Here is a 57671-nt window from a genome sequence, read left to right on the forward strand (position 1 = left end):
GGCCGCCCATTCCGCATTCATCAGCCGCTGCAGGTGCAGGTCGGTCAGTTGCACCATCCTGAACCCGTCCAGTTCCGGTGGAAGGTTGCGGATCGCAACTTCCACGCGGCGCACGTCGGGCACTTGTAGCGCCTGCTGTACGCCGATGGCCGATAGCAACAACGCACCGATCATGACCGCGTACCGGCCGCGCGTGCGGGACGTTCGCGCCACAACGCGCCCCTTGCGGACTGCCCACACAGCGAGCAGCCCGACGTCGAACAGCGCGGTCAGGATGATCATCAGGAAGAATGCGACGAACAGCCATCCCATGCCGAGCACCAAGGGCCGCGGCATTTCGGGCGAGTACATCGTTCCGAAGGTCCAGATCTGCAGCAGGTGGTATTTCGAGATCACCAGCAGCACGATGGCCAACGCCGCGCGTTTTCGCACGGACCATGGCAATGGCAGCACCACGCGCAGCACGACGTAGAGATAGACGATCAGCAGGTTGATGTGGAACACAGCGGGAAAGCCTGAAGGCGGGAACGGCAGTGATCATACCCGTCGGATGTGGCAGGCTCGCGCTGCGCGTCGTTACCGGCCGCGCTTTTATTTTCGCGCTCGTAGCGACGTCACCGTGGCTCCAGGTGAGAGCGCCTCGCCGCTGACCTGCAATTCAATGAGCGCCGGCCCTTGCGCCGCCCTGGCGCGTTGCAGCGCTTCTGGAAAATCGGCGGTGCGTGTCACGGTCTCGCCATGTGCGCCATACGATCGGGCAAGCGCGGCGAAGTCAGGGTTGGTGAGCGCGGTTCCCCACACATTGCCAGGGTAGTGCCGTTCCTGATGCATGCGGATGCTGCCATACATACCGTTGTTGACGACGATGATGAGAACCTTCAGACCGTACTGCACTGCCGTCGCCAGTTCCTGCCCGCTCATCAGGAAACATCCATCGCCCGCGAAGCAAAGTGCGGTGCGTTCGGGGTGCACCAGCTTTGCCGCAATCGCTGCCGGAAGACCATATCCCATCGTGCCGCTGGTCGGTGCGAGCTGGGTGCGCAGGCCGCGATACCGCCAGAATCGCTGGACCCACAAGGTGTAATTGCCCGCGCCATTGCTCACGATGGTGTCGGGTGGCAAGGTATCGCGCAGATGCATCATCACCTGGCCCAAGTCGACGTCACCGGGCATTGCGGCGGGCGGTTCGATGTGGTGAAGCTGGTCGGCCCGCGCCGACCGGGTCCAGTCGGCCCACGGAACCGGCCGGCAAGGGGCGAGCACCCGCGCGGCGCTGGCAAACGCGGGCATGGAGGCGTTCACGGGCACATCCGCGTGGTAGACGTGGCCGAGCTCGTTTGGGTCCGGGTGCACGTGCACGAGCCGCTGCTGTGGACGCGGCACATCCAACAGGGCATACCCCTGCGTCGACGTTTCACCCAGCCGCGCGCCCACCGCAAGAATCAGGTCCGCGTCCCGGATGCGTCGGGCAATCGCGGGGTCCATGCCCAGCCCGGCTTCGCCAATGTAATGGTCGTCATGGTTGTCGATCAGGTCCTGTCGGCGGAATGCGCAGGCCACCGGAAGGTCGAATCGATGCGCAAAGGCGGTCAGATCGGCGCATGCCTCGCGCGTCCAGCCGCCGCCTCCCAGAACCACGAGTGGCCGCTGGGCCTGGTCAAGCTCGCGCAGTACCGCGTCCATCGATTCCGGCAACGGCGCGGCGCTGCTTCGGCGATACCGCGGCGCGTCGGCGACTTCGGCGGTGTCGGTCAGCATGTCTTCGGGCAGTGCCAGGACGACCGGCCCCGGACGCCCGGATGTCGCGACATGGAACGCGCGGCTGATGTACTCGGGCAGGCGGCGCGCGTCATCCACTTGATCGACCCATTTGGCGATATGGCCGAACATGTGCCGGTAGTCGATCTCCTGCCAAGCTTCGCGGCTGGTGGCGTCGCGGCCGACCTGTCCGACAAAGACGATGAGCGGCGTGGAGTCCTGCCTTGCGGTATGGATGGCAATGCTGGCGTTGGTCGAGCCCGGGCCCCGGGTCACGAAGCAGATGCCGGGTTCGCCGGTCAGCTTGGCGTGGGCTTCCGCCATGTGCGCGGCGCCGCCCTCTTGACGGCACACGACAAGGCGAAGCGTATCGCGCACCTGATACAGCGCGTCGAGCACGGCAAGATAGCTTTCGCCAGGCACGCAATAGGCCGTATCGACGCCGTGGCCGACAAGCGCGTCCACCAGGATGCGGCCGCCGGTCCGTGCAGGAATGGATGGAAGGGTCATAAGGGGTCTCTCGATCAGGAAAGGGGTTCGTAGCGTGCAAGCCAGTCGATGCCTAGCTCCCGCACGTCGGGGCAACCCAGCAGCGCCAGGTCGACGTCGATCTCGTGCCGAAGCAGGGACAGCGCCCGGGCGACGCCGGCATAACCACCCGCAGCCAGTCCATACATGGCTGGCCGGCCCATGAAGACGGCATGCGCGCCCAGCGCCAGCGCTTTCAGCACGTCGGTGCCCCGCCGTACGCCGCCGTCAAGGAGCACCGTCAAACCCGGTGCGGCAGCGACGATGGCGGGCAGGACGTCCAGCGGCGCCACGGCGCCATCGAGCTGGCGGCCACCATGGTTCGATACGAAGATGCCATCGGCGCCGATCCTCTGCGCAGCAACGGCATCCTCGGGGCGGAGGATGCCTTTGATGAGCAAGCGGCCCGGCCAGCGGTCACGGATGCGCCGGATGTCTTCCCACGTCATCGCGGCGCGGCCGGCCCGGTGGTCGCCTTTGGCCGCGGTGATGATGCGGCCGCCGCGGGTCGCCGTGAAGTTCTCGAATCGGGGAATGCCTTGCCGGTAGAGCGTGCGCAGGAACGTGCCGGCCAGCCAGCGAGGCCGTGCCGCGCCGCCGAGCATCAGCCGCGGCGTCAGTCGCAGTGGCAGGCTGAATCCATTGCGCAGTTCGTTTTCACGTGTCGAGGCGATCTGGACGTCGACGGTCACAACAAGCACGCCCACACCCGCGGCGCCAAGGCGATTCAGAAGCGGATCGATGACCGCGGGTTGTGCGGGCAGATAGGCTTGATACCAGGTACCAGGCGCCTCGCGCATGACTCGTTCCAGCGGAATCGTGGATGCCGCGCTCAGTACCGAAGGAACACCGGCCTGCGCCGCCGCCCGTGCGAGAGCCACATCTCCATCGAAGCAACACAGTCCCGACACCCCCATGGGCGCAATGCCGATCGGTGATGTGTACGAGACCCCGAACAGCGACGTCGCCTGCGATCGCACCGACACATCGACCAGCGGCCGCGTCAGGAAACGCCAACGCTGGAACGCCGCCCGGTTGGCAACGAGAGATGCCTGGTCTTCGGAGCCGCCGCTGACGTAGCCAAAGATGCTTGGGGGCAGGCGGCTGCGCGCGGCGGCCTCAAGATCCGCAAGGGATAGGGACGAGGCAAGCCGCATGGCCGATCACTTTCCGGTGAACGTTGGCGCGCGTTTGCCGTGGAAGGCTTCGACGCCTTCGCGGAAATCGTCTGAACTGCGCAGCCGGCTGTAGCAATGCCCTTCGAGTTCGATCGAGACCGCCAGGGTCGAGTCTTCCGTGTCGTTGAGCAGCTTCTTGGCGGTGCGCTGCGCCAGCGGCGAGAACACCCGAAGTTCGTCGACCAGGCGATCCGTCGCGGCTTCCAGCTCGGCGTCGGCCACGCATTCGGTCGCCACGCCCCACTCGTAGGCCTGCTGGCCGGCAATGCGCCGCGAGCGCATGACGATGTCCTTCGTGCGCGTGATACCTACCATTTTCTGCAGCCGGGCCGATCCGCCAGACCCGGGAATCTGGCCGAGTTTCTGTTCGGGCAATGCATATCGTGTCGTGTCGGTGACGAGGCGGAAATCGCAGGCCAGCGAGATCTCGAAACCGACGCCAAAGCAGAAGCCGCGATTGGCTGCAATGACCGGTTTGCTGCAACGTGCCGGGGCGGCAATGTTCCAGGCGAGTTTCGACACATGTTCGGGAGAGGCGTCGAGGAAGCCGCGAATGTCTCCTCCACTCGAGAAGTGCTCGCCTTCCGCCCGCAGCACGATGACGCGCACGTCGGGGTGCTCGTCCAGCGCTTCGAAAACCAGCCGCAACTGTTCGCGCTGGCGCATGGAGATGATGTTGAAGGGCGGCCGGGCGAGCACGATGTCGGCGCGCTGTCTCGTTGCCGAAACCTCGACACGGAAGCCGTCGAGGGTCTCGAGGAGGTGATGCGCGGGATGCGGAAGTGAAGCCATGGCTGTCTCTTGAAAAAAGGAATGAAAAACGAATGCGGATGGCGTATCGGACTACGACGCGCGTTCAAGGAAATTGGCGCGGCCGGCGGGATCGATCACGGCGTCGAGATCGACGCCGTCTTCTCCCGGTACGCGCACCTTCGTGAATACGTGTTCGTGATAGACGACGGGCCGGGTGGCGTCGAGGCCCATCTTGGCGCTGACGCCTTGAAGATGCGCGGGCGGCACGCCCTCGCTGAAGTCCAGCCCGACCGTCGTGGAAGGATCGAGTACCGAGCCTTGCGCGCCGGCAATGACCACGAGATCGCGGTCCGCCTGGAAGCGGGTTGCGACGGCCCATTCCACCTGCAGCGGATCGTGCACTTCGACATCGTCATCGACCACGATCACTTGCTTGATGTCGTAGTGCGCACCGAACGCGGCGCAGATCACGTTCTTGGCCTGCCCTTCGTGTGTCTTGCGGATCTTCACGTGCAGGTGATAGCGGCCGACGCCGCCGATGGCCAGATGGACGTCCAGCACATTGGAGAAGCTCCGTTGCAGATAGGCAAGCAAGGTGGCCTCGCGCGGAATGGAGCCGAGCAGCAGATGCTCCATTTCGGCGGGGATGATGGTATGGAAGATGGGATCCGTCCGGTGCGTAATGGCGTCCACCTGGATCACTTCGCGGTATTCGCGGGCACTGTAGTACTTGGGAAATTCCCCGAAGGGCCCTTCGGCATCGCGCTCCTTGGGCAGGATGCGTCCTTCGATCACGATCTCGCCGTGCGCGGGCACCCGGACGTCATGCGTCAGGCACTTGACCACGTCCAGTGGCGCCCCGTGCAAGGCACCGGCGATCTCTAGCTCGTCCGCATCGATGGGGGCAATGGCCTGGGACGCAAGCAAGGTCAACGGGTCCACCCCGATGACGATGGCGACATCCAGCGCCTGGTTGCGCGCCTCGGCTTCCTTGTAGAAGGCCAGCAGATGACGCGGCAGCATCAGAATGGCCATTCTCTGTTTGTCATGAACCTGGATGCGATTGATCGACACGTTCTGCACCCCCGTGACCGGATTGCGGGCGATGACCAGGCCGGCCGTGATGTAGGGGCCGCTGTCATGCTCGCTGTGGGTGGGAACGGGAAGGACTTCCAGAACGTCCACGTCGCGATGGACGACTTGCTGGCAAGGCGCGGTGCCGTCGGACCATTCCTTCCATGCAAGCGGATGTTCGGCCGCATCGCGAAAGTGCGCGAGCAGTTCCGATTCGGAGACGCCGACGGCTTCGGCGATCCAGGCGCGTTTGGCCATGAAGCCCGAAATGACCGGCATGGCATGGCCGCCCGGCCGCGGAAAGTACGCCGCCTTCTGGCCATCGAGCCGTTTGGCGATGGCGGCCAGGGCGTGCTGCAGCGGAACGCCTTCCCGCATCACGGCCACGCGGCCGGTCGTTTCAAGGTGAGCCAGCCACTGGCGCAGGTCGGTGCAGGGTGCGCGGCGCGAGCCGGCGTAGGTGTCGGAGGAAGTCATCGAAGGTCTGCCAGGAAAAGGGGGGCGGTTGCGGAATGATGCCGGTCAGGCCGGCGGCCCGCCGGTATCGGTCTGCACGACGTATTCGCCGGCAATGAGCTTGCGCCTCAGGATCTTTCCCACCGGCGACTTGGGTATTTCCGCCACGAACACATACTCGCGCGGGCGTTTGAAGTTGGGCAGGTCGGATCCGCGGCAATGCTGGTCCAGGACGCTGGCGTCAAGCGCGTCGTGGCCATTGCGCGTCACGAAGGCGACCACCCGCTGTCCCCAGCGCTCGTCGGACAATCCCGCCACCGCGACTTCGCCCACGCCCGGGCACAGGGAGATCACCGACTCGATATCCACCGGCGAGATGTTTTCGCCGCCGCTGATGATCATGTCGTCGACCCGGCCCGTCACGTACAGATCGCCGTCTTTGTCGAGATAGCCGATATCGCCGGTGTAGTACCAGCCGTCGCGCAGGGCCTTGGCATTGGCGTCGGGCCGGTTCCAGTAGCCCTCGAAGGCTTCGTCGCCACGCAGGTCGACAATGACCTGGCCTTCTTCACCGGGCGCGGCAACGTCGTCGGCGTTGCGGGCCGTGAGCGTGACGATGCGCAGCCGGGTGTTGAAACCGGCGCGTCCGGCGCTTCCTGGCTTGCGGACCGCGTCGGGGTCGATCGACACGGTGTAGACCTCGGATGACCCATAGTGATTGACGAACAGCTCAGGCTCGAACACCCGTTGCAGGCGCTGCAGCAGCGCGTCGTGCATGGGTGCCCCGGCAAAGCCCAGGCGGGTGACCGAGGCGACGTCGGATGCCGGCTGGTCCGCGCGGCCGGCCCGTTGCCGGCAGGCCAGCATGTCGTGGTACAGGGTCGGCACGAGGTACAGGCAAGTGATGCGTTCTTGTTCGATCAGCGCAAGCGCGCGATGCGTGTCGAAGCGCGGCATGCAGACGAAGGTGCCGTCCACCAGGGCCATTGCAAGCAGCGAACGCACGCCCATGGTGTGATACAGCGGCATCACGCCCAACGTCCGTTCCGACCGTCGATACAGATTCTGCGCGACGTGGGCCAGGGCGGCGGCGCGCTCCTGGCGATGCCGCCGTGGCACGCCTTTGGCCGGCCCGTCGTGCCCGAGGTGTAAAGCATCAACGAGACGTCATCGGCGTCGGCCAATGACCCTCGCAGGGGCGGGGCCGCCGACAGCAGGTCATCCCACCGCAACGTGGCAACGCCTTCAGCGAGCGCGCCGATGCCCACGCGCGGCAGCGGCCTGGCCTGTTCGCTGTCCCGGGTGGCCGCTTCGCTCACGCCTTCGAAGAACAGGGCCTTGGCGCCCGCATCGGTCACGCAGTAGTCGATCTCTTCGGCTTTGGCGCGCCAGTTCAGGGGCACGAGCACGACGCCGGCCAATTGGCAGGCCCAGTGCAGCGTGGCGGCCTCGTTGCGGTTCTGCAGCACCGACACCACGCGGTCGCCGCGTCCCAGGCCAAGCGAGGCCATGCCGGCAGCCGCGCGGGCCACGTGGCCATGCCACTGCAGATACGTGTAGCGGACCCCGTCGTCCACGAGAGCAAGCGCGTGCGGGCTGCGCTCGACACTTTGAAGAAAGGTGGTTCCTAGATCGAGCATGTCAGGCTTCCGGGAAGGATGGAACGGATGAAAGGGCTCGAGAGCGTCGTTGCGCGGCGGTCTCAAGCACGGCGCGGACGATGGGCGTATAGCCGGTGCAGCGGCACAGGTGGCCGGACAGCATGTCGCGCACCTCGGCTTCGCTGGGATCGGGCTTGCGTCGCAGGTAGTCGTCGCAAGACATCAGGATGCCGGCGGTACAGAAGCCGCATTGCAGGGCGTGATGGCGCTTGAAGGCGTCCTGCAGGTCCGACATCGGACCGTCCGCATCGCACAGGCCTTCGACCGTGGCAAGCTCGCGTCCTTCCGCCTGGACGGCCAGCGTCATGCAGGACCGCACGGCCACGCCGTCCAGCTGGACGGTGCAGGCCCCGCAGACCCCGTGTTCGCATCCGACGTGCGTGCCGGTCGCGCCCAGCGAATCGCGGATGAAATCCGACAGCAGGGTGCGGGTCTCGCACGGCGCGCCGCGCGAGGTGCCGTTGAGCCGCAGGCGCACGGTGTGCAGGGCGTCGCGGGCAAGGGTGTCGGTCATGCGGTGGTCTCCGTCACGCGTTGGATGACTTGGGCGCCCAGGCGCCGGACGAGATGGCGGCGATAGATCGCGGTGGCATGCGCGTCGCCTTGCGCATCGAGGTCCCATGCGAAATCGTTGATTGCGCTGGTCAGCGCGTCGCCGCGCAGGTCCGCTGGCAATCGAAGGAGGCGAGGGCGATCGGCAACGCCACCCACCGCCAGGCGCAGTTCCTTGCCGGTGGTCACCGCGGCGGCCGACACGATGGCGAAGTCGCCGTGGCGGGCCGAGAACTCCGTGAATGCGTATCGCTGGCCGGGCACCGCCAACGGAAACCGGACTTCGGCCAGCAGTTCATCGGGCGCGCGCGCCGTCATCAGCATCCCCTGGAAGAAGTCCGCGGCCGGCAGCGTGCGGCGCCGGGCCGCGCTGCGCAGCACCACCTCGCCGTCGAGGGCCAGCAGCACCAGCGGCAGTTCCGCGCTGGGATCGGCATGCGCGATCGATCCGCACACCGTGCCGCGATTGCGGATCTGGAAATGGGAGATGAAGGGGAAGGCTTGCGCTAGGAGCGGGACATCGCGCGCCAGATCAGGCCGCCATTCCACGCTGGCCTGGGTGGTTGCCGCGCCAATCGCCAGCTTGCCCTGCTCCACGCGGATGTAGTCCAGGTCTGGCGTGCGGGAGATGTCGATCAGCACGCCGGGCTGCGCGAGCCGCATGTTCAGCGCGGCCATCAGCGACTGCCCGCCCGCCAGGATGCGCGCATCGCTACCCAACGAGGTCAGGAGTCTGGCGGCTTCGTCGGCGCTCCCTGCGCGCACGTAGTCGAACGCTGCGGGTTTCATCGCATCACTCCCATGCGTCGCAGGATCCGGCGCCATCCCTGTCGCGGCGCCGGCGCGGCAGGGCCGCCCGCCTGCTTGCCAAGTTGTTCGAACAGTTGCCGCAGCACGATCTTGGCGGCGCCGTCCAGCATCCGGCCGCCGACCGCGGCGACCTTGCCGGACACCTGCGCCTCGTAGTCATAGCTCAGGAGCGTGCCGTCGGCATGGGCGGTGAGCGTGACCAGTCCACTGCCCTTGGCCGCGCCCACGCTCGACAGGCCGGATCCGGCCAGCCTGAGCCGATGCGGCGCCTCGATATCGCTGAGCGCGATGTCGGCCGCATAGCGCGCCTTGATCATGCCCACGCCTATCGTCACGTCCGCCCGGTATTGGTTCGGACCGACGGTCTCCAGGGCATTGCAGCCCGGGATCACCCGGGCAAGCGCCACCGGGTCCAGCAACACCGCGAACACTGCTTCGGGAGACGCCGCAAGCACGATGTCGCCTTTCGCGGACAAGGTCTTGCCCGAGCCCGTGGCCGATGCGGTGGTCGCCGGCGCCGTTGCCTTTGCTGCCGTGTCCCCCGTCCCGTCAGGACGGCCCGGCGGATCTTCCATGCCGAGCAGCGCCATGACACGCGAAGGCGTCAGCGGCAGAACGATGTCGTCGCAACCCAATGCGTCGGCAACGGCGTTCGCGATACAGGGTGGAGTGCTCATGTTGTTGCCTTCGCCCAGCCCCTTGGCGCCCAGCGGCGTGAAAGGGCTGGGCGTTTCCATGTGCAGGATGACCGGATCGGGCACTTCGCACGTGGTCGGGACCAGATAGTCGGCGAAGGTGCCGGACTGGAAACTGCCATCGGCGCCGTAGCGGAACTCTTCCATCAGCGCCGCGCCCAGTCCCTGCGCAAAGGCGCCGCGTATCTGGCCATCGGCCAACGCCGGGTTCAGCAGCGTCCCGGCATCGTGGGTAGTGACGTACCGGTCGATACGGATGCGGCCGGTATCGCGATCGATTTCCACCGCGCACATATCGAAGGCGAAGCCATAGGCGGCAGACGTGTTCACGCGATCCTGGCCGTCCGGCGGGGTCAGTTGCGGCGGTGTCCAGAAGGCGGTTTCGCGCAGGCCGGGCCCGGTGCCTTCGGGCAGCAGGCTAGGCGCCCAATGCGGGCTGGCTGCGAGGCGCGCGAAGGGAAAGCTGGGGTCCGCCGCGCCCCGCGCGTGGATCTTGCCGCCCGCGAAGACGACGTCCGCGGCGGCGCAGCCCAGCGACACCGCGGCGATGCCTGCGAGCTTGTCGCGCAGGCGCATGCTGGCAAGGTGCAGCGTGCCCGCGACCGCGCCCGCGAACCGGCTCGAATAGTTGCCGGCGGCAACCGACCAGGCGTCCTTGCTCGTATCGAATTCGACGTTGACGGATACCTCGGACGGGTCGAGGCCGAACACGTCCGCAACGACCTGGGCGCAGACGGTGCGGTGGCCCTGCCCGGCGGGCGCCGATGCAATGACCACGCTCAATCCGCCCAGGGGATCGATGCCCACCGTGGCGGCCGCGATCGCGCCATTCTTGGCGCCGGCGCGTGCGCGCTGTTCACGGGGCATCACGGTCGTGATGTAACCCATGTTGGACACGGACGGCTCGACGATCGCCGCAAAGCCGATGCCATACAGACGACCTTCCGAACGCGCCGCGGCCTGGCGTGCGCGCAGTTCGTCCAGTCCCCCTTCGCGAACGGACAGCGCCAGCGCGCCGGTGTAATCGCCCGAATCGATCAGCGCGCCCGCCGCCGCGCGATACGGAAAGGCATCGCTGCGAATGAAGTTGCGCCGATAGACATCGAGCACATCCAGGCCCAGCTCCACCGATATCCGTTGCACCAGCCGTTCCAGCACGAAGTACACCTGCGGGCCGCCGAATCCTCGCACCAGGCCCGTCGGCGTCTTGTTGGTCAGTACCACGCGGTTGCGGACGCGCAGATGCTCGATCGCATAGGCGCCGGTCAGGCAGCCGTGCATACGGTAGAAGGTGGCAGGTTCCGGAGCGCGCAGGTAGGCGCCGCAGTCATCGAACTGGTCGAGCGACAGAGCGGTGATGCGGCCGTCGGCGGCCACGGCGGCTTCGGCATGGCACAGCCTTCCGGTGGCGGATGTGGCCGCCGTCAGATGTTCGAGCCGGTCTTCGACCCACTTCACCGGCGCCCCCGCTTTCCTGGCGGCCAGGCACATCAGCACCGCCGGCGCCATGACGGCCTGCTTGACGCCGAAGCTGCCGCCCGAATCGGCGAACGTGCGGTGGCGCAGCCGGTTGCCGGGCACCTTGAGCGCCATGGCCATGACCGTGTGCAACGAGAACGGGCCCATGAAGTTGGACTGGATGTCGTAGCCGTCCTGCTCCGAAATGAATTCGGCAATGACGACGGCGGTTTCTATCGGTGTGCACGAGTTGCGGGGATAGCGCGCCGTGAGCTGGATGCGATGCGCGGCTTTCGCGAACGCCGTGTCAGGATCGCCGTAGCGGAAGCTGCGGTCGCTGACGACGTTGCTGCCAACCTTGCCGTGCAGCACGGGTGCATCCGCGGCGACGGCGCTGTCGATGTCGACGACCACGGGCAGCGTGTCGTACTCGGCGGTCACGGTATCGAGCGCGTCTTCCGCAAGGTAGCGGCTTTCGGCAATGACGACGGCGACCGGTTCGCCCACGTAGCGCACGGTGTCGGTCGCCAGCGCCCACAATTCCATGGGCTGCTTGACTCCGACGATGAACGGCTTCGACCAGCGCTGTACGTCGGCGCCCGTCAGAACGGCACGCACGCCAGGCATGCGTTCCGCACGCTCCGCATGCACGGCAAGCAGACGCGCATGGGCGTGCGGCGACCGCAGGATGGCGGCATGCAGGGTATCGCCCCGAACGGGAGCGTCGTCGCCGAAGCGCCCGCGCCCGGTCAGCAGGGCGCGATCCTCGACCCGTTCCAGCGGGCGGCCCAGATGGGGGCGAGGGTTCCGCGTATCGGCGTTGGCAAGCGCGTGGTTCATGGTCATGCCAGGTCAGTCCGCCCGGATGCCGGCATTGCGGATCACCGGCGCCCACTTGGCGTCCTGGGCGGCAAAGAACCGCTCGAAATCGGCAATCGAGCCCCCCAGCACCTCCACCCCTTGCGCGGCGAATGTCGACTGGACGTCCTCCGCCTTGAGAGCGTTCTGCAGTTCCGCATTGAGCTTGTCGAGGATGGGCCTGGGCGTGCCCTTGGGCGCGGCAAGGCCATACCAGACGTACACGTCGAATCCGGGGTAGCCCTGCTCGGCCACGGTCGGTACATCGGGCAGTTCAGGCAGCCGCCGCGGCGACGTGACCGCGAGCGCGCGCATCTTGCCCGCCTTGACGTGCGGCAGGGCGTTGGGCAGGTTGTCGAACATGACGTCGACCTGGCCGCCCAGCAGATCCGTCACCATCGGCGCGCTGCCCTTGTACGGGATCTGATTCATGTCGGTGCCGGTCACGTTCTTGAAGTACTCCATGGCCAGATGCAGCGATGTCCCATTACCGGCCGATGCATAGTTCAGCTTGCCCGGCGCGGCCTTCGCGGCGGCAAGCAGGTCGGCCATCGACTTGAAGGGCGAGTCGGCGCGGACGACCAGCAGGTTGGGCGTCTGGCCCCCAGGATCACCGGGCTGAAGTCCTTCTTCGCGTCGTAGGGAAGCTTGGTGTAGAGGTACTGGTTGACGACCAGGGGAAAGCCGGCCACGACCAGCGTGTACCCGTCCGGCGCGGCTTTTGCGCCGGCTTCCGTACCCAGGATCGTGCCCGCGCCCGGCCGGTTTTCCACGATCACTGGCTGGCCCCAGGCCTTGTGCAACTTGCTGCCCATCAGACGCGCCATGGAGTCGTTGAATCCGCCTGGGGGGTAGGGCACGACGATGCGAATGGGCTTGTCGGGATAGGCTGGCGGCGCGCTCTGGGCGTGCGCGCTGGCGGCGGCAAGCGTCATGGCGACTGCAGCAAGGCAAGGCATCAAACGGTCCATGGTCAGGGTGTCTCCGGTCTTGTTTTGGGTGGTCGTGCGTGTGGCGTGCTACACCGTGCCGACCTGTTGGTAGATGTGCTTGATTTCCTGGAAGTCGATCAGCGCGTCATAGCCGTGCAGCCGCCCGAGTCCGCTGCGGCGGTAGCCTCCGGTTTCCGCTTCGGCAAACAGCTTGTTGTGGTCGTTGATCCAGACGGTGCCGTTGCGCAGGGCCCGCGCCACGCGCATGGCGCGCGCGCCATCGCGGGTCCAGACGCTGGCCGACAGGCCGAACTCCGAATGGTTGGCGCGCGCAACGGCTTCCGCTTCGTCTTCGAAGCGCTCCAGCACGACCAGCGGTCCAAAGATCTCTTCCTGTACGAAGAACGCACGGGTGTCGCGGTGGGCCACCAGGCTGGGCGTCAGGAAGGCGCCGTGGGCCAGCGGCCCCGTGCCGCGCCGACCTTGCAGCAGCACTTCATCGGCCGCGGCCATGGCTTCGTCGATCCGCTGACCGACACTGCGCGCCGATGCCTCGTCGATCATCGGGCCAATGTGCGATCCCGCGGCCAGCCCTGGCCCGACGGTCAACCCGCGCAGGGCATCGGTCAGCGCGACCTTCATCGCCTCGTAGTGCCGGGCCTGCACGAGCACGCGACGCGCTGCCGTGCACTGCTGTCCGGAAATGATGGTGGCCGCCGCCGCCAGGGCGGGCGCCACGACGTTCACGTCCGCGTCGTCGAACACGACGCAAGCCGATTTGCCGCCCAATTCGAGCGACAGCTTTTTCATGGTGGGCGCCGCGGCGGCCATGATGCGCTGACCCGTCACGTTCGAGCCCGTGAAGCTGATGACGTCGACATCGCCCGATTCGACCAGGCGTGACGCGACCTCATGTCCGTCTTCGCTGACGAGGTTGACGACACCGGCGGGCAAACCCTCCGCATCGTGCAGTTCGGCGATCAGGGCCGCCGTAATCAATGCGGTCTGGGGCGCAGGTTTGATGACGGCGGTGCACCCCGCAGCCAGCGCCGGCGTCAGCGAGCGGATCAACAGCAAGGCGGGGGCGTTCCACGGGACGATGATGCCCACGACGCCGGCGGGTTCCTTGAGCAAGGTGGAAAACGCGCCTGGCTCCACTTCGAACACGTGTCCCGGCAGGTAGCGCGACAAGCCGGCGTAGTACCGGATTTCGGAGATGCTGGCGGCGATCTCGCCCCGTGCCTGCGCGAGCACCTTGCCGTTCTCCTGGGTCAGCAGGCGGGCAAGGGCGTCGGCGCGCGCGTCGAGTCGGTCTGCCCATCGCAGCATGACGAGCTGCCTCAGGCGGGGATTCTGCGCCCATCCCGGCTGATCGTAGGCCCGCCTTGCGGCGCCGATGGCATGGTCCGCGTCGATGCGCGACGACGCCGCGTAGCGGCCCAGCGCCGTGCCGTCAGCCGGATTGTTGCGGGTGCCCCAGGCGTTGGACGCGGCGGGTTGCCACCGGCCATCGATGAGATTGTGTGCGGTCGATAAGGTCATGGTCAGGTGCCGAGGCAGAGGGTCATTCAGCGGTGATGGCGGCGTCCTGCACCACCTTCTTCCAGAGCGTCATCTGCGCATCGATGAATTGCTGAAAGCGAGCCGGGCTCCCGCCATCGGGAACCACGCCTTGCTGCGCGAACGTCTTCTTGACGTCGTCCATAGCGAAAATCGAATTCAATTCGCGGTTGAGCTTGTCGATGACCGCGGGCGGCGTACCCGCGGGCGCGACCAGGCCATGCCACGACGTCACTTCGTACGACGGAATGCCGGCCTCGGTGGTGGTCGGCAGATCGGGCATCAAGGGAGAGCGTTGCGTGCCGGCGATTGCAAGCGGGCGCAGCCGGCCGGACTGGATGAAGGGCAGGGCATGGGGCAACAGGTCAATGGCAAGGTCGACCTGGCCGCCCGCCAGGTCCGTCAGCAAGGGCGTGCTGCCCTTGTAGGGAACTTGCGTCATGCGCGTGCCCGTGACGCTTTCGAACAGCGCCATGGCCAGGTGATTCGACGAACCCGCGCCGGACGAGCCGTAGTTCAAGGTGCCCGGTTTTGCCTTTGCCTGCGCGAGCACGTCGCGCATCGAACGCAGCGGACTGCTGCCCGGCACGACGAACAACATCGGCGATCGTCCTGCCAGTACGACGGGCGCGAAGGCTTTGGCGCTGTCGTAGGGCAGGGACTTGTACAACCAGGGATTGGCGGCAAACGGGAACTGCACGACGAGCAGCGTATAGCCGTCGGCGGGCGCGTTGGCCACTGCCTGGGTACCGATGACCGTACCGCCGCCAGGCTTGTTCTCAACGATCACCGTCTGTTTCCAGGCGGTCGACAGCTTGGCGGCCACGATGCGGCCCAGCGTGTCATTGAAGCCGCCGGTGGGATACGGCACGACGATACGAATCGGCTTGGATGGGTAGTCGGTCTGTGCCCGCGCGGAAGCGCCGCACAGCGCGAGGGTGGCTCCCGCAAGGACGGCAAAGACAATGGCGGCCGCAGGCAATGGAAGCACTGGCGCGCCTGGTGATGGCTTGAGGAACATGGACCGGTCTCCTGGTGCGACTCTGAGTGGCCGCATGCAGAGCAGTCTAGAAATCCGTCTATATCAGGTCAATTAATATAAAGTGATGCACTACATCACTCGAACTGATTGAACGGAACTGGGCAGGATCGTCATGGAATTCAGGCAGGTGCAGTACTTCGTGTGTCTGTACGAAGAAGGGTCCGTCACGCGGGCGGCGCGGCGATTGAATATCGTGCAGCCGGCGCTCAGCATGCAGATCGCCAAACTGGAAGAAGACATTGGCAAGCCCCTGTTCGTGCGCAATCCGAAAGGCATGGAGCCGACCGCAGAGGCGCGGCAGATGTACCGGCTTTTCCTTCCGGTGCTGGGCGACTATGCGCGCGCCCGCGAGCAGGTCATGCAGACCAACGGTGAACTGACAGGGCAGGTGCGGGTCGGCATGATCGAAAGCCTTGCGCAGGGGGTGTTGGTCGATACGGTGCTTGAGTTCTCCGACCAGCATCCAAAGGTCGAACTGTCATTGACAGACGGCTTCAGCGGCACCCTGACCGACGCGGTCTCGGTCGGCCAGCTCGACGCAGCCATCATCAACAAACCGCGGCGTTCGCTTGCCTTGATGTCCGAGTCGATCGCCGAAGAGGACCTGCTGCTGGTGACGGGCGCGGCCTTTGCATCCCTGCCAGACAGCGTTCCGTTCCAGCGGCTTGGAGAGATGAAGCTTGTCTTGCCCAGCCGCCGTCACGGTTTGCGCGGCATTCTGGAAAGCTTTGCCGAAGCGGAGGACGTGCTGCTGCAGCCGCCGGTCGAACTCGACTCGATCAGCGCCATCCTTCACCTGGTGGGCCGCAGCGACTTCGGGACGGTCTTGCCGCGGGTTGCGATTCGCGGACCCCTTCAGCGCGGACAGGTGCAAGGGCATCTGCTGGAAGCGCCCCGTCCGTCGCGCCACCTGGTCTGCGTGTCCCATCCACGGCGGCCGCCGTCACCCGCGACCGCCGCATTTGTCAGCACACTGATCCGGCACATCCGCGCCATCGGCGTCTGAGACGTGGCGCAATGAGACTGCGCCAGGCTTGCTACAGCAGCTTTTCGATCCGCACCGGCAATTCGCGGATACGTACGCCAGTGGCATTGAAGATCGCATTGCACACGGCCGCCGCCGTGCCCACGCAACCCAATTCGCCGATGCCCTTGATGCCCAGCGGATTCACCTCGCGATCCGTTTCGGCCACGAATAGCACATCCACCTTGGGCACATCCGCATTGACCGGAATCAGGTACTCGGCCAGGTTGTCGTTGGTGTAGCGCGCGTTGCGATGATCGATCTCGGTGGCTTCATGCAGCGCCGAACTGATGCCCCAGATCATGCCTCCCATCAGCTGGCTGCGCGCCGTGATGGGGTTGATGATCGTGCCGGCGGCAAACGCGCCGACCATGCGGGACACCCGGACTTCGCGGGTCAGCCGGTGGACGCGGACTTCGACGAATTCCGCGCCAAAGGCGTATTTGACGAAGTCTTCCGCCATGCTGCCGCCGGTCATCATCAACCGGCCCTTGCGCAGCCCCGCCAGGGCCTCGGGCGGCAGGTTCCTGGGCTGGTTGCCCACCATGGCCTCGACCCCGCCGCCGGCGCGGGCCACTGCCGCGGCCAGTGGTTCGCCGGGTCCGGTCGCCGCGCGCAGCTGGCCGTCCACCAGCTGCACGCTTGCCATGTCGCGGCGGTGCAGGGGGCTCTTGGGATCGTTCACTGCAGCCGATGCCAGCTGCTCGCGGATCCGCATGCAGGCCATCGCGATGGCGTTGCTGATGCTGGCTGCATTGTTGCTGCCCCCGGCCACGGGCGCCGGCGGCAACCGCGAGTCGCCCATGACGACCTCGACCTTGTCCACCGGCAGGCCGAGCATCTGCGCGGCGGTCTGCGCGTAGATCGTGTATGCGCCGGTGCCGATTTCATGCCCCGCCACTTCGACCTTGGCATGGGTGTCCGACAGGCTGACGCGCGCAAAGCTGGGCGCGATCATCGACGGGTAGCAGGCCGTGGCGCAACCCCATCCGATCTGCCAGTCGCCGTCGCGCATCGACATGGGCCTGGCGCGGCGATGGTCCCAGCCGAAGGCCTTGGCGGCGGCGTCGTAGCACTGCACCAGGGAACGGCTGCTGTAGCGGCGCTTTTCGATGGGTTCGACCTGCGCATCGTTGATGCGGCGCAGTTCCACCGGGTCCATCTGCAACGCAATGGCCAGTTCGTCGATCGCGCTTTCCAGCGCGAACATGTAGGGCACTTCGGCCGGCGCGCGCATGAAGCCCGGCGTGTTGCGATCGGCGTGCTGCACCGTCACCTTGCTGGCGACATTGGGGATCGCGTACATGCGGGCCGTCGTTTCGGTGCCGCCCACCTTGTAACTGTCCATCCGGCTGCTGACTTCGTCGCCTTCGTGGACGAGCGCGGTGAACTTGCCGTCGCGCGATGCGCCCAGCCTGACCAGCTGCCGCGTTTCGGCGCGGTAGGTGGCGATGGTAAAGCCCTGGTCCCGCGTCGCAACCATCTTGACCGGGCGGCCCAGCTTGCGCGCGGCCAGGGCGATCAGGCCGGTCCGGCTCGTCGTCATACCCTTCGCGCCAAACGCGCCGCCTACATACTTGCTGATGATTCGCACTTTGGCGGGATCGATCCGCAGCGCCGTCGCGATCGTATTCTGTGAGCCGACCAGGAATTGGCTGGGCTCGTAAATGGTCAGCTCGTCGCCTTGCCACTGTGCGGTGGTGGTAAAGAGTTCAATGGCGTTGTGATGCTGGGTGGGCGTCGCGTAGTGCTGTTCGATCTTGACGGCGGCGGACTGCAGCGCCGCGGCCGCATTGCCCACATTGCTGTTCTTGAACCGGGGGCCGTCCTTCTGCACTTCCGGCCCTAAGCCGGTCGATCCGAAGGTGGCCGTGGGGGTGCGGGCGGAATAGGCCACGCGCAGCCGGTGCGACGCATCCCGCGCGGTTTCGTAGTCTTCCGCCAGGATCACGGCAACGATCTCGCCATCGTGATGGATGTCCGCGGACTGCAGGACCGGTATCGAAGTGCTGCCGCCCTTGGACGGCGGCACGGTGTCGAGCATGCCGGCGGTATTGCGCCAGGTCAGGATGTCGACCACCCCTGGCAGCGCTCGGGCCTCCTGCTCGTCGATGGTTTCGATGCGGCCCAGGGCGATGCTGCTGGTGTGGAAGTAGGCGTACAGCGGCCGTTTGACGGTCACGTCCGACGGATAATCGGCCGTGCCGGTCACCTTGGCGGGTCCATCGACACGCGTCACGCGCGCGCCGATACCGCCGGCCCGGGTTGCCGGATTCGGGTCTGTCAGCGTGGCCATTTCAGATCTCCTTGGCTTTGGCTTGCAGCAGAGCACGCACCAGCGTGCGGCGGGCCAGCTCGGGCTTGTAGTCGTTGTGACCGTGCGTGACGGCGCCCCGCAGGGCGGCGCCGGCGGCCGCGGTGGCGCTTGCCTCGTCCAGCACCCTGCCTTTCAGCGCGGCCTCGGCGTCCCTGGCCCGGTAGGGGGCGTAGTGGATGCCGCCCAGACCGATACGCGCCTCGCGCACGGTGCCATCGGCGGCCAGGTCGAGCGCGACCGCCGCGGAGGTCAACGCAAAGGCATACGACTGGCGGTCCCTTACCTTCACATAGGTGGATCGGCGCGTGTACGGACCGGCAGGCACGAAGATCGAGGTGATCAGTTCGCCCGGACGCAGCGTGGTCTCGGTTTCGGGCGTGTCGGCCGATGGCAGATGCAACTGAGCGAACGGAAACATGCGGGGTCCGTTCGGCCCGAGCACCTGGACGTCGCTGCCCAGTGCGATCAGTGCCTGGGCCAGGTCGCCCGGATAGCTCGCGATGCATTGGGATGTGGTGCCAAGCACCGCGTGAATGCGGTTGACGCCTTCCATCGCTGCGCAGCCGCTGCCCGGCACCCGCTTGTTGCAGGCGGCGTAGCTCGTGTCGCGAAAGTAGGAACACCGCGTGCGCTGAAGCACATTGCCGCCAATGCTGGCCATGTTGCGCAACTGCCCGCTGGCCGCCAGCGCCAGGCTTTCGGCGATCACGGGGTAGTCACGCAGCACCGCCGGGTGATCGGCTACGTCGGCCATGCGCGCCAGGGCGCCCAGGCGCAAGCCGCGGGCATCGGCTTCGATCCCGCCATGCGTAGCCGCCAGCGCGTTGATGTCCACCAGCTTGACGGGACGCATGACGTCCAGCTTCATCAGGTCGACCAGGGTCGTGCCACCGGCCAGATAAACGGCGGCGCCGTCTGCGCGCAGGTCGGACCCGCCCGGCGCGGGCGTCGCGGCACGGACCGCATCCAGCTCGTTGGCTGCCTGTTGGAAAGAGAAGGGGCGCATGGCTCAGCTCCCCGCCGGCGACGGGGTCGCGGCCATCTTGACCTTGGCATCGTTGATGGCGTCAACGATGTTGGGGTAGGCCGCGCAGCGGCACAGGTTGCCGCTCATGGACTCGCGGATGTCATTGTCGTTCTTGGCGTGGCCTTCGTTGACGATCGCCACGGCGCTCATGATCTGCCCCGGCGTGCAGTAGCCGCACTGGAACGCGTCGTGGTCGATGAACGCCTGCTGCATCGGGTGCAGGCGGTCCGCGCTGGCCAGGCCTTCGATGGTCGTGATCTTTTTGCCTTGCACCGTCACGGCAAGGGTCAGGCAGCCAAGCACGCGTTTGCCATCCACATGCACCGTACAGGCGCCGCACTGGCCCTGGTCGCAGCCTTTTTTCGAGCCGGTCAGTTCCAGCTTTTCGCGCAGGGCGTCCAGCAGGCTGAGACGCACGTCGCCATACAGGCGCCGGGTCTGGCCATTGACCTGCAGGGTCATCGGCATCTGGACAGCCTGGGTGGTGCTTGCGGCGTCCCCCGCGGCGGGCGGCGCCGAGGCGGCGGCCAGCGGGTCGTCGGCCGCCATGGACGCACAGCCCGTGACGGCTGCGACGGACGCGGCGCCGGCGCTGTAACCAAGAAACGAACGCCTGCCCGGTTTGAACGTGTCGTCGGGTTGATTCATGAGAGCCCCTCTGCGGCGGCGGTCGCCGTTGCCGGAACCGTCTCGTGGAAAGGACTCAATCTACTCGACTCATCGCTAGAAAATCGAGTGCCGCTTTCAATTGGAAATCACTCAGGCGGCGGCATCGGGGGCGGGCCCTGCCGTCAGTCCACCTTGATGTTGGCGGCCTTGACCAACTTTTCGTATTTGGCGTTCTCGCTTTTGACATAGGCGGCGAACGCATCCGGTGTCGATCCGCGCGGAATGAAGCCCTGTTCGCTCAAGACCTGTGCCACCCGCTGAGACTTGAGCGCCTTGACCACCTGTTCGTGCAGCTTGTGTGTAATGTCGGCAGGCAGCTTGGCAGGACCCCAGAGACCGTACCACGACACCATGTCGAAGCCATCCAGGCCGGACTCGGCCACGGTGGGGACATCGGGCAAGGAGGGCAGACGCTGCGCGCTGGTGACCGCCATCGCTTTCAGCTTGCCGCCTTTCACATGGGGCAGGGAAGACGGAATCGCGTCGGTCATGGCGCTGACGTGGCCGCCCATGGTGTCGGTCAGCGCCGGGCCGGTGCCCTTGTACTGGACGATGCCGATGTCGAGCTTGGCTTCGTACTTGATGGCCTCTTCGGCCAGGTGGCTGGCGGATCCCACGGCCGACGAACCGAAGTTGTACTTGCCGGGGTTCTTGCGCACCAACGCGATGAATTCACGCAGGTTGGCGGCTGGAATGCCGGGGTAGGCCGTGACCAGCAGCGGCACGTCGCCCAGATTGGTGATCGGGGTGAAATCGCGATTGATGTCGTACGGCAGGTTTTTCATCAACAGCGGGCTGGCCGCGAAGGTCGACGCGTTGACGAGCAGCGTGTAGCCGTCGGGCGCCGCCCGCACCACGGCCTCGCTGCCGATCGATCCGCTGGCGCCCGCGCGGTTCTCGACCACGAAGGTCTGTCCCATCTGTTCGGTCAGGCCTTCGGCCACGACCCTCGCGACCGCATCGACGGTGCCGCCGGGCGGATAAGGGACGATGACGCGGACAGGACGGCTGGGGTAGGCCGAATCGGCGGCCATGACAGGCGCCATCAGCAGCGGCGCCGTGGTGACGGCGCACAGCAGCGCGCCGGTAATCAGGGTTCTGCGCTTGTTCAAGGTAGTCTCCACCAGTGTTGCGGGCCTTTGCGGCCCGTTGTTCTTGTTCACGCGATCATCGGCGCGTGCGCCGGCTTTCGAAAATCCTGAGCGTGTCTTCGACCAAGTCGCGTTCGATGTCGCGGGTGATGAAGACGATGCGGCTGCGGTGATCCGCGTCGGGCCAGGCCGGCAGAAAGGCCGGCGGATGGAAGAGGTGCTGCACGCCGTGAATCACGACGGGCCGATCGGGGTGTTCGATGACGTTGACGATGCCCTTGACGCGCAGCAGGTCGTCGCCGCGCATGCCGGCGATCATGTCGAGCCAGGTCTGCAGACCGGCCCAGGACACCGGCTGGTCGCGGATGATGGAGAAGGCCTTGATGTGATCGTCGTGACGATTGCGGTCGTGGGTGTGGGTGTGATCGTGAGCCTTCCCGTGATGTTGAGCGTGCTCGGAATCGTGGCCGTGATGATCATGAGCATGCTCATGGTCGTCTTCATACGCCGCCACCCGCAGCCAGGCTTCGACATCCGCGCCGCGCCGCGCGGGGTCGTACGTGTCATCGCCCAGCAGCGTTTCCGGGTGGGCGATCGCTTGGGTCACATCCACGATGTCTGCCGCCGGGTTGATGGCGCGCAGCCGCCTGATCAGGCGGTCCCGCGCCGCGTCATCGACCAGATCCGTTTTGGTAAGCAGCAGCCGGTCTGCCACGGCCACCTGCTTGACGGCCTCGGCATGCCGGTCGAGCGTGCCTTCGGCATTCACCGCATCGACCGTGGCCACGACATTGGCCAGCCGATACTTTGCCGTGACGGCGGGATCGCTCATCAAGGTATGCAGAATCGGCGCCGGATCGGCCAGGCCCGTGGTTTCGACGATCACGCGGTCGACCGGGCTGCCGCCCGCGCCGCCACGAGCGCCATCCGTCTCCCCGCCACGAGCGTCATCCGCCGCGCCTTCAGATTCGGCGCGCTGCCCGGCCAGCATCGTGAACGCGCCGATCAGGTCGCCACGCACCGTGCAGCAGATGCACCCATTGGCCAGCAGCACCAGGTCTTCTTCCGTGCGCGCGACCAGATGGTGATCGAGACCGACTTCGCCAAACTCGTTGATGATGACCGCGGTATGCCGCAGCGCCGGCTGCGCCAGCAGTGCGTTCAGGGCGGTGGTCTTGCCGCTGCCCAGAAAGCCCGTCAGGACCGTGACGGGCGTGGGGGACGATGGGTTCGTGGTCATGGTGTCGTCTTTACCGTGCTCGCCGCCGCGCCGCCGTGCAACTTGGCAAACGAATTCAACGTGCGTTCCAGCCGCTGCAGCAGCCACTCGACCACCGCAAGCGGCGGTGGCGAATCGGTATCGGCCATGGCCCGCAGCACCTTCACGATCTCGTCTTCCCCAGGCGGATCGAACCGCACATGCTGCGACAGCAAGGCCAGTACGTCCGCCTGCTTGAGCCGTTCCGCTTCGGCCACCAGGTAGTCGGCAATGTCGTGCTCGAAGTCCTGCAGCCGCACCGTCACGCCGCCTATGCCGCAGGCGCACCCGCCGCCCATCGACACGTGCTGGCGCGCCAGGTCTTCCCACATGCGCAGCAGCACGCGGGTGCGCTCGCCCGGATCGCGGACGGCGGCGCTGCCACTTGCGCGGCCAGGGCCCAGGCTGCCCGTGCCCGAGCGATACGAGCCGGCCTGGCGATCAGCTGGCATGATCGGCCGTGCCGCGCAGGCTGCGCGTCGCCTCGGTGTCGACCGCCCCATCGGCCAGCAGCGCCACGCGGTAGATCTCGCGCGCCACCTCCGCACTCACATACCCTTCGCGCACATCCTCGGCAACCAGCGCGGCATCGCGTTCCGCCGGGTTGCCGAACCCACCCCCGCCGCCCGACATCATCTTGTAGGCATCGCCACGCTCCAGCCGCACATTGAAGATCTTGGCGTTCGGCATGTCCGAATTCCATTCGCCCTTCTTGCGGATCGCGATGCCATTGCCCGCGGCTTCACCCCCGCCATGCAGACCCCAGGGTTTGCAGTGCACCCGGTCGATCCGTGTCGTGACCGAGAACGGGGACAGGGCCTGCACGATCATCTCGGCGCCCAGGCCGCCCCGCTGCCGGCCGGCGCCGCTGCTGTCGTCGCGAATCGCGTACTTCTCGACCAGCACGGGGTACTTGGCCTCCAGCTGTTCGGTCGGGCTGTTGTGCGTGTCGCCGTCGTTGATGCAGACGGTGACCGACACACCGTCTTCCGACGACTTCGCGCCCCAGCCGCCGCCCAGCGGACCGATGCCCACGATGAACAGGCGGCCATCTTCGGGCGAGATGCCATGGATGTTCGGGAACACCAGGTCGGCGTGGTGACCGGCGATCACGCGATCCGGAATCGCCGTGGCCAGTGCCTTGAAGATGGTGTCGATCACCGTCATCGGGAACGTCATCCACACCCGCATCGGGAAGGGACGTTCGGCGCTGATCACCGTGCCCATCGGCATGATGACCTTCAACGGGCGAAAGCTGCCGTCATTGACCGGATAGTCCGTTGGCGTCGTCAGGCATTTGTAGGCCACCTGCGCGCAGGCGATCCCCGTCGTGAAGCCCGAGTTGTAGAAGCCCCGCACCTGCCGGCTCACGTCCGACAGGTCGATCGTCATCTCGTCACCTTGTTTGATCACCTTGACACGGATCGGGATGCGCTTGCCTACCTCGACGCCATCATCGTCCATATAGGACTCGGCTTCATACGTGCCATCGGGAATGCTCAGCGTGTTCTGGCGCGCAACGGCCTCGGACTGGTCCATGATCTGCGCGATCGACGCCTTGACCTCGGCCGCGCCGTAACGCTGTACCAGTTCCAGAAAGCGCCGCTCGCCCGTGGTCACGGCCGTGATCTGCGCGCGCAGGTCACCCATCGCGCGTTCGGGCAGCCGCACGTTCATGGCAATGATGTCGACCAGGTCCTGGTTCACCACGCCCTGCTTGCGATACTTCACGATCGGGATCTGGATGCCTTCGGAAAAGATGTCGGTCGTGACCTGGCCCAGCGTGCCACCCACATCCAGCCAGTGCGCCATGCAGCAGGTAAAGCCGATGATCTCGCCTTCGTGGAACACCGGCATGGTGAACGTGAAGTGGTTCAGGTGACTGCCGGTCGTGTACGCATCGTTGGTGACCAGGATGTCGCCGGGGTGGATGTTCTCCAGGCCGAAGTGGCGGATCTTGGCCTTGACCGTTTCCGACATGCCGCGAATGAACATGGGCAGGCCCAGGCCGATCGACACGGTCTCGCCTTCGACCGTGAACAGCCCGACCGTGAAATCCAGCGCTTCGTAAATGATGAGGTTGTAGGCCGTCCGCATCAGGTTGGTCTTCATTTCTTCCGTGACGGCAAACAGGCCGTTGCGGACGATCTCGACGGTGACGGGGTCGACCGAGGCGTGGGGTTGGGCAAGGACGCTCATGAACGATCGCTCCCGATGGTGAGTTGCAGGTTGCCGCAGGTGTCGACGTCAAGCGTGTCCAACGGCTGGAGGACGGTCGTCGATGCATGCTCTTCGATCAGTGCAGGGCCGCTGATCCGGTTGCCGCTGCAAAGCTTGTCGCGGATATAGACCGGAGTATCGACAAAGCCGCTGCCGCGGAAATACACGGGCTTGGTGGCGCGAATCGCATCGGCGGCGGGCGTGGCGTCACCCACCGGCACCGCATGACGCGGCGGCTTGCGCATCGTGCCAAGCAGCGTCACGCGCAGGCTGACGATGTCCGACGGTTCATCGGGCGCTGACGTGCCGTACCGCACGGCATGGATCTCGTCGAAGTGACGCTTGATGGCTTCGCGGTCTTCCTGCTCGAAGAACGCGCGCGGCAGATCGACCGTGACCGCATGTTCCTGGCCCACGTAACGCATGTCGGCGGCCCGCTCGATCACAATGCCTTCCGGCGTCAGTTCCGATGCGCCGATGGCGGCGCGGCCTTCCTCTTCCATGGACGCATACATGGCTTCGATCTCGTCGAAGGACAGGTCTTCCAGGCGGCGGAACACTGACCGCACGTAGTCGTAGCGCAGGTCGCTGAACAGCATGCCGTAGGCCGAGAAGTAGCCCGGCGCGAACGGAATCAATACCTTGCGGATGCCGAGTTCACGCGCGATGGCCGACGCATGCAAGGGCCCCGCGCCGCCGTACACCACCATGGTGAAGCGTCCTGCATCCAGCCCGCGTTCGGTCGTGACGGCCTTGACCGCGTGCGACATGGCCGTCACGGCGATGCGCAGAATGCCATCAGCCGCCGCCACCGGTTCCAGGCCCAGCGGACCGGCGATCCGTTCATGCATGGCCGTCATCGTGGCCGCATGATCCAGCGGCATGTCGCCGCCCAGGAAGTGATCGGGGTCGAGACGGCCAAGCAGCAGGTTCGCATCCGTCACGGTCGGCTCCTTGCCGCCGCGGCCATAGCACACCGGGCCAGGCGACGATCCCGCGCTGCGCGGGCCCACCCGCAGGGACTGACCCAATTCGATGCGCGCAATACTGCCGCCGCCCGTGCCGACTTCAAAGATGTCCATCATCGGGATCTGGATCGGCAGCGCGCGTTCATAGCCGCCGATCAGTGCACTGCCCGTGGTGAGCGGCTTGCCGTCGCTGATCACGCCTGCCTTGGCCGTCGTGCCGCCCATGTCGAACGCAATGGCATCGCCCAGGCCCAGCTGCGCACAAATCGCCTGCGCACCGATCACGCCCGCGGCGGGTCCGGACTCCAGCATCCGCACACAGTCGCGGCGGGCATGCGCCACCGGGAACAGGCCGCCGGTCGACTGCACGGCATAGAACGCGCCGCCGAAACCCCGCTCGTGCAGATGCGTTTCCAGCTCGCCCAGATAGGCCGACACGCGCGGCCCCACATAGGCATTGGCCACTGCGGTCGACGCGCGTTCGAACTCGCGATACTCCTGCGACAGTTCATGCGACGCCGTCACGAAGGCGCCAGGCAGCTCTTCCTGCAGGATCGCCTTCACCCGTTGTTCATGTTCCGGGTTGCGGTAGGAATGCAGCAGCAGCACGGCCACGGCGTCGATGCCCTGGGCCTTCAATGCCTTGGCGGTTTCGCGCACGTGCTCTTCGTCCAGCTCGCGGTGCAGACTGCCATCGGCACGCAGGCGTTCCCGCACTTCATAGCGCTGCGACCGCTTGACCAGGGGCACGTGCTTGCCGAAGAACAGGTTGTACGCGTCCGGACGATTCACCCGCCCAATCTCATAAATGTCGCGGAAGCCCTCGGTGATCAGCAATGCCGTGTTGGCGCCGTTGCGCTCCAGCAGCGTGTTGATCGCGATGGTCGAGCCATGCAGGAACAGGTAGCCGTTCGCCAGGTCGACCCCGGCGCTGTCCAGCGTGTGCTGAATGCCGTTAACGAGCTCGCCATGCGTCGACAAGGCTTTGCCGAAGGACAGCTGTCCGGTCTTCTCGTCGAATGTCGCGAGGTCGGTAAAAGTCCCGCCAATGTCCACTGCGATACGCAGGGGGCGGAACCGGGTGTCTCCTGTCTGCTCATGGCATTTCCTGTCCGGTCATCTTGGAACGCAGTCTAGGCAAGCGTTCGATATCTGAATAGACTGGCAGCGGAGATTTCAGACATGCCAAAAAACAGATATCCGGCGGGACCGGAAGCCATGGATCCCGCGGCGCTGCGCCTGTTCGTCGATGTGGTCGAAGCCGGCAGCTTCACCAAGGTCGCGGCCGCCCGCCAGACCGTGCAATCGCACATCAGCCGCCAGATCACCGACCTGGAAACCGCCTGCGGCGCGCGGCTGTTCCGCCGCACCGGCCGCGGCGTCGTGCTCACGGAGCAGGGCGAACACATCGTGGTTCGCGTCCGGGCCTGGCTGGCAGATTCCGAACAGCTGTTCCGCGACATCCGGTCCACGTCCAGCGTGCCCATGGGGGATGTCCGGCTCGGGATCCTGCCGTCCGCCGCGCACCCTTTGCTGACGACGCTATATGCGCGGCTGCAGGAACAGTACCCGTCGATCCGGTTGAATGTGCGCGAGGGCCAGGGCGGCGAACTCGACACCCTGCTGGATGGCGGCGCGGTCGACATGGCGATCCTGTTTCGCTACCGCCGGCCGGACAGTGCCGAGGAACGTTTGCTGGCCAGCGTCGGCACCTACCTGGTCGCGCGGCCCGGCGACATGCTGACGCGCGCCCCTCCATCGACTTCGCCCGCCTGGCCGGACTGCCGCTGGTGCTGCCTCGCCGCCCCGCGCATTGGCGCGCAATGCTGGACGAGACCGCACGCAGCAAAGGCTTCATGCTGCAGGCCGCGGTCGAAGCGGATTCACTGACGCTGCAAAAGGAACTGGCCGCCAGCCAGCCGCTGTACGCGGTGCTTGGCCCGTATTCGTTCGTGTCGGAGTTGCGCGCAAAGCGGTTGCAAGCCACACCTATCGTCACGCCGAGTCTGAAGCGGCATGTGACGCTGGCTTTGCCCAAGCACGGAAAGATGACGACGGCCTGCCAGATCGTGTCGGAGATGGTGCAGGCAATCGTGAGGGAATGGGAAGGAAACCTGAGCCCGCCCCTGGACGCATGACGCCGGCGAAGTCGATGGCAAGCGCGATGCCCCGCCGCTATGCCCCGCCCGTCAGCCCCTCCGGAAACCGCTCCATCAACCAGTCGATGAACACCCGCAAACGATGCGTCACGTGCCGGTTGCTGGGGTACACGACATGGAAGGGGTAAGGCGCGGGGCGCCAGGGCCTCAGTATTTCGACCAGGGCCTTCTGTTCGAGATAGGGCGCCGCCGCATAGGCAAAGGTCTGCACGATGCCCAGGCCCGCCACGCAGGCGGCCAGGTGTGCGGTGCTCTCGTTGATCCCGACGCGATGGTCCACCTTCAGCTCGGACTTCTCGCCGTCCCGTTCGAAGCGAAAAGGAAACGGCCGGCCGCTTTGGGTCGAGACATAGCTGATCAGCTTGTGGCCATTCCTGAGTTCCTCGGGATAGGCCGGCACACCGTGCTGCTTCAGGTACGCCGGGGTGGCGCACGTCACCATGGCCGCCTGGCCGATGCGGCGCGCGACCAATGACGAATCGTCCATCGGCCCGCCCCGGATGACGCAGTCCACACTGTCGCTGATCAGGTTGACAGCGCGGTCGGACACGCCAAGGTCGATGCGGATGTCCGGAAAGCGCTGCACAAAATCGGGCAAGAGCGGAATCAGCACGCTGCTTGCGGTCAAGCTGCCGATGTCGATACGCAAAGGGCCGCGGGGCGCGCCTCGCACCACGTTGAACGATGCATCGATGTCGTCCAGGTCGCAAAGCACACGCGTCGCCTTGGCATAGTAGGCCTGTCCTTCGGACGTCACTGTCACCCGCCGGGTCGTGCGCTGAAGCAGCCGCACGTTCAGATGCGATTCGAGTTCCTGCACGAGTTTGCTGACGGTGGCGTTGGGCATGTCCAGCGCGTCGGCCGCGCGCGTGAAGTTGCCGGTCTCAACGACTTTTGCGAACACGCGCATCGCCAATAGTTGATCCATGCCGTGCTCTCCTTGCCCATTTCGATGCGTACCGACGGTGACAGCAGCATTATCCACTGTCGTGGATAGTCTTTCCATTGCATGCGCTTTTTCTGTCAATGCCGCGCTCCTACAGTGAGGTCCATGGCGATGCAGCCACGAATCACTACGTCTGATTGGAGAGCAACATGGAACACCCCTGAACAACAAGATCGCCCTCGTGACCGGTGGCAGCTCCGGCATTGGCTTGGCCGCTGCGCAAGAATTAGCGCGGCAAGGCGCGCGGGTCTTCATCACCGGACGCCGCCAGGAAGAACTCGACGCCGCCGCAGCCACCATCGGCGCCGCCGCCACGGCCATCCGGGCCGATGCGTCGGTGCTGTCCGACCTGGATCGCGTCTACGCGCAGATCGCCAGGTCCGCCGGCCGGCTCGACATCCTGTTCGCCAACGCAGGTGGCGGCGACATGCTGCCGCTTGGCGCAATCACCGAGGAACACTTCGACCGCATCTTCGGCACCAACGTCCGCGGTCTGGTGTTCACGGTTCAGAAAGCCTTGCCATTGCTGACGCACGGCGCGGCCATCATCCTGACGTCGTCGACCGCATCCGTGCAAGGCACGGCCAACTTCAGTGTCTACAGCGCCAGCAAGGCGGCGGTGCGCAACTTTGCGCGGTCCTGGGCGCTCGATCTCAAAGACCGCGCGATCCGTGTCAATGCAGTCAGTCCTGGTCCGGTCCGCACGCCGGGTCTGGGCGGCCTGGCGACCGAAGATGAGCGCCAGGGCCTGTTCGATTACCTGGCGTCGCAGATCCCCTGGGCCGTCTGGGCGAGCCCGCAGAAATCGCCAAGGCCGTGGCGTTTCTGGCGTCGGACGCCGCCAGCTTCGTGAACGGCATCGAAATGTTCGTGGATGGCGGCATGGCGCAGGTCTGAACGATCCTTGCAGGGCGCGGCGGCTGGCGCGATGAGCCCTGCAAGTCGGGCGTCGAGCCGGGTGTGAGTCAAGGCGGATACCTTCCGGGAATTAAGCCGGTAGAATCTAACCAATTACTCACGCTGGATCCACGGGTGGCCGCCATGACCCTGCAAGAGACTTCCTTGTCGACGATACAAGGCAAGCGCGTTCTGATCGTCGATGACGACACGATGATGGTCGACATCCTGGCGCAGCTGCTGGACAGTGCGGGCCACACGGTGACCACGGCCCATGACGGGCAGGACGCGCTTGCCAAGGCGCTGGAGGTCAAGCCCGACGTGGTGCTGCTGGACATCGACCTTCCCGGAATGAACGGCTACGAGCTGGCGCGCCGGCTACGAGGGGAAGCCGATATGGGCGTCATCTCCATCGCCGCATTGACCGGCCATGGACGCCAGGCAGACAGACATCTGGCGTTCGAGGCGGGCATCGACCGGTACTTCTGCAAACCGGTCGGCAGTCCGGAACTGATTGAGTTCATCAACCAACCGCGCGACGCGAGCGCAGCAGCACTACCGCGAGCAGCGTCGACACCAGCGACCCGGCCAGCACCCCCAGCTTGAGCTGATCCTGCAGCACGGGCGAGTCGGGAAAGGCGAGCAGGCCGATGAACAGGCTCATGGTAAAGCCGATGCCGCACAGCGCTGCCAGGCCATACATCTGCTTCCAGGTAGCTTGCGCGGGCAGGGTGGCCAGCCCAAGCGCGATGACCGCGGCACTGGTCAGGAAGACGCCCAATTGCTTGCCCACGAACAGGCCCAGAGCCACACCCAGCGGCACCGGCTCAAGCAACGCCGACAGGCTCATCCCCGCAAACGACACGCCGGCATTGGCGAAGCCGAACACAGGAACGATCAGGAAGGTGACCCAGGGCTGGATGCCGTGCTCCATCGTCAGCAATGGCGATCCGGCAGCTGGCGTGGACGGCGTGCGCAAGGGAATGGTGAAGGCCAGAATGACACCGGCCAGCGTGGCGTGAATGCCGGACTTAAGCACCAGCAGCCAGAGCAATGCACCCAGCGCGACATAGGGTAGCAGCCGGGTGACGCCGAAACGATTCAGGCCGATCAGCCCCAGCGTGACGAGCACCGCGCCGCCCAGGGCCGCGGCATCCAGTGAACTGGTATAGAACAACGCGATGATGACCACGGCCCCAAGGTCGTCGATGATGGCCAGTGCCATCAGGAAGACACGCAGGGAGATCGGCACACGCGAACCAAGCAGCGACAGGACACCCAGTGCAAAGGCAATGTCGGTGGCCGCCGGAATGGCCCACCCGCCGGGATGCCCGGTGGCGCACAGGTTGAACGCCAAGTAAATCAGTGCAGGTCCGGCCATGCCGCCCAGCGCAGCGCTGCCGGGCAGGATACGCCGCGGCCACGAAGAGAGCTCGCCTTCCAGCACTTCGCGTTTGATCTCGAGGCCGACCAGCAGGAAGAAGATGGCCATCAGCCCATCATTGATCCAGTGCAGGATGGACAGGCCGCCTACATAGGACGCGAGCGTGCCTTGGTACAGGTCAAGCAAAGGGGAGTTGGCAACGATGATGGCCAGCGCGGCGGTGACCATTAGGATCACACCGCCAGCAGCGCTATGCGCCAGAAGGGAACGAACAAACAGCGTGGGACGTGCGAGGGAATAGGGCGTGCGGTCAGGCATGCTGAGGAGTTCCTATGTCAAGTTCAACAGGTTCTCCGTTTTTATGACCCCGATGATGATCGGGCGGGGTCAAAGCACACGCAGCACGTCCTTAGGCCAAGATTCTAACGGACAAGGCGAACGGGATCTGTCACGAAGTGTTGTCCCGTTCGCAAGATATGGCTCCTGTTCTTGCGCGATTGCCGGGCAGGGCCATGGTGCAGCGAGCGGCGCGGGCAGGTTCCCTGATTTGAAAATTTCCGGAAATTTGCCACATCTGCCATCTCCGTGCGTTGAGTGGCAGATGTGGCAAAAAACGGTTTTTTCAAAAGCAGTACCTTCCTGGTCGCCTGTTGGTCGACCCGGTCAAGCTCTCCCAGGCCGCGACGTTGTGTCGTCGCATTAAGATCACGGCCGAGTTGGCTTCCGTGCGCAGGCATGCGGAATGCTGCATTACGCCATTGCACCAAACGATGAAAGGAAGACAGCATGCAACGAACCGCTTTGGTGGTAGGCGTGACAGGGATAGGCGGCAATCATGTTGCGCGCGAACTGCTGGCCAACGGATGGAATGTGATCGGCCTGTCGCGCCGGCCGCCCAGGGATCTGCCCGACGTACGGCATGTCGCAGCCGACCTGCTCGATCCGCAAGCGTTGAGCAGCGCGCTGGCCGACGTCGCGCCAACCCACGTCTTCATTACCACGTGGATGCGGCAGGACACCGAAGCCGAGAACATACGCGTCAACGCCGCTTTGGTGCGCAACCTGCTGGACGCGCTGTCACCCCGAAAGAGCGTGCGCCATGTGGCTCTGGTCACGGGCCTGAAGCACTACCTGGGCCCCTTCGAAGCCTATGCCCAATCCGGTACGCTTCCGGACACGCCACTGCGCGAAAGCCAGCCGCGCCTGCCGTTGGAAAACTTCTACTACGCGCAGGAAGACGAGGTGTACGCCGCTGCCGAGCGCGATCGCTTCACCTGGAGCGTGCATCGCCCGCACTCCATCATCGGCCAGGCCGTCGGCAATGCCATGAACATGGGTACGACGCTGGCGGTGTACGCCACGATCTGCAAGGAAACGGGCCGTCCCTTCCAGTTCCCCGGGTCTGAAGCGCAATGGAAGGGCCTGTCCGACGTGACCGATGCCCGCATGCTGGCCAAACAACTGGTATGGGCCGCCGACACCGATGCGGCCAAGAACGAGGCGTTCAACATCGTCAACGGCGACGTGTTCCGCTGGAGCTGGTTGTGGCCGAAACTGGCCGAGTGGTTCGGCGTTCAAGCGGCCGGCTATAGCGGACATATCCAGCCTTTGGAGATCGCAATGGCGCAGGATGCCCCGCTGTGGCGAGACATCGCGGCCCGCCACGGGTTGGTGGAGCCGGACCTGGAGCGGCTGGCATCCGCCTGGCACACGGACCTGGATCTGGGTCGTCCGCTGGAGGTCATGACTGACATGGCCAATAGCCGCCGCCTCGGGTTCACGGCGTATCAGGCCACGGATGCGTCGTTCTTCGAACTGTTCGAGCGGCTGCGCGCGCAGCGGTTGATTCCGTGATGACCGCTCAATCCCCGGCCAGATGGGCCGCCAGCTCTTCCGGCGTGCCGTTCGGAAACGCCGACTTCAAGTAATCCAGAAACGCCAACACGCGGGCGCTCAGCAGGCGTCGAGATGGGTACAGGGCCCACAATGCCACCTCGGGTTCGTCGACCTTGCCCCACAATGCCAGGCGGCCACGATCCACGTCATGGCTGACCAGTGATATGGGCAGGCGCGCCACGCCGGCGCCGGCACGTACCGCATCGCGCACCATCAGCAGCGAGGTCAGGCGCAGCACGGGTTCCACCGTCAGGGTCGTGGTGCGGGCGCCCTTGATGATGGACCACTCCGCCTTGTCTGCACCCGGCCCATACACCACAGCCGGTGCCGTCTTGCCCCGGGTCGGGGCGCGCAGGCCGGGGTGCGCCACGACCACCAGCCGGTCGCGCAAGAAGATGCGGCCGACCAGGTTTTCGTCGGGATCGGGATTGACGCGGATCACGAGGTCGTAGCCTTCTTCAACCATATCTACCGCCCGGTCTTCTGCCGTCACTTCCAGCCGCACGTCGGGGTAGGCCAGGGCAAAGCCGCCGGCCAGCTTTCCCATCGCGGCCTGCGAGAACAAAGTGGGGGCGCTGATGCGCAATCGCCCCCGCGCGGTGGCGCCGCCCGATGCCAGCGCGGCCGCCGTCTCATCCACTTCGGCCAGCAGTGCGCTGGTGCGTTCGTACAGCGCCTGTCCTTCTTGCGTGAGCTTGAGCACCCGCGCGCCGCGTTCCAGCAGGCGCAGGCCCAGGCTGCTTTCCAGATCGACCACGCGGCGCGACAGCGTGGCCTTGGGGCGGCCCGTTGCGCGGGCGGCGCGGCCAAAGCCTCCGTGACGGGCCACCAGATTGAAGTCAGCAAGCGCAAGAAGATCCATGTGTTCCACCATTGAGACGGTCTGTCCAAATATACCGTCTATCGGTGCGTGCGTGAGACGCCTACGATGCAAGCGTCAACCCACCTTCAACCGAATTTTCCAGGAGTGAACACCATGACCATTCTCGTAACCGGCGCCACCGGCACTGTCGGCCGCAACGTCATCGAACAACTCGTCAAGCGCGGCGCCAACGTCCGTGCGCTTCTCCGCACACCCGACAACGCCAGCCTGCCCGCGGGCGTCAGTCTCGTTCAGGGTGACATGCTCGACGTCGACGCACTGCGCCGCGCGGTCAACGGCGTGTCGACGCTATTCCTGCTCAATGCCGTGGTGCCGGGTGAATTCACCCAGGCGCTGATCGCCCTGAATGTCGCGCGGCAGGCCGGCGTAACCAAGATCGTCTACCTGTCGGTGATCAACAGCGACGTGTATGTCAATGTGCCGCACTTTGCCGGCAAGTTCGCCGTCGAGCGCATGATCGAGCAGATGGGTTTCTCCGCCACCATCCTGCGCCCGGCCTATTTCATCCAGAACGATCTGACCGTCAAGGACGTGGTGATCAACCACGGCGTGTATCCCATGCCGATCGGCAGCAGGGGACTGGCCATGGTGGATGCGCGCGACATCGCGGAAGTTGCGGCAATCAAACTGATCGAGCGCGACCAGGCGACCCAGCCCCAGCCCCAGCCACTCGAACGCATCAACATCGTTGGCCCCGATGTCTTGACGGGTGCCGATGTGGCGGACATCTGGACCGATGTGTTGAAGCGGCCGATTCAATACGGCGGCGACGATACGGTGCAGTTCGAACAGACCCTGCGCCAGTACGCGCCGGCTTGGATGGCGTATGACATGCGTCTGATGGCGGAGCGGTTCGTGAGCGATGGCATGGTGCCCGAGGCGGGCGATGCCGAGCGGCTGACGGCGATCCTGGGCCGGCCGTTGCGGTCGTATCGGGGATTTGTGGAGGGGTCGTAGCGACGGCGTAGTCGGTCCCCTGACCCCTGCGCTGCGGCTTAGTGAGACAAACACTCGTAAAGGAGCGTCGTGTTCTAGGCGTCAGACGACGCTTTCCCCTGCAGCCCGGGTGGCGGTGTCGCTTCGTCGGCATCCGGATCGCGCCCCTGGCTGCGGTCGAAGTTGCGCATCACCGGGGTGACCGTGACGCCGTGCATCAGGATGGACACCAGGATCACCAGCCCCACGATCGACCACAGGCGTTCGGCGTTCTGTACGTTCTCCATGTGGTTCAAGCCATAGGCCAGGTAATAGATCGAGCCGACGCCGCGGATCCCGAAGAACGATAGCGTCAGTCGTTCCTGCCAGTCCGCCTTGTGTCCGATCAGCCCGATCAGCCCGGCGACCGGGCGCACGATCAACAGGATGACGATCACCGCGACCACGTCGGTCCACTTCAATGCCGAAAGCAGGCCGCTGACCAGTGCACCCCCGAACAGGATCAGCAGGATCATCATCGCGATGCGTTCGACCTGTTCGGTCAAGGCATGCATCTCCAGCTGGAATTCGTGGTCGCGATGGGCGTGGCGGAAGGTCAGGGCGGTGACGAACACGGCCAGGAAGCCGTAGCAGTGGATCAGTTCGGTCAGGCCATATGAGACGAAGGTGGCGGACACCGCGATCAGCCCGTCGCCGGTCTTGACCAGCTTGGTCTTGGCGGGAACGTGGAAGGTCAGCCATCCGAACAGGCGGCCGATCAGGTAGCCGCCGACGACGCCCGCGCCGATCTCCCACAGCACGTTGTACGTCAGCCATTTGGCCAGCCAGGGTTCGCCGGTCGTGGCGGCCAGCGACAGGACGATGGCCAGGTGGACGAAGGGGAAGGCAAAGCCATCGTTCATGCCGGCTTCCGACGTGAGGCCGAAGCGGACCTTGTCTTCGTCGCCGGACTTGGGCGGCCCGACCTGGACGTCGGCCGCCAGGACCGGATCGGTGGGCGCGAGGGTGGCGCCGAGCAGGAGGGCGGCCGTCCAGGTCAGGCCCATCGCCCAACCGGCAATCAGTGTGATCGCCGCAATGCTCAATGGCATGGTGATGGCAATCAGCCGCCACGTCACGCCCCAGGTGCGGAAGCTGAAGATGCGATCGAGTTTGAGGCCGGCGCCCATCAGGGCGATGATGACCACGAATTCCGAAAACCGCTCGGTGACCTCGGGGTAGCGGATCGGCAGGGGGTTCAGCGTGACCTGGGGCAGGAGAAATATGCCGGCTCCCAGGGCAATGCAGACAATGGGCAGGGAGAGCGGCAGGCGCCGCAAGGCCAGGGGCAGCCAGGCCACGAGGGCGATCAGCAGCCCGGTACCCGTCAGGACGAGGATGTATGGGTCGGGGGCAAAGTCTGCGGGGAGCTGCATGGGACCCTGGTCGTTGGCGGGTTGGAGCGCAGTGGTTGCTCTTATCAATTATCGACTAGAGCAACTACCGTGCCGCCTGCCTGACCTGACTTAACCTGACCACGCCACCGTCAATCCGTCGTGCTCGGGCTCCAGAACGCCTGCCGCACCGCGGGCATGGCCGCCAGGTACTGCACAAGGGTATCGAGCTGGTCGCCATCGATCGACGTGGCCGCCAGGGTGGCTTCGATCTCGACCTCGTCCTTGCCGAAGGCGCGCAGCATCACATTGCGCGCGGGAAGGCTGGCACGCGCCAGCGCCGCTTCCAGCTGCGTCATGACCTGCTTCTGATGATTGCTGTCCGCAATGACATGGACCGTGTTCGTCACTTCCGCGGAATTCACATCCATGGGTTTCCGGTCGATGGCATTGACGATGGGTCGCAGCAACGTGTTGGCCGACAGCACGAAGAGCGTGCCCAGCACGGCTTCCACGATCAGGTCTGCCCCCGCCGCGGCGCCGATGGCTGCCGAGCCCCACAAGGTGGCGGCGGTGTTCAGGCCGCGCACATTGCCTTCTTCGCGCATGATGACGCCGGCGCCCAGAAAGCCGATGCCCGACACCACGTAGCTCATGACCTGCACGGCACCGCCCGACCCCTGCAACCGGTTGGCGGTATCAACGAACAGCGCCGCACCGACCGCGACCAGCACGTTGGTGCGCAGCCCCGCGGTGCGTTGCCGGTACTGGCGCTCGAAGCCGATCAGGCCACCAAGCAGGAACGCGGTGGCCAGGCTGATCAGCGTGTCGAGCAGCGACGTGAGGTTGATGTTCTGGAGTGCTGCCATGCTGGGGCCTTGATAGGTGCGCACCTATGCTACCGCGTTACTTGTCGAAGTACCCCTGCTGAATCGCGCGCAACCACACCGGGCCGATCACGCGCACCTGGCGATCGACGATGCTGTGGTTGAACCCTTCGATCCGGGTCAACACGTGCTTGCCGATATAGGGCGCCATCATGGTTCTGGCAGCTTCCATCGACTTGACGGGATAGACCTCGTCCAGCGTGCCGTTCATGTCCCACACCGGCAGGCCTTTCAAGGCCGGCCCCGGCATGCTCGTTGCAAGAATGTCATTCAGCATCTTGTTGAAGCCCTGCGCCTTGGTTTCCGCCGGCACGAAGCTGGCCTTGTACAGCCGCATCGCCAGCTCAGACAGCGCTCCCACGTTGTAGAACATGATGGGATCTTCCACCCCCTTGAAGCGAGGCTCTTTCAGATTGCGTGCCCAACGCGCTTCTTTCTGGCCAGGATCGGCGCGCTTGTTATAGAACTCGAAATCCGCGCGGCCACGGCCGCGCACACGCAGCGCAGACTTCTCGTAAGGCCAGTCCCAGCGCCCGCCTTCGACTGACCCGTAGTAGTATGCGACGCCAGGAGGTGAGGACCCCCAATTGAGGTAACCGTCCGGACGGACCCGTTCGGCAAGTGGCCACATCAACGCGCCGCCAGTTGAGAACCCCCAATAGAGGATCAAGGACTTCCGGCGTTCCGTTACCGGTAGCGCATGACGCACACCTGCCTCGAGCCCATCAACCATGGCAACTGGCGTGGCTGCGACCATCTCGTTGAAGAGCTGTGTGCCTTCGTTGGGAAAGCGCACGTACTCGCTGCCGCTTGAACTTGCCGTATTGCCCGCGGGCTTGACCGTGTAGTCGGACTTCGCCCAGTACGCTTTTTGATGCTGCGAGAAGATGGGCATGCGATCGTCCAGCGGAATGGTTTCCCACGACCCGCTTTTGTCGGGCGCAAAGAAGTTCCACCGACCCACGCGTGTCAACGCAACAAACGTCACCCCACGCTTGGCCAGGTATACGCCTATCCCTTCCTTGCCTTCATCGGTCTCAAGAAAGCCATTCGCACTGGAACTGCCTTCTTCCGTGGCCACCAGGACCACCTTGCGGCCTTTGTGCATCAGCGGCCTGGCCGGTTCCAGGCGCACCACGACCTGTGTAAATTGCATGCCGTTGGCGCTGTAGTCGACATAGTCGACCGTCTTGGTAAAGGAGGTCGACTCAGGAAAATCCTTGCCCTGCAGGATCTCGTTGACCTCCGCTTCGGGCAGCGTTCCCTTGTCGGCGGGCAACGTCCAAGCGCATGCAGCGCTCAGGTATAGCGTGGACAGCGAGGCAGCCAATGCGCTGGCAACAACGTTCAATTTCATCGCGATCGTCCCTTTGTTGGTATGTGCAGATGTGGTGTCGCGAACGACCTTACACACAAAACAAAGGGACAAGAGGGGGTGCACGATATTGGGTTTCGGGTTCCCGAATAGGGTGCGTGATCTGCACCGGTGGCGTGCGCAACTGCGGCCTGCCTACAACGCATGAGCAACGCAGCGTGGCGGGTAAACGCTCACGCGCGTGCGCCATCCTTCCGTTCGCGGGTCAGGCGTTCACGCCGCCATCCACCGTCACCGCAGTCCCGGTGATCTGCCCGGCCGCCGGACTCGCCAGAAACGCGACCGCCGCCGCGACATCTTCCGGGCGCCCGTATTTGCCCAGCGGCGTCATGGCGCGCAGGGTGTCGGCCAGGTCGCCGTCAGCCGGATTCATGTCGGTGTCGGTGGCGCCCGGGTTGACCTGGTTGACCGTGATGCCGCGTGGGCCCAGCTCGCGGGCAAGGCCGCGCGTCAATGCGACCTGCGCGGACTTGGTCATGGAATACATCGTCACGCCGCCGAAGGGCACACGTTCCGACAACGACGATCCCAGCAGAATGATGCGCCCGCCTTCCTGAAGATGCGGAATGGCGGCCTGAACCACCAGCACGGCGCCGCGCACATTGACGTTCAAGAGGGCGTCGATGTCGGCCAGCGGGATGTCTTCGAGCAAACCCTGCCGGGCGATGCCTGCGTTGTTGACCAGGATATCGAGACCGCCCAGGCCCTGGACCGTGGCGTCGACCGCCGCCTTGCCCGCTGCCGGATCCGCGCTATCCGCCTGAATGGCCACAGCGCGACGACCGGTCTGTTCGATGGCACGAACCACCTCCGCCGCGCGTTCGGCGGAACGTTCGTATGTGATGGCGACGTCCGCGCCCTTCTGTGCCAGCGCCAGCGCGATCGCGGCGCCGATGCCGCGCGATCCACCGGTGACAAGGGCGCGCTTACCTGAGAGTTCGTTCATGTTTTTTCCTGTGGGTGACAGCTGAATGGGAGGGGGGCGAAGCGCTGTCCACAGCACCTGCTCCATCGGTCGCAATCTATTTATGTGTCGATCGATAGATAAATGCTACGCACGCCGATCGCTGCTGTCAAAATATTTGTGTTGATCGGCACAAAATAGGCTGGCGTTGGTCTTACGGTCTCATTGGAGTTAAATAGCGATCGATGCAAAAACTTTCTCCTTCTGACGCTTCCCTGCCTGCGCCTACCCGGTCACGTGGGCGGCCGCGTGCCTTCGACCGTGCGGCGGCCCTGCTCAAGGCGACCCATTTGTTCTGGGCCAAGGGGTACGAGGCCACGTCCATTTCCGACCTGACCGAAGCCATGGGCATCGGCTCGCCCAGCCTGTATTCCGCGTTCGGTTCCAAGGAGGCCCTGTATGCCGAGGCGCTTGCCCACTATGCGAGCACCTACGACGAAATGGTGTGGGCCGGGTTCTTTGCGGCGGGCACGGCGCGCGAGGCGGTCGAGGCGTTCCTGCGGGATTCCGCGCGGGTGCTGACCGGCGGATCGTGCGACATCCCCCGCGGCTGCATGGTGACGCTGTCGTCCGTCGGCAGCGAAGGCCATGCGCAGCTAGGGGAACTGGTGCAGTGCGCGCGTGCGGAGGCGCTGGTGCGGTTGAAGGCACGCCTGAGGCGGGCAGTCGACGACGGCGAGATCGCCGCCGCGGTGGACGTGGAGGCCCTTGCCCGCTTCGTGCAGATCGTTCAGTACGGCATGTCGATCCTGGCGCGCGATGGCGTGGCGGGGGAAGCGCTGGATGCGACGGTGGATGTGGCGATGGCGGGGTTTGATGCGCGCGTGGGCGGTTGAATCCTCAATCCAACGACTGAGTCAATCTCCGGATCCGTTCACGGGTCCGCCTGATGGTTGTGCCCAGCACCTCTCGTAGCCAACCGCGGTCTACCTTCACCTCTCGCAGAGTCGGTTCGCCATCCGGCGATCCCGCCTGGCCTTCGTATTCGTCGAAGTCAATGTAGTGGATGACGACAACGTTGCCGGTCGCAACGGTTTTCTCGCCAAAGACAGCGCTGGGTGCGGCGTCCACGCCGGCGGCATCGGCAGCGGCGGCGGGCAGTGACCAGGTTACGGGCGTGTCGGTCGCCGGCGCTTCCAGGTAGTCCAGCACGCGTTGCAATTCGTCGAAGCTCAATGCCATCAGCGGAATTTCGCGCGCGCCGTCTTCAGCGGCGTCGTCGGCCACGAGCAGCGCGATGTCCCACGCCTCGAGGTTTTCGCGGCAGCGTTCGCGGGCCGCGGGGGATAGCGATTGCGCGGCGTCGTGCAGGGTGGCCAGATATTCCGTGAATTGGGCTTCGCCCGCGGGCGTGTCGAAGTAACCGGTCAACACGGACGTGCGCTCTTCGTAGCCGAAGCGGCTTTCGGTGCGCGCGGTGTAGACGACGGCCGATTCGGGCAGGGCGGGCATGGGCAGAGGCCGGGTGCTATTGAGCAGCTTGAGCCACTTGCGGCGGGGCAGGGACGGCAAGAGGCCGATCTCTGCGCTCAGCGCGACGCCACCGCCTACCTGCGCGTAGTGCGGAAAAGGGGAATCCTCGTCTTTGAGGGGAGCGAAAAACGGGTTGGACATGGTCACCAATAGCCAGGACAAGACGGGCCATCCAACGCACGCATGCGCTCGACAGCCCGCTTTACCTTACCCCGATCCGATGCCACGTCCGGCCGGTCTGACCGCGCCGAGTTGTTACCCGGCGTGTCGCGCCGGCAAAAGGTTTAGTTCTGTTCGAACTTTTCGTAGCGGCGATCGGAAAACTGGGTTTCGGTGGTGAGGTCGATGACCCGTGCGCCAGGCGGGCCCTGGCGCAGCCATTCAAGCATCTGGTCCACCTGATCGGGCGTTCCCTGGACGAGGGCTTCGACCGAGCCGTCGTCGTTGTTGCGAACCCAGCCGCGGGCGCCAATCAGGTGGGCGCGGCGGACGGTGGCAAGGCGATAGCCGACACCCTGGACGCGGCCGGTGACGTGGACTTTGAGGGTTTCGACAGGGGTGTGGGGATCGAGCTTTTTCATGGTGGCGGAACGGGTCAGTGACGTGCATCGGGTGGATGGAAGTGTCCGGCCCAAGGCTTTCGACCCGATGTCGTCTACAAGGAAGTCGTGTAGTGTACCCAGCCAGTGGGTGCCGGCGTGTACGGCGCCTTGCGCTATTGTTGCCCTTGCCTTAACCGCGCGTCGCTGATTCTTACGCCCTGATTGCCTGCTGCCATGTCCATTGCCACGTCTTCCCCTGACATCCGCCTGCTCATCATCGATCCGCAGAACGACTTTTGCGATCTGCCTGCCGATGCGACGCCGCCCGGCGCGTCGCCCAGCCTCCCGGTACCGGGCGCGCACGCCGATATGGTGCGGCTGGCTGGCGTGATCGGCATGATGGGCCAGACGCTGGCCGGGATCGGCGTCACGCTCGACAGCCATCATCGGCTCGACATTGCGCATCCGACCTTCTGGCAACAAGGCGATGGAAGCGACGTCGCGCCCTTTACCGAAGTCACCGCCGCCGAGGTTCGCGCGGGCAGGGTGGTGCCACGGGATGCGGCGTCGTTGCCGCGCGCGTTGACCTATCTGGATGAGTTGGAACGGCGCGGCCGCTACCGCCTGATGGTGTGGCCGGTGCATTGCGAGATGGGCACCTGGGGGCATCAGGTGCATGCGGCCGTCGGCACGGCGGTCAAGGATTGGGAAGCCGCAACCGGCCGCTCGATGCAGGTCTGGCGCAAGGGCATGAACGCCTGGACGGAACACTACAGCGCGGTGCTGGCCGAGGTGCCTGACGACACCGACCCCGGCACACAGGTGAATCAGGCGCTGGTGGACTGGGCGGCCGCGGCTGACGTGCTGGTGGTAGCGGGGGAAGCGGGCAGCCATTGCGTCAAGGCCACTACTGAACATCTGCTGGATTACCTTCCGGCCGGCCATGCACGGCGCATGGTGCTGCTGACGGATTGCATGAGCCCCGTCGGCCAGTTCGAAGCGGCGCAGGCTGCGTTCCTGTCAGCAATGCAGGGGCGCGGTGTGCATCTGACAGACAGTCAAGGACTGGCGCGCGTGCTCGGAGCTGTCGTATCTGACCCCACCCGCAACGAGGACGATTGCGTCTTGACGAATCGAGAACAGCATGGCGTATGAACATGACCTGACGGTCTATATCGGGCGGTTCCAGCCCTTCCATCTCGGGCACCTGGCCCTGCTGCGGCAAGCCCTGCAACGCGGCGAGAAGTGCGTGGTCGTGCTCGGGTCCTGCTTCCAGGCGCGCACGCCGCGCAACCCGTTCACGCGCGATGAACGGATCGCAATGATCCACCTGAACCTGACGCCCGAGCAGCAGGCGCGCGTGGTGTTCGTGTCGATGCGCGATTACTACGACGATGCGCGATGGGTCGCCGCGGTGCGCCGCGAAGTCGGCAAGATCGCGGCCCAGGGCGCGCGCATCGGCCTGATCGGGCATTTCAAGGATGCGACCAGCGATTATCTGCGGCGCTTTCCCGGATGGAACCTGATGCCGCAGGACCGCATGGGGGCCATCGACGCCGTCCATCTGCGCGATGCGCTGTTCCAGGGCAAGGACGATCCGGCCGCGGCATTGGCCGTGGTGGCGCCGCATGTGCCTCAAGGCACGCTGGGTTTCCTGCGTGCCTGGCTGGCCCTGCCTTTCCTGCTGCCCTTGTCGGAAGAATGGCGAACGCTGCGGGCCTACAAGGCGGAATGGGCGACGGCGCCGTATCCGCCGGTGTTCACGACGGTGGATGCCGTCCTGCGCTGCCGGGACCACGTGCTGCTGATCCAGCGCGGGCAGGCGCCTGGCAAGGGGCTGTTCGCGGTACCCGGAGGCTTCCTGGAAGCGCGCGAAACGGTGTATCAGTCAGCCGTGCGCGAACTGCGGGAAGAGACCCACCTGGGTCTGCTGGAAAGCGATCTGGCGCAGGCGCTGCGCAATGTGGCGGTGTTCGATCATCCCGACCGCAGCCAGCGCGGCCGGATCATTACGCATGCGCACTACTTCGAGCTGGACAGCGACGAGCTTCCTGAAGTGCGGGGCGGGGACGATGCCGCCTCGGCACAGTGGGTGGCGATCGCCGATCTGGCGGCCATGGAGGACCGCTTTCACGACGACCACTTCCACATGCTGGACCACTTCCTTGGCATCACGGATGCCGGCGCGGGTTACCTGACGACGTAGCCCGCGGTAGGCGCGGTGTCGGGCACGCCCAGCGCGGCCTTGAGCTTGGCCGCCACCAAGGCCTGGGCATGCCGGGCTGCCTGCACCACCGTGGCCATGCCAAAGAACTCGTGCGTTGCGCCTTCGTAGTTCTGGTGTTCGACCGGCACGCCGGCTTCACGCAGGCGCTCCACGAGTTTTTCGCCATCGGTACGCAGCGGATCGATGCCGGCCGTGATGACTGTGGTGGCAGGCAAGCCCTTCAGGTCGGCGCCCAGCACATTGATCAAGGTGCTGTTCTTGTCGTCGGGCGTGCGCACGACCTGTTCAATGAACCACAGCATCATGTCTTTGCTCAGGGGCCGGGCATTGGAATTTTCGTGATACGACGCCGTGCCGGTGTCATTGCCGGCGACCGGGTAGATCAGCACCTGATGGGCTGGCGGTAGCAGGTCATAGTCGCGCGCGTAGATGGCGACATTGATTGCAAGATTTGCACCGGCGCTTTCGCCCATCACGGCAACCCGATGACCATCTCCGCCCAGCGACGCCGCGTTGGCCAGCAGCCAGTCGTAGGCAGCATTGGCATCGGCGTGCGCAGCCGGAAACTTCTGTTCCGGCGCCTGCCGGTAGTGGGCGGACACGACGATGCAGCGGGTCAGGGTCGCAATGGCGCGGGGCGTGGCGTCGTAGCTATCGATGTCACCGATGACCCAGCCGCCACCATGGAAATACAGGATGACGGGGAAGGGGCCGATGCCTTCCGGGCGGTACACGCGCGCGGCATTGTTGCCGGCCGGGCCAGGGATGGTGATGTCTTGCGTGATGACGTCGCTGAGCGGCTGAGAGATGCCCTGCTCAAGCATTACCTTGCGCACGGCGTCGGCCGGACTGGGCTGCCGGCGCGCTTCGGGCGCTTCCAGGTCTTGCAGGGGCTTGGGCTCCAGGCGCTTGAGCGCATCCAGGACCGTGAGCATGTCCGGGTCGGCATGCTTGGTGGGATCCATGCCGACGACAGACTTCAAGGTGTCGACCAGACTCATGTGATGCTCCAGGAAAAGGGAAGGCCGCACGCGCGGCCGTACGCCCGCCATCAGCAGGTATTGTTCCCGTAATCCAGCCGTTCAGGGCAGTGCGGCAAAGCGGGTTGCCATCGGCATGACGGCAAACGGCGTGGTCATGTGGTCCTGGTCGCGGATCTCCACATACCGCAGGGCGTCGGCGGGCAGGCCGGCCTTGAGCACGACATTGCGCACCGCCCTTGCACCGTCCAGCATTTCGGTCGATCCGACGGGCCATCCGGGCCACTCGTCCTGCGCCATGACCAGCATGAGCTTCGCGTTGCCGAATCTGGCGGCAGCGAGGTCGGTCAGGATCCGGCTGTCGTCCCACCACACCGCCGGACTGATGGCGACATACCGTTGAAAAGCGTCGGGCTTGTCCGTCAGAACATGGAGCACGTAGGATGCACCCAGCGAATGTCCGGCCAACGTCTGGCGGCGAGCGTCGACGGGATAACGCGCACCAATGGCCGCGCGCAGGTCCTCCGTCAGGAACGTCGTGAACGCGGCCGCGCCGCCGGGTTGAGGACCGCGCAGCCGTTCCAGCGACGCCGGGTTGCGCGCGGGCTGCAGGAAGTCCCGGGTTCGCCGGACGCCGTTGATGACCTGCCCCTTGGGGTAGCCGACCCCGACTACCAGCGTGGCCGCGGTTTCGACCAGTTTGCCGCCCTCGGGCACCAACGGAAATTGCCGGATCAGCTCCATTGCATTGGCTGCCGTGCCGAAGTAGGCATTGGCATCCAGCAGCACCATCACCCCGTAGCCCAAGGGGGGCGGTTCCCCAGCGGGAGCCGACACCGAGATCTGATAGTCCTGGCCGTCACGCGACGTCATGACGAATTCCTGGATCCGGGGTTGGTTCGATGTCGTGGAAAGCTGGCTTGACGGGGGAGCCGCAGGGCTGCCCGTTGGCGGGGCTGGCACGGTGTCGGACGCGCTTGCGGCCTGGAACGACAGGCAGGCCGCAAGGAGGGTCAGCTTGCTCAGGTGCGACAGGTACGACGGCGGAAGGGAGTTGAACATGGAAGGCTTCATGAAGGGGATGACATGGCTGGCGGATCGGACCGGCGCTGCAGGGCGCAGGATGCGGATCCGGCCCTACCCTGGACGCCCCAGGGCAACGCTGGCCGCAGCCGTCATTCTGAACGAATGACTCAAGGCACCAGCTCGGCGTCCCCGGGACTCATTGCGTAGGGCGTGGCGGCGGCCAGATCGTCCAGCCATTGCCGGAAGGCGGCGTCCTTGTCCCCATCCTGCATGCGCAGCAGGGCCGACGGGTGCAGCGTGATCAATACTGGCCGGGTATCGGCACGGTGCAGCCAGTGGCCACGTTCCCGCGTCACGGCGACCGGGTGGCGCATCAATGACCGGGCCGCGGTGGCGCCAAGCGCAATGATGGCCTGCGGCTGGACCAGTTCGATCTCGCTCTCCAGCCATTGCAGACAGGCGTCGGCTTCGGCCTGCGCCGGCGTCTTGTGGATCCGGCGTTTGCCGCGCAGTTCGAACTTGAAATGCTTGACGGCGTTGGTGACGTACAGCGCATCACGCGACCACCCCAGCTGCGTCAGCGCGCGTTCGAACAGCTGGCCCGATGGCCCGACAAAGGGTCGGCCTTGCAGGTCTTCATAGTCGCCGGGCTGCTCGCCCACGACCATGAGCCGGGCCGGCGTCCGGCCTTCGCCAAACACGACCTGGGTCGCGGAATGGCCGATGGGGCAGGCGCGGCAGCGCTGCGCGGCATCGTGCATTTCGGGCAGCGACATGCCGCGGCTGGGCATTGCTGCGCCGTCGCGCGGCGCATGGGTCATGGTCACGACCGGACGCGGCTTGCGAGGCACGGTCGGGTCCTGCGCGATCATGCCGGCACTGCGGCGGCTTGCCTCGGCCACCAGCGGCTCGATCAGCACCGCTTCGGGCAGGTTGTGCCAGTAGCGGCGCGGCATTTCGTTCTTCATCGCCTGCACCTTGAGGCGCGACGGGTTGAAGATGTTTTCGTAATAGGTCAGCCACAGCGCCTCGCCCGCATCGGCTGGCGGCGCCTGGTCGCGGCGCATGCCCGGCCCGAGCGACAGCGCCTTGCCGTCCCATTGCACCGACCGTTCCGGCGTCAGGATGGCCCACCGCATCTGAGCGAAGCGGCGCTGGAAGAATGGCGCGGTGGCTTCGACGATGTGGTGATCAGGTTCGAACCAGGCCACGTGCAGCGGCTGGTCGGATGTACCGTCGTGCACCGTCCGGAAGCGCACGAAGGCCGTCATCTTGTGCTTGTCGCGCCGCACGACACGGGCCAGGTTTTCCAGGTAGACACGGTCGGGGTCCAGCGTGTCGTGACGCAGATCCGGCTGACGCACCAGGCGCCACAGCAGGCGATACAGCACGCCGAAGCGTTGCGGTGCGCTGTGCAGGATGGCCGTCTTGCACAACGTCAGGAAGTCGGCGGGAACACGGATGTCGAGGGCGGGCACGTCATGGGCGAGTGCTTCATGGGTGGGCGCTTCATGGGCGGGCACGTCACGGGACGGTGCGTCATGGGCAGGCACGTCATGAGCAGGCACGTCGCGGGCAAGGGCGCCACGGGCAAGTGCGTCACCGGTCGGCGGCGCATCCGTCGCCGCGTCGTTGTCCGCAGGCATGACCTGGGTAAACAAGTCGGACGTGGCGACATCGCGCACCTGCCAGCTTACGGCTTCGGGAGGGATCTGCTCGCGGAGCAGGGCGCGCGCATGGCGGCGAAAGCCCGCTAGGTCGACCTGGGAATCGAGGGTGATGACCCGGGGCATGGCGGTGTGGCCGCTGACGGTGTGGCCGCCTGAAGTGTGGCCGCCCGCGGCGTGGCCGCCGGGGCCGGAGTCAAACGGCGCCTGCCCGATGCCTGGCGGCTCGTCGAACAGGTCACCGGAAGATCCGCCCGCCATGAGTCAGCCGAACAGGTCGGCCGTCTGCTCGGCGGCTTCGTTCACGACCGCGGCCTTGCGGCGGCGCGGAGCAGACGGCGCGGCCTTGGCGGGCGCCTTCTGCGGTGGCGGCGCGAAGGCCTCGCCAAGTTCCAGCGTGGCATTCATGGCCAGCGCCTCGCAGGCGTCTTGCCGCAGTGCGCGAGCCACGCGCGGGTCATCCGCCTGTCCACTGGCCGCCTGGCGTTCAATGGCCGCCCGCGACGCCGCATACGCGTTGGCCACGGCTTCGCGCGAAGGCCGCAACGCGTCGGCCGCCGCAGCCGTATCCTGGCCTGCCCGGGCAACCGCTGCGTCATCCCGGCCCCACGAGCCCAGGCCCGCCAGATCCACTGCCGCCGCCGCCATCCCGGCCGGCAACGCTGGCATCGCCGCGGCCGCGGCCGCCTGGGCCTCGTTCATGTCGACCCCTGCCGCCGCATCGAACAACGAAGACTGCACCGGAGGCGGGCGCAGCCGCTGCGCCAGGTTCGCGGCGTCCAGTGTCTTGCCTGGATGGTGATCGATCACGGACACGAAAGGCATGACCTTCTTGAGCGGCACGTGCAGCCGCAACAGATCGTCGGTGCGCAGCCGCCGGACGCGGCGGGTCTGCAGCAGACGCAGCACCGTCTTGACGCCCAGGCCGGGCACGCGCAACAGCATTTCCTTTGGCGCCCTGTTCAGGTCCACCGGGAACTGCTCGCGGTGCGCCAATGCCCAGGCCAGCTTGGGGTCGATGTCGAGCGCCAGCATGCCGTCGCCGGTCGGCACGATTTCGTCGTGCGCAAACCCGTAAAAGCGCATCAGCCAATCCGCCTGATACAGGCGATGCTCGCGCACCATGGGCGGCGCTTTCAGAGGCAGGGAGTTGGACGAATCCGGGATCGGGCTGAAGGCGGAGTAATACACGCGCTTGAGCCGGTACGACCCGTACAGGGTGGCGCTGGTGGTCAGAATGGTGCGGTCATCGGCGGCGTCGGCGCCCACGATCATTTGGGTGCTCTGGCCGCCGGGGGCGAAGCGCACGGGCTTGACGCGCGAGGGAGCCACGCCTGCCATCGACATGGGCTGGGTGGGCTTGGACGCTTCTTTGGCGTCATCGATATGGATGCGCAGCCGCGCCATGGAGCGGCGAATCGCGGCGCCGTCTTTTTCCGGCGCCAGCGAGTGCAGCGCGTCCACCGTCGGCAGTTCGATGTTGATGCTGAGGCGGTCGGCATACTTGCCGGCCTTTTCGAGCAGTTCGGGACTGGCGTCGGGAATCGTCTTGAGATGGATATAGCCACGAAAATCGTGGTCTTCGCGCAGGATCCGCGCCACTTCCACCACCTGTTCCATGGTGTAGTCGGGATTGCGGATGATGCCAGAACTGAGAAACAGCCCTTCGATGCAGTTACGCCGGTAGAAGTCCAGCGTCAGGTCCACCACTTCCTGCACGTTGAATCGCGCGCGTGACACATTGCTGGTGACGCGATTGACGCAGTACAGGCAATCGTAGATGCAGTAGTTGGTCAGCAGGATCTTGAGCAGCGAAATACAGCGCCCGTCGGGGGCATAGCTGTGGCAAATCCCGGCACCTTCGGTCGAGCCGATGCCGCGGCCACCCACCGAATTGCGCTTTTCGGTGCCGCTGGAGGAGCAGGACGCGTCGTACTTTGCCGCGTCGGCCAGAATGGCCAGTTTCTTGATCGTTTCCACTGTACGAATATACAGTCCTTGAGGGGCCCGCGCCACTACACTTTGCAACCGGCGGCTGCGCTTGCGGGCCTTTATCAGACGCTTCTGAAGAGCGATAGTTCGGGGTTTTACATACCCTCACGCCCTGCGCGATCCACAGTTGGCATACCCGGAAGGTATGGAGAAGCACTCCATCAGTCTTGGACGGATCGGAACGCCGGGCAGACACTCGCAAATAGTGCCCAAAACAAGCCCGACAACTGCCAGGAGACCCGCATGGCCGAATATTCCCCCAAAGACCTGCTTGCCACGCTTGAAGCAGCCCAGACGGGCGAGCGCGACCCCCGCACCTGTGAGATCGTGAACCGTATTGTGGCCGACCTGTTTCGGACGATCGAAGAACTGAATGTGCAGCCGGCGGAGTTCTGGGCCGCGGTCAAGTGGCTGAATGAATTGGGTGCCGCTCAACAGGTGGGGCTGGCGACGGCGGGCCTGGGTTTTGACCGTTTGCTGGACATTCTGGCGGATCAGGCCGACGAACGCGCCGGCCTGGCCACCGGCACGCCGCGCGCCATTGAAGGTCCGCTATATGTGGCCAACGCGCCGCTGAGCGACTACGAAGCGCGTCTGGACGACGGCACCGACGTGGGCGAAACGCTGGTGATGGACGGCGTGGTGTACGGCGCCGACGGCAAGCCGCTGGCCAACGCCATCGTGGACGTCTGGCATGCCGATTCGAAGGGCGGCTATTCGCACTTCGACCCCACGCAATCCGAATTCAACCTGCGCCGCCGCCTGCGCACCGATGCCCAGGGTCGCTACCGTTTCCGCAGCCTGGTGCCGTCAGGCTATGGCGTGCCGCCCGGCAGCCCGACCGAGCAGATCCTGGACCGCCTGGGCCGTCATGGCCAGCGTCCCGCGCACATCCACTTTCTGGTCACCGGCGACGGCCAGCGTCCGCTGACCACGCAGATCAACATTCCGGGTGACGCCTATCTGCAGGACGACTTTGCCTTTGCCACCCGCGACGGCCTGATCGTGGAACTAGATCCGACCGATCGCACCGACGACGTCGCGTCGCTGGGCGTCACGGGCAAGCACACCCGCGTGCACTTCGACTTCCATCTGCAACCGGCCTGAACGTCGGGCGCGTCGGCGGAGACGGTGGGCTATGCTAGGTCCTTCCGTTCCCGCTGGAGATCCCGACATGCCGACCCATGCCACCTTGCCACGCTGGGACCTGTTGCGCGCCGCCCGCGTCATTCCGGTCTTGCGATACCACGACAGCGCGACCGCACTGTATGCCGCCCAGGTCGCCCTGCGCGCCGGCTGCCGCGCCATCGAACTGACATGGACCATTCCCAATGTGCTGGACGTGCTGCAGGCCACCCGCGCCGACAGCCGCCTGTCCGGCCGTGACGATGTGCTGATCGGCGTGGGCACCGTGCTGGATGCCGATCAGGCGCGTCTGGCCCTGGAAGCCGGCGCGGACTTTCTGGTTGCGCCGGGTGTGGTGCCCGACGTGGCGGAACTGGCTGCCGCGGCGGGCGCCATCAGCATGCTGGGTGCGTTCACGGCGACCGAGGTGATCGCCGCACGCGCGGCCGGCGCCGATGTGGTCAAGGTATTCCCGGCCAGCTCGGGCGGGCCGGGCCACCTGTCCGCATTGAAGGCCGTGTTTGGCGATACCGTGTTCTGCCCCACGGGCGGCGTGTCGCGCGAGAACATGGCGCAGTACTTCGCGGCGGGCGCCGACATGGTCGGCATCGGCAGCAATCTGTACGACAAGGACGCGCTGGCGCGGCAGGACACCGATGCGCTGGTGGCGCAGGTCAGGCAGGTGCTGGGCGAGGCTGGCGTCGTGTAAAGGGCGTCTGCAGGAAAAAGGGCACCTGCAGAAAAGGCACCCGCAGTAGAGGGCACCCGCAGTAAAGGGCACCCGCAGTAAAGGGCACCCGCAGGAAGGCCACCCGCAGTAAAGCGCATCTGCAAAGCGCACCCGCAGTGAGGTCACCTGCAGGCCTGGTCATCTCCAAGTGGTTCGCTATACCACGCCCAGTTCTTGTTTCGGCGCCGCGTACGCCGCTTCCTGCTGACGCCGCCACATGGTCGCGTAACGTCCGCCCGCCGCCAGCAATTCATGATGGCGGCCGCGTTCGATCACCGTGCCTGCGTCGAGCACGATGATCTCATCGCTGTCGATGATGGTGGACAAGCGGTGCGCGATCGTCAGCGTGGTGCGGCCACGGCTGACCTCGCGCAGATTGTTCTGGATCTCGCGTTCGGTATGCGTGTCGAGCGCGCTGGTGGCCTCGTCGAACAGCAGGATGGCCGGCTGCTTCAAGATGGTCCGCGCAATCGCAACCCGCTGCTTTTCGCCGCCCGACAGCTTCAATCCGCGTTCCCCGACCACGGTCTTGTAGCCATCGGGCATGGCCAGGATGAAGTCGTGGATATGGGCCAGCCGCGCGGCGTTCTCGACTTCTTCCACCGACGCGCCCGGGCGGCCGTACGCAATGTTGTAGAGGATGGTGTCGTTGAACAGCACGGTGTCCTGCGGCACGATGCCGATCGCGCCGCGCAGGCTGCCCTGCGTCACGTCGCGGATGTCCTGCCCGTCGATCAGGATCGCGCCGCGGTCCACGTCGTAGAAGCGGAACAGCAGGCGGCTCAGCGTCGACTTGCCTGCGCCCGATGATCCCACCACGGCGGTGGTCTTGCCCGCCATGACGGTGAACGACACGCCCTTCAGGATCTCGCGGCGCGGGTCATAGCCGAAGTGCACGTCGCGAAATTCCAGCGTCGCGCCCGTCACGGCCAGCGCGGGTGCGCCCGGCTTGTCGGCCACTTCGTAGTCGACCGCCATCAGTTCGAACATGCGGTCCATGTCGATCAGCGACTGCTTGATCTCGCGGTACACGAAGCCGAAAAAGTTCAGCGGCTGGTACAGCTGCAGCAGATAGGTGTTGACCAGCACGAAGTCGCCGATGGTCAGCCGGCCCGCCGCAATGCCGCGCGCCGCCATGTACATGATGACCGTGAGTCCGACCGAAATGATCGCGGCCTGGCCGACGTTGAGCAGCGACAGGCTGGTCTGGCTTTTGACCGCCGCGCGCTCATAGCTCTGCAACGCGCCGTCGTAGCGGCGGGCTTCGTGCGCTTCGTTGCCGAAGTACTTGACCGTCTCGTAGTTGAGCAGGCTGTCGACGGCCTTGGTGTTGGCTTCCGAGTCCGTTTCGTTCATCTGCTTGCGGAACTTGGTGCGCCACTCGGTGATCAGCAGCGTGTACGCGATGTACAACGTGACGGTGACCAGCGTTGCCAGGGCGAACCAGCCATCGAACATGCGCCACAGAATGACGGTGACCAGCGCGATTTCGAACAGGGTTGGCAGCACGTTGAACAGCATGTACGAGAGCAGTGTCTCGATCCCTTTCGTGCCGCGTTCGATCGACCGTGTCAGGCCGCCGGTCTGGCGCGCAAGGTGGAAGCGCAAGGACAGCGCGTGCAGGTGCCGGAACACCTTCAGGCCGACCGCGCGGATCGAATGCTGCGCCACCTTGGAAAAGACGGCGTCGCGCAGTTCCGAGAACATCAGCGTCAACACGCGCGCGCCGCCGTAGGCCAGGATGGCGCCGAGCGGCACGACGATCAACGCCGCGTCCTTCGCGCCCAGCGCGTCCACGGCCGCTTTGTAGAACATCGGAATGTAGATGTTGGCGACCTTGGCCGCGATCAGCAGCAAGACGGCAACGACGATGCGGACGCGCAGCCACGGCGCGCCTTTCGGCCAGAGATAGGGGGCAAGGGTGCGTAATGTGGCCAGTCCGCCCTTGGGGCGCGCGGGGGTGTCGGGTACGGCGGCCGCCGGGGCGCCGGGCGGGGTGGCAGGCGCGTTGGCGGCCTTCGTTGCAGGTGCAGTCAAACCAGTCTTCCAGGGATCGATAGTGCGCACGATACGCCTGTTGACGGGCTCATGCAGGCGGGCCGCCAAACGCCTCGCTGAAAAAATCGATGAAGGTGCGTACCTTGGGCGACAGGAATTTGCGGCTGGTATAGGCCGCATACAGCGTGACCGAGGCCGCCGCATAGGCGGGCAGCACCCGTTGCAGCGCACCCGTGGCCAGGTCATCGGCAATCTGCCATTCCGGCAGGTAGCCGATGCCGACTCCCGCCAGGATGCTTTGATGCGTCAAGGTGGAGTCGTCGGATTTCATGGCCGCCTTCAACTGGACGGTGGTCGTGCCCTCGGCGCCTGTCAAGGCCATTCGCTGCGCCGAGGGCAGGTAGGACGGCAGCACGGCGTCATGCAACGCCAGGTCGGACGGCGACACGACAGGCGCGTGCCGGGCAAGGTATTCGGGGCTGGCCACCAGGAAGAACCGCAGCTTGCACAGCGGCCGCACGATCAAGGACGGCAAGTCATGGTTGGTGGCGCGCAAGGCGACATCGAAGCCGCCCTCGGCCAGGTCGATCTTGTGATTGGTCAGCCTCAGGTCCATCACTACCCGTGGATAGCGTTGCCGGTACCGCGCCAGCATGGCGGCGAACCGCGCGTTGGCGCACCACACCGGCGCCGTGATCTTGAGCGTGCCGGACGGTTCGGCGCCGCTGCGGCCCAGCGTGGCTTCGGCTTCGTCCAGCCGGTCCAGCGCGTCGACGCAGTGTTCCAGATACACCGCGCCGGCTTCGGTCAGGCTGACGTGACGGCTGCTGCGGTTGAGCAGCCGCGACCCAAGATGCCGTTCGAGATGCGCCACGTGTTTGCTCGCCATCGCCGCCGACAGCCCCATGCGCCGCGCGGCATCCGCAAAGCTCCCGCCCTCCGCCACCTGGCGGAAGACGCGCATGCTGAGCAGGGTGTCCATCAGCCGAAGCGGCTGGCGGATACAACGACGTTCATGACTTCGTCTTCAAAGACCTTTTCCCCCGGGTCCTGTCCTGCCGCGCCCGCGGCGACCATCAGCGGCAGCAGGTGATCCGGATGCGGCTGGGTCGCTCGGGCATCGGGCGCGGCTTCCCAATGGACCAGCGCATTGCGGCGCTCCGCCGGCGGCAGGGCCACCGCCGTGGCAAGCCAGTCATCGAACCGGCGCGACGCCGCATGGAATGCGGGCGTATAGCCGCGCATATTGTGGAAGCTCATGCCGCTGCCAACAATCAAGACCCCTTCCTCCCGCAATGCCTGCAGCGCTTCGCCGGCGCGCAGGTGTTCGTCGGGGTCCAGCCCGTTCTTCATGGACAGCTGCACGACCGGGATGTCGGCATCGGGGTAGATCAGCTTGAAGGGCACGAACACGCCATGATCGAAACCGCGCTGGGTATCCACGCCGGTGGGCAGGCCCGCGGCAGCCAACAGTTCCTGCACTCGCTGCGCGACCGCGGGCGACCCGGGCGCCGGATAGGTCAGCCGATACGTGTGTTCCGGAAATCCGTAATAGTCGAACAGCAGGGGCGGCGCTTCGCCCGCGTTGACGGTGAACGCGTCTTCCTGCCAGTGGCCGGAAATGACCAGCACGGCCTTGGGCCGGGTGCCTACCGAATCCGCCAGGCGTTTCAGGAAGTCCGCCATGCGGTCCCACATGCGCGGATTGCCGGGCCAGTCCATGAAGAAACAGGGACCGCCGCCGTGGGGAATGAAAAACGTGGGAAGCCGGGTGGTTGCGTCAGGCATGTTGCATCTCCTTGATGGCTTCAATATAGGCGTGTACCCACAGTGCATCAATGGCCTGAAAGGGAAGGTATCGTTTCCTGCGAGTTGATGATCACGCTACGGCCGACCCGCCATCGTCTCCACAAAGAACGCGCTGGGCGCCACCCCGAACTGCCGCTTGAACATGGTGGCAAACGCACTGGGGCTGCCGTAACCCAGCTCCAGCGCCACGTCCACGATCTTGGCCTGGGAGGCCAGCATCTCCAGCGCCGCCAGCAGCCGCGCCTGCTGGCGCCATTGCCCGAAGGTCATGCCCATCTCACGCAAAAACAAACGGTGAATGGTTTTCGGGTCAACGCCGAGCCGTTCCGCCCATTCGGCGGCTGTCGTCCGGTCGTGCGGTTCTCGGGTCAGGGTCTGGCCGATCAGACGCAGACGGGGGTCGGTGGGGTGCGGCAAATGCAGCGGCAGGGTAGGCACCAGGCGCAGCTCGTCCAGCAGCAGGCGCATCAGCCGGCCATCCCGGGTGTCGGGCGAGTAGGGCAGCGGCACATCGATTGCCGCCAGAATCAGTTCGCGCAGCAGCGGCGAAATGCCGATCACCGAACACTGCGTCGGCAGGTGCGGGCTGGCGTCGGGCCGGATGAACGCCGCGCGCATCTTGACCTCGCCCACCATGCGCAGCTGGTGCGGCATGTCGGGCGGCATCCAGATGGCGCGCGTGGGGGCACCACCCACAGACCCTGTTCCGTGCTGACTACCATGACGCCATGCACCGCATGGATCAATTGCGCATTGGGGTGACGGTGGTGACCGGTGTTGTGCCCATTCGGAAAATCCGTCGCCATGGCCGTGACGGGCAAGGCGCTGCGGTCGAACTGTGTGTACCTGGGAGGGGAGACGTCCATGTCCATTTCTCGAAGGGTTTCGCCAGAATCTCGCAAGACAGGCGGTAGCTTGACGAGTAGGCTACGCGTATTCCCGGTACTCGACCAGTCCACGGGATGTCGACCGGCCCAACGCCGGCACCCTTCAGAACGAGACGCCCATGCAATCCAGCATTCCCACCTCTCCCACGACGACGCCCTTGCCGGCGGCTTCCACCGCGGCATCGATTCCGCCCGCAACGGCCCCCGCCGCCGAGCGCACCGGTTTTCGCATTCTTGGCGCGATCAGTTTTGCGCATTTCCTGAACGACATGCTGCAATCGCTGATCCTGGCGATCTATCCGCTGCTGAAAAGCGGGTTCAACCTCAGCTTTACGCAGATCGGCTTGATCACGCTCACGTATCAGATCACGGCATCGCTGCTGCAGCCGCTGGTCGGGCTGTACACCGACAAGCATCCCAAACCGTATTCGCTGGCCGTCGGGATGGGCTTTACCTTGTCGGGCCTGCTTGCATTGGCGTTCGCGCCGAACTACGGCGTGCTGATCGTGGCGGCCTTGCTGATGGGGATGGGATCGTCGATCTTCCATCCGGAATCGTCGCGCGTCGCGCGGCTGGTGTCGGGCGGACGGCATGGCCTGGCGCAATCGATCTTCCAGGTCGGCGGCAACGCGGGCAGCGCCATGGGGCCGCTGCTGGCGGCCTGGTTCATCATCCCGCGCGGGCAGGACAGCGTCGCCTGGTTCGCGCTTGCCGCGCTGACCGGCATGCTCATCCTGTGGCAGGTGGGCGTCTGGTACAAGCACCAGCACCTGTCGGGCCGCAACAAGGCGCGCGCCCGCCCGGTGGTTGCATCGCCCGTCAGCCGCAATGCGGTGATCGGGTCCATGGCCGTGCTGTTGACGCTGCTGTTCTCCAAGTACTTCTACATGGCCAGCTTCACTAGCTACTACACGTTCTACCTGATGCACCGCTTCAACGTCAGCGTGCAGAACGCGCAGATGCATTTGTTCCTGTTCCTTGCCGCCGTGGCGCTGGGCACCATCCTGGGCGGTCCGATCGGCGACAAGATCGGCCGCAAACGTGTGATCTGGGGATCGATCCTGGGCGTCGCGCCGTTCGCGCTGATCCTGCCGTACGCCGATCTGTTCTGGACCGGCGTCCTCAGCTTCGTGATCGGCCTGATCCTGGCCTCGGCCTTCTCGGCGATTCTAGTGTTTGCGCAGGAATTGATGCCCGGCAAGGTCGGCACGGTGTCCGGCCTGTTCTTCGGCTTTGCGTTCGGCATGGGCGGTCTGGGCGCCGCGGTGCTGGGCAAGGTGGCCGACAGCCAGGGCATCGAGTTCGTGTACCACCTGTGCGCCTTCCTGCCCTTGCTGGGCATGCTGACGATTCTGCTGCCGGACGTGGGACGGGCGAAGGTGAAGGCGGCGGCGGCGCGGTAGAGGCATTCGCTGCCTGTCGTGGGGACATCGACGCCGGGCTTGCCCGGCGTTTTTCATGCATCCGTCTATGTGTCCGCGCAGACCTCGCGTACACAGGCGCGCAGCCAGCGATGTGCCGGGTCGGCGTCCATACGGGGATGCCAGAACAGTGAGATGGTCATGCCGGGCATCTTGAACGGCAGCGGAAAACTCGTCAGTCCACTGCGCATCGAACTGGTGTGAC

General features: G+C 65.4%; 45 protein-coding genes and 6 pseudogenes (2 of these 51 only partly in view). 13 read left to right on the top strand and 38 right to left on the bottom strand.

Features of this window, described 5'->3' with window-relative positions; genetic code table 11:
• The 12 genes and pseudogenes from ACNANG_RS12150 to ACNANG_RS12205 form a co-directional block, all read right to left on the bottom strand.
• Positions 1 to 504, bottom strand: the beginning of a protein-coding gene (locus ACNANG_RS12150) for a metallophosphoesterase (RefSeq protein ID WP_420227382.1). Its footprint begins 630 nt before the window's first position; the window shows 504 of its 1134 coding nt (coding positions 1–504); its start codon is at positions 502 to 504; its stop codon lies off the left edge, out of view.
• 87 nt (positions 505 to 591) lie between these two features.
• A complete protein-coding gene (locus tag ACNANG_RS12155) occupies positions 592 to 2268 on the bottom strand; it encodes a thiamine pyrophosphate-binding protein (protein WP_420227383.1) in 1677 nt (558 codons plus the stop codon).
• A 14-nt stretch (positions 2269 to 2282) separates the two neighbouring features.
• On the bottom strand, positions 2283 to 3443 hold the full coding sequence (locus ACNANG_RS12160; protein WP_420227384.1) for an alpha-hydroxy acid oxidase: 1161 nt from the start codon (positions 3441 to 3443) through the stop codon (positions 2283 to 2285).
• Between the two features lie 6 nt (positions 3444 to 3449).
• Positions 3450 to 4256 carry an enoyl-CoA hydratase/isomerase family protein gene (locus tag ACNANG_RS12165; RefSeq protein ID WP_420227385.1) on the bottom strand — a complete coding sequence of 269 codons (807 nt, stop codon included), beginning with the start codon at positions 4254 to 4256 and terminating at the stop codon, positions 3450 to 3452.
• A 51-nt stretch (positions 4257 to 4307) separates the two neighbouring features.
• The gene (locus ACNANG_RS12170) at positions 4308 to 5768 is read right to left on the bottom strand and encodes a UbiD family decarboxylase (protein WP_420227386.1); all 1461 of its coding nucleotides are present in this window, start codon (positions 5766 to 5768) and stop codon (positions 4308 to 4310) included.
• Between the two features lie 45 nt (positions 5769 to 5813).
• A pseudogene (locus ACNANG_RS12175) lies at positions 5814 to 7387 on the bottom strand (AMP-binding protein).
• 1 nt (position 7388) lies between these two features.
• Positions 7389 to 7922 (bottom strand): (2Fe-2S)-binding protein, encoded by a 534-nt coding sequence (locus ACNANG_RS12180; RefSeq protein WP_420227387.1) that lies wholly within the window; start codon positions 7920 to 7922, stop codon positions 7389 to 7391.
• A complete protein-coding gene (locus tag ACNANG_RS12185) occupies positions 7919 to 8749 on the bottom strand; it encodes an FAD binding domain-containing protein (RefSeq protein WP_420227388.1) in 831 nt (276 codons plus the stop codon). The genes ACNANG_RS12180 and ACNANG_RS12185 overlap by 4 nt, the downstream gene beginning before the upstream one ends.
• Positions 8746 to 11763 (bottom strand): xanthine dehydrogenase family protein molybdopterin-binding subunit, encoded by a 3018-nt coding sequence (locus ACNANG_RS12190; protein ID WP_420227389.1) that lies wholly within the window; start codon positions 11761 to 11763, stop codon positions 8746 to 8748. The genes ACNANG_RS12185 and ACNANG_RS12190 overlap by 4 nt, the downstream gene beginning before the upstream one ends.
• Positions 11764 to 11775: 12 nt before the next feature.
• Positions 11776 to 12752, bottom strand: a pseudogene (locus ACNANG_RS12195) (tripartite tricarboxylate transporter substrate binding protein).
• A 48-nt stretch (positions 12753 to 12800) separates the two neighbouring features.
• A complete protein-coding gene (locus ACNANG_RS12200) occupies positions 12801 to 14255 on the bottom strand; it encodes an aldehyde dehydrogenase family protein (protein WP_420227390.1) in 1455 nt (484 codons plus the stop codon).
• Positions 14256 to 14277: 22 nt separating this feature from the next.
• Positions 14278 to 15294 carry a Bug family tripartite tricarboxylate transporter substrate binding protein gene (locus tag ACNANG_RS12205; RefSeq protein ID WP_420227391.1) on the bottom strand — a complete coding sequence of 339 codons (1017 nt, stop codon included), beginning with the start codon at positions 15292 to 15294 and terminating at the stop codon, positions 14278 to 14280.
• Between the two features lie 133 nt (positions 15295 to 15427).
• On the opposite strand from ACNANG_RS12205, the gene ACNANG_RS12210 reads away from it, so the two are divergent.
• Positions 15428 to 16321, top strand: coding sequence for a LysR family transcriptional regulator (locus ACNANG_RS12210; RefSeq protein WP_420227392.1), 894 nt, complete (start codon positions 15428 to 15430; stop codon positions 16319 to 16321).
• Between the two features lie 31 nt (positions 16322 to 16352).
• Here the strand turns inward: ACNANG_RS12210 and ACNANG_RS12215 are convergent, their stop codons facing one another.
• The 8 genes from ACNANG_RS12215 to ACNANG_RS12250 form a co-directional block, all read right to left on the bottom strand.
• The gene (locus tag ACNANG_RS12215) at positions 16353 to 18635 is read right to left on the bottom strand and encodes a xanthine dehydrogenase family protein molybdopterin-binding subunit (protein WP_420227393.1); all 2283 of its coding nucleotides are present in this window, start codon (positions 18633 to 18635) and stop codon (positions 16353 to 16355) included.
• A gap of 1 nt (position 18636) precedes the next feature.
• Positions 18637 to 19662, bottom strand: coding sequence for an FAD binding domain-containing protein (locus tag ACNANG_RS12220; protein WP_420227394.1), 1026 nt, complete (start codon positions 19660 to 19662; stop codon positions 18637 to 18639).
• 3 nt (positions 19663 to 19665) lie between these two features.
• Positions 19666 to 20331 (bottom strand): (2Fe-2S)-binding protein, encoded by a 666-nt coding sequence (locus tag ACNANG_RS12225; RefSeq protein WP_420227395.1) that lies wholly within the window; start codon positions 20329 to 20331, stop codon positions 19666 to 19668.
• Between the two features lie 143 nt (positions 20332 to 20474).
• Positions 20475 to 21464 carry a Bug family tripartite tricarboxylate transporter substrate binding protein gene (locus ACNANG_RS12230; RefSeq protein ID WP_420227396.1) on the bottom strand — a complete coding sequence of 330 codons (990 nt, stop codon included), beginning with the start codon at positions 21462 to 21464 and terminating at the stop codon, positions 20475 to 20477.
• A 55-nt stretch (positions 21465 to 21519) separates the two neighbouring features.
• Positions 21520 to 22683 carry a CobW family GTP-binding protein gene (locus ACNANG_RS12235; protein WP_420227397.1) on the bottom strand — a complete coding sequence of 388 codons (1164 nt, stop codon included), beginning with the start codon at positions 22681 to 22683 and terminating at the stop codon, positions 21520 to 21522.
• Positions 22680 to 23153 carry a hypothetical protein gene (locus tag ACNANG_RS12240; protein WP_420227398.1) on the bottom strand — a complete coding sequence of 158 codons (474 nt, stop codon included), beginning with the start codon at positions 23151 to 23153 and terminating at the stop codon, positions 22680 to 22682. The genes ACNANG_RS12235 and ACNANG_RS12240 overlap by 4 nt, the downstream gene beginning before the upstream one ends.
• Positions 23143 to 24900: a hydantoinase B/oxoprolinase family protein gene (locus ACNANG_RS12245; RefSeq protein ID WP_420227399.1), complete on the bottom strand. Its 1758-nt coding sequence runs from the start codon at positions 24898 to 24900 to the stop codon at positions 23143 to 23145. Before ACNANG_RS12245 ends, ACNANG_RS12240 begins: the two co-directional genes overlap by 11 nt.
• Positions 24897 to 26945, bottom strand: coding sequence for a hydantoinase/oxoprolinase family protein (locus tag ACNANG_RS12250; protein ID WP_420227400.1), 2049 nt, complete (start codon positions 26943 to 26945; stop codon positions 24897 to 24899). The genes ACNANG_RS12245 and ACNANG_RS12250 overlap by 4 nt, the downstream gene beginning before the upstream one ends.
• 126 nt (positions 26946 to 27071) lie before the next feature.
• On the opposite strand from ACNANG_RS12250, the gene ACNANG_RS12255 reads away from it, so the two are divergent.
• Both ACNANG_RS12255 and ACNANG_RS12260 read left to right on the top strand, forming a co-directional pair.
• On the top strand, positions 27072 to 27779 hold the full coding sequence (locus ACNANG_RS12255; protein ID WP_420227401.1) for a LysR family transcriptional regulator: 708 nt from the start codon (positions 27072 to 27074) through the stop codon (positions 27777 to 27779).
• A complete protein-coding gene (locus ACNANG_RS12260) occupies positions 27677 to 28027 on the top strand; it encodes a LysR substrate-binding domain-containing protein (RefSeq protein ID WP_420227530.1) in 351 nt (116 codons plus the stop codon). Before ACNANG_RS12255 ends, ACNANG_RS12260 begins: the two co-directional genes overlap by 103 nt.
• 37 nt (positions 28028 to 28064) lie before the next feature.
• Here ACNANG_RS12260 and ACNANG_RS12265 read toward each other — a convergent pair whose 3' ends face one another.
• Positions 28065 to 28976, bottom strand: a complete 912-nt coding sequence (locus tag ACNANG_RS12265; RefSeq protein ID WP_420227402.1) for a LysR family transcriptional regulator — start codon at positions 28974 to 28976, stop codon at positions 28065 to 28067.
• A 178-nt stretch (positions 28977 to 29154) separates the two neighbouring features.
• On the opposite strand from ACNANG_RS12265, the pseudogene ACNANG_RS12270 reads away from it, so the two are divergent.
• Positions 29155 to 29891, top strand: a pseudogene (locus ACNANG_RS12270) (SDR family NAD(P)-dependent oxidoreductase).
• 165 nt (positions 29892 to 30056) lie between these two features.
• Positions 30057 to 30497: a response regulator gene (locus tag ACNANG_RS12275; protein ID WP_420227403.1), complete on the top strand. Its 441-nt coding sequence runs from the start codon at positions 30057 to 30059 to the stop codon at positions 30495 to 30497.
• On the opposite strand, the gene nhaA is transcribed toward ACNANG_RS12275, so the two are convergent.
• Complete coding sequence (gene nhaA / locus ACNANG_RS12280) at positions 30415 to 31593, bottom strand: Na+/H+ antiporter NhaA (RefSeq protein WP_420227404.1); 1179 nt, start codon at positions 31591 to 31593, stop codon at positions 30415 to 30417. The two genes, ACNANG_RS12275 and nhaA, sit on opposite strands and share 83 nt — an antisense overlap.
• A gap of 468 nt (positions 31594 to 32061) precedes the next feature.
• Here nhaA and ACNANG_RS12285 point away from each other — a divergent pair, with 468 nt between their 5' ends.
• Positions 32062 to 33129 (top strand): SDR family oxidoreductase, encoded by a 1068-nt coding sequence (locus ACNANG_RS12285; protein ID WP_420227405.1) that lies wholly within the window; start codon positions 32062 to 32064, stop codon positions 33127 to 33129.
• 7 nt (positions 33130 to 33136) lie between these two features.
• On the opposite strand, the gene ACNANG_RS12290 is transcribed toward ACNANG_RS12285, so the two are convergent.
• Positions 33137 to 34033 (bottom strand): LysR family transcriptional regulator, encoded by an 897-nt coding sequence (locus ACNANG_RS12290; protein WP_420227406.1) that lies wholly within the window; start codon positions 34031 to 34033, stop codon positions 33137 to 33139.
• A 114-nt stretch (positions 34034 to 34147) separates the two neighbouring features.
• Here ACNANG_RS12290 and ACNANG_RS12295 point away from each other — a divergent pair, with 114 nt between their 5' ends.
• Positions 34148 to 35011, top strand: coding sequence for an SDR family oxidoreductase (locus ACNANG_RS12295; RefSeq protein WP_420227407.1), 864 nt, complete (start codon positions 34148 to 34150; stop codon positions 35009 to 35011).
• 74 nt (positions 35012 to 35085) lie between these two features.
• Here the strand turns inward: ACNANG_RS12295 and ACNANG_RS12300 are convergent, their stop codons facing one another.
• The 4 genes from ACNANG_RS12300 to ACNANG_RS12315 form a co-directional block, all read right to left on the bottom strand.
• Entirely contained in the window at positions 35086 to 36405 is a 1320-nt protein-coding gene (locus ACNANG_RS12300; RefSeq protein WP_420227408.1) for a cation:proton antiporter, read from the bottom strand.
• A gap of 110 nt (positions 36406 to 36515) precedes the next feature.
• The gene (locus ACNANG_RS12305) at positions 36516 to 37232 is read right to left on the bottom strand and encodes an MgtC/SapB family protein (protein ID WP_420227409.1); all 717 of its coding nucleotides are present in this window, start codon (positions 37230 to 37232) and stop codon (positions 36516 to 36518) included.
• Between the two features lie 37 nt (positions 37233 to 37269).
• Complete coding sequence (locus tag ACNANG_RS12310) at positions 37270 to 38679, bottom strand: hypothetical protein (RefSeq protein WP_420227410.1); 1410 nt, start codon at positions 38677 to 38679, stop codon at positions 37270 to 37272.
• 151 nt (positions 38680 to 38830) lie between these two features.
• On the bottom strand, positions 38831 to 39571 hold the full coding sequence (locus tag ACNANG_RS12315) for an SDR family NAD(P)-dependent oxidoreductase (RefSeq protein WP_420227411.1): 741 nt from the start codon (positions 39569 to 39571) through the stop codon (positions 38831 to 38833).
• A gap of 203 nt (positions 39572 to 39774) precedes the next feature.
• Between ACNANG_RS12315 and ACNANG_RS12320 the strand changes: the two genes are divergently transcribed.
• On the top strand, positions 39775 to 40425 hold the full coding sequence (locus ACNANG_RS12320) for a TetR/AcrR family transcriptional regulator (RefSeq protein ID WP_420227412.1): 651 nt from the start codon (positions 39775 to 39777) through the stop codon (positions 40423 to 40425).
• 4 nt (positions 40426 to 40429) lie between these two features.
• Here the strand turns inward: ACNANG_RS12320 and ACNANG_RS12325 are convergent, their stop codons facing one another.
• Both ACNANG_RS12325 and ACNANG_RS12330 read right to left on the bottom strand, forming a co-directional pair.
• Positions 40430 to 41203: a hypothetical protein gene (locus ACNANG_RS12325; RefSeq protein ID WP_420227413.1), complete on the bottom strand. Its 774-nt coding sequence runs from the start codon at positions 41201 to 41203 to the stop codon at positions 40430 to 40432.
• Between the two features lie 143 nt (positions 41204 to 41346).
• Positions 41347 to 41643, bottom strand: a complete 297-nt coding sequence (locus ACNANG_RS12330) for an acylphosphatase (RefSeq protein ID WP_420227414.1) — start codon at positions 41641 to 41643, stop codon at positions 41347 to 41349.
• Positions 41644 to 41838: 195 nt separating this feature from the next.
• Here ACNANG_RS12330 and ACNANG_RS12335 point away from each other — a divergent pair, with 195 nt between their 5' ends.
• Together ACNANG_RS12335 and ACNANG_RS12340 are read left to right on the top strand one after the other, a co-directional pair.
• Entirely contained in the window at positions 41839 to 42759 is a 921-nt protein-coding gene (locus tag ACNANG_RS12335; protein WP_420227415.1) for a cysteine hydrolase, read from the top strand.
• Positions 42749 to 43810 carry a bifunctional nicotinamide-nucleotide adenylyltransferase/Nudix hydroxylase gene (locus tag ACNANG_RS12340; RefSeq protein WP_420227416.1) on the top strand — a complete coding sequence of 354 codons (1062 nt, stop codon included), beginning with the start codon at positions 42749 to 42751 and terminating at the stop codon, positions 43808 to 43810. Before ACNANG_RS12335 ends, ACNANG_RS12340 begins: the two co-directional genes overlap by 11 nt.
• Here ACNANG_RS12340 and ACNANG_RS12345 read toward each other — a convergent pair.
• The 4 genes and pseudogenes from ACNANG_RS12345 to ACNANG_RS12360 all read right to left on the bottom strand — a co-directional run.
• Complete coding sequence (locus ACNANG_RS12345) at positions 43795 to 44832, bottom strand: alpha/beta hydrolase (protein WP_420227417.1); 1038 nt, start codon at positions 44830 to 44832, stop codon at positions 43795 to 43797. The two genes, ACNANG_RS12340 and ACNANG_RS12345, sit on opposite strands and share 16 nt — an antisense overlap.
• Positions 44833 to 44913: 81 nt before the next feature.
• Positions 44914 to 45873 (bottom strand): alpha/beta hydrolase, encoded by a 960-nt coding sequence (locus ACNANG_RS12350; RefSeq protein WP_420227418.1) that lies wholly within the window; start codon positions 45871 to 45873, stop codon positions 44914 to 44916.
• A 131-nt stretch (positions 45874 to 46004) separates the two neighbouring features.
• Complete coding sequence (locus ACNANG_RS12355; RefSeq protein ID WP_420227419.1) at positions 46005 to 47765, bottom strand: UdgX family uracil-DNA binding protein; 1761 nt, start codon at positions 47763 to 47765, stop codon at positions 46005 to 46007.
• A gap of 462 nt (positions 47766 to 48227) precedes the next feature.
• A pseudogene (locus ACNANG_RS12360) lies at positions 48228 to 49484 on the bottom strand (putative DNA modification/repair radical SAM protein); the annotation flags it as partial.
• 255 nt (positions 49485 to 49739) lie between these two features.
• On the opposite strand from ACNANG_RS12360, the gene ACNANG_RS12365 reads away from it, so the two are divergent.
• Together ACNANG_RS12365 and ACNANG_RS12370 are read left to right on the top strand one after the other, a co-directional pair.
• Positions 49740 to 50603 (top strand): dioxygenase, encoded by an 864-nt coding sequence (locus ACNANG_RS12365; protein WP_420227420.1) that lies wholly within the window; start codon positions 49740 to 49742, stop codon positions 50601 to 50603.
• 67 nt (positions 50604 to 50670) lie between these two features.
• Positions 50671 to 51330: a bifunctional 4-hydroxy-2-oxoglutarate aldolase/2-dehydro-3-deoxy-phosphogluconate aldolase gene (locus ACNANG_RS12370; RefSeq protein WP_420227421.1), complete on the top strand. Its 660-nt coding sequence runs from the start codon at positions 50671 to 50673 to the stop codon at positions 51328 to 51330.
• 177 nt (positions 51331 to 51507) lie between these two features.
• On the opposite strand, the gene ACNANG_RS12375 is transcribed toward ACNANG_RS12370, so the two are convergent.
• The 4 genes and pseudogenes from ACNANG_RS12375 to ACNANG_RS12390 form a co-directional block, all read right to left on the bottom strand.
• The gene (locus tag ACNANG_RS12375; RefSeq protein ID WP_420227531.1) at positions 51508 to 53289 is read right to left on the bottom strand and encodes an ABCB family ABC transporter ATP-binding protein/permease; all 1782 of its coding nucleotides are present in this window, start codon (positions 53287 to 53289) and stop codon (positions 51508 to 51510) included.
• 148 nt (positions 53290 to 53437) lie between these two features.
• Positions 53438 to 54331: a LysR family transcriptional regulator gene (locus ACNANG_RS12380; protein WP_420227422.1), complete on the bottom strand. Its 894-nt coding sequence runs from the start codon at positions 54329 to 54331 to the stop codon at positions 53438 to 53440.
• On the bottom strand, positions 54331 to 55137 hold the full coding sequence (locus ACNANG_RS12385; RefSeq protein WP_420227423.1) for a DODA-type extradiol aromatic ring-opening family dioxygenase: 807 nt from the start codon (positions 55135 to 55137) through the stop codon (positions 54331 to 54333). Before ACNANG_RS12385 ends, ACNANG_RS12380 begins: the two co-directional genes overlap by 1 nt.
• Positions 55138 to 55233: 96 nt before the next feature.
• Positions 55234 to 56030, bottom strand: a pseudogene (locus ACNANG_RS12390) (AraC family transcriptional regulator).
• Between the two features lie 134 nt (positions 56031 to 56164).
• On the opposite strand from ACNANG_RS12390, the gene ACNANG_RS12395 reads away from it, so the two are divergent.
• Positions 56165 to 57448, top strand: coding sequence for an MFS transporter (locus ACNANG_RS12395; RefSeq protein WP_420227424.1), 1284 nt, complete (start codon positions 56165 to 56167; stop codon positions 57446 to 57448).
• A 65-nt stretch (positions 57449 to 57513) separates the two neighbouring features.
• Here the strand turns inward: ACNANG_RS12395 and ACNANG_RS12400 are convergent.
• Positions 57514 to 57671: pseudogene (locus ACNANG_RS12400) on the bottom strand (LysR family transcriptional regulator) (it continues 735 nt past the right edge of the window).

Origin of the sequence: Pigmentiphaga litoralis, from assembly GCF_048632615.1 — a bacterium.
Taxonomy (GTDB): domain Bacteria; phylum Pseudomonadota; class Gammaproteobacteria; order Burkholderiales; family Burkholderiaceae_B; genus Pigmentiphaga; species Pigmentiphaga litoralis_B.

Coding starts and splice junctions, on each gene's coding strand:
- ACNANG_RS12245 (WP_420227399.1), bottom strand. CDS start 24,900: ATGAGCGTCCTTGCCCAACCCCACGCCTCGGTCGACCCCGTCACCGTC.
- ACNANG_RS12160 (WP_420227384.1), bottom strand. CDS start 3,443: ATGCGGCTTGCCTCGTCCCTATCCCTTGCGGATCTTGAGGCCGCCGCG.
- ACNANG_RS12165 (WP_420227385.1), bottom strand. CDS start 4,256: ATGGCTTCACTTCCGCATCCCGCGCATCACCTCCTCGAGACCCTCGAC.
- ACNANG_RS12365 (WP_420227420.1), top strand. CDS start 49,740: ATGGCCGAATATTCCCCCAAAGACCTGCTTGCCACGCTTGAAGCAGCC.
- ACNANG_RS12305 (WP_420227409.1), bottom strand. CDS start 37,232: ATGGCAGCACTCCAGAACATCAACCTCACGTCGCTGCTCGACACGCTG.
- ACNANG_RS12370 (WP_420227421.1), top strand. CDS start 50,671: ATGCCGACCCATGCCACCTTGCCACGCTGGGACCTGTTGCGCGCCGCC.
- ACNANG_RS12345 (WP_420227417.1), bottom strand. CDS start 44,832: ATGAGTCTGGTCGACACCTTGAAGTCTGTCGTCGGCATGGATCCCACC.
- ACNANG_RS12240 (WP_420227398.1), bottom strand. CDS start 23,153: ATGCCAGCTGATCGCCAGGCCGGCTCGTATCGCTCGGGCACGGGCAGC.
- ACNANG_RS12315 (WP_420227411.1), bottom strand. CDS start 39,571: ATGAACGAACTCTCAGGTAAGCGCGCCCTTGTCACCGGTGGATCGCGC.
- ACNANG_RS12265 (WP_420227402.1), bottom strand. CDS start 28,976: ATGGATCAACTATTGGCGATGCGCGTGTTCGCAAAAGTCGTTGAGACC.
- ACNANG_RS12285 (WP_420227405.1), top strand. CDS start 32,062: ATGCAACGAACCGCTTTGGTGGTAGGCGTGACAGGGATAGGCGGCAAT.
- ACNANG_RS12185 (WP_420227388.1), bottom strand. CDS start 8,749: ATGAAACCCGCAGCGTTCGACTACGTGCGCGCAGGGAGCGCCGACGAA.
- ACNANG_RS12335 (WP_420227415.1), top strand. CDS start 41,839: ATGTCCATTGCCACGTCTTCCCCTGACATCCGCCTGCTCATCATCGAT.
- nhaA (WP_420227404.1), bottom strand. CDS start 31,593: ATGCCTGACCGCACGCCCTATTCCCTCGCACGTCCCACGCTGTTTGTT.
- ACNANG_RS12180 (WP_420227387.1), bottom strand. CDS start 7,922: ATGACCGACACCCTTGCCCGCGACGCCCTGCACACCGTGCGCCTGCGG.
- ACNANG_RS12220 (WP_420227394.1), bottom strand. CDS start 19,662: ATGCGCCCCTTCTCTTTCCAACAGGCAGCCAACGAGCTGGATGCGGTC.
- ACNANG_RS12385 (WP_420227423.1), bottom strand. CDS start 55,137: ATGCCTGACGCAACCACCCGGCTTCCCACGTTTTTCATTCCCCACGGC.
- ACNANG_RS12215 (WP_420227393.1), bottom strand. CDS start 18,635: ATGGCCACGCTGACAGACCCGAATCCGGCAACCCGGGCCGGCGGTATC.
- ACNANG_RS12290 (WP_420227406.1), bottom strand. CDS start 34,033: ATGGATCTTCTTGCGCTTGCTGACTTCAATCTGGTGGCCCGTCACGGA.
- ACNANG_RS12395 (WP_420227424.1), top strand. CDS start 56,165: ATGCAATCCAGCATTCCCACCTCTCCCACGACGACGCCCTTGCCGGCG.
- ACNANG_RS12255 (WP_420227401.1), top strand. CDS start 27,072: ATGCCAAAAAACAGATATCCGGCGGGACCGGAAGCCATGGATCCCGCG.
- ACNANG_RS12235 (WP_420227397.1), bottom strand. CDS start 22,683: ATGACCACGAACCCATCGTCCCCCACGCCCGTCACGGTCCTGACGGGC.
- ACNANG_RS12225 (WP_420227395.1), bottom strand. CDS start 20,331: ATGAATCAACCCGACGACACGTTCAAACCGGGCAGGCGTTCGTTTCTT.
- ACNANG_RS12210 (WP_420227392.1), top strand. CDS start 15,428: ATGGAATTCAGGCAGGTGCAGTACTTCGTGTGTCTGTACGAAGAAGGG.
- ACNANG_RS12190 (WP_420227389.1), bottom strand. CDS start 11,763: ATGAACCACGCGCTTGCCAACGCCGATACGCGGAACCCTCGCCCCCAT.
- ACNANG_RS12350 (WP_420227418.1), bottom strand. CDS start 45,873: ATGTTCAACTCCCTTCCGCCGTCGTACCTGTCGCACCTGAGCAAGCTG.
- ACNANG_RS12355 (WP_420227419.1), bottom strand. CDS start 47,765: ATGGCGGGCGGATCTTCCGGTGACCTGTTCGACGAGCCGCCAGGCATC.
- ACNANG_RS12340 (WP_420227416.1), top strand. CDS start 42,749: ATGGCGTATGAACATGACCTGACGGTCTATATCGGGCGGTTCCAGCCC.
- ACNANG_RS12320 (WP_420227412.1), top strand. CDS start 39,775: ATGCAAAAACTTTCTCCTTCTGACGCTTCCCTGCCTGCGCCTACCCGG.
- ACNANG_RS12300 (WP_420227408.1), bottom strand. CDS start 36,405: ATGCAGCTCCCCGCAGACTTTGCCCCCGACCCATACATCCTCGTCCTG.
- ACNANG_RS12155 (WP_420227383.1), bottom strand. CDS start 2,268: ATGACCCTTCCATCCATTCCTGCACGGACCGGCGGCCGCATCCTGGTG.
- ACNANG_RS12200 (WP_420227390.1), bottom strand. CDS start 14,255: ATGACCTTATCGACCGCACACAATCTCATCGATGGCCGGTGGCAACCC.
- ACNANG_RS12170 (WP_420227386.1), bottom strand. CDS start 5,768: ATGACTTCCTCCGACACCTACGCCGGCTCGCGCCGCGCACCCTGCACC.
- ACNANG_RS12295 (WP_420227407.1), top strand. CDS start 34,148: ATGACCATTCTCGTAACCGGCGCCACCGGCACTGTCGGCCGCAACGTC.
- ACNANG_RS12325 (WP_420227413.1), bottom strand. CDS start 41,203: ATGTCCAACCCGTTTTTCGCTCCCCTCAAAGACGAGGATTCCCCTTTT.
- ACNANG_RS12330 (WP_420227414.1), bottom strand. CDS start 41,643: ATGAAAAAGCTCGATCCCCACACCCCTGTCGAAACCCTCAAAGTCCAC.
- ACNANG_RS12205 (WP_420227391.1), bottom strand. CDS start 15,294: ATGTTCCTCAAGCCATCACCAGGCGCGCCAGTGCTTCCATTGCCTGCG.
- ACNANG_RS12380 (WP_420227422.1), bottom strand. CDS start 54,331: ATGGACACCCTGCTCAGCATGCGCGTCTTCCGCCAGGTGGCGGAGGGC.